At 47.9% G+C, this 57,671-nt stretch carries 47 protein-coding genes, 3 tRNA genes, 3 rRNA genes and 1 other annotated feature (2 of these 54 running past the window's edge); of the genes, 20 read left to right on the top strand and 33 right to left on the bottom strand.

The annotated features are described in order from the left end of the window. On the top strand, positions 1 to 300 hold the end of the coding sequence (ppk1, locus tag MKA69_RS07705; RefSeq protein ID WP_305847786.1) for a polyphosphate kinase 1. The gene continues 1,806 nt to the left of window position 1, outside the view; only the last 300 of its 2,106 coding nucleotides appear in the window; the start codon falls outside the window, past its left edge; its stop codon occupies positions 298 to 300. Further along, positions 281 to 1,783 carry an exopolyphosphatase gene (gene ppx, locus MKA69_RS07700; RefSeq protein WP_305847785.1) on the top strand — a complete coding sequence of 501 codons (1,503 nt, stop codon included), beginning with the start codon at positions 281 to 283 and terminating at the stop codon, positions 1,781 to 1,783. Before ppk1 ends, ppx begins: the two co-directional genes overlap by 20 nt. Before the next feature lie 73 nt (positions 1,784 to 1,856). Here the strand turns inward: ppx and MKA69_RS07695 are convergent, their stop codons facing one another. From MKA69_RS07695 to phoB, 3 genes are read right to left on the bottom strand one after another with little or no spacing between them, the layout of a single operon-like run. Next, positions 1,857 to 2,825, bottom strand: coding sequence for a PstS family phosphate ABC transporter substrate-binding protein (locus MKA69_RS07695; RefSeq protein WP_158120362.1), 969 nt, complete (start codon positions 2,823 to 2,825; stop codon positions 1,857 to 1,859). A gap of 5 nt (positions 2,826 to 2,830) precedes the next feature. Next, positions 2,831 to 4,132 carry a phosphate regulon sensor histidine kinase PhoR gene (gene phoR, locus MKA69_RS07690; RefSeq protein ID WP_305847784.1) on the bottom strand — a complete coding sequence of 434 codons (1,302 nt, stop codon included), beginning with the start codon at positions 4,130 to 4,132 and terminating at the stop codon, positions 2,831 to 2,833. Between the two features lie 21 nt (positions 4,133 to 4,153). Then, positions 4,154 to 4,843 carry a phosphate regulon transcriptional regulator PhoB gene (gene phoB / locus MKA69_RS07685; RefSeq protein ID WP_000091118.1) on the bottom strand — a complete coding sequence of 230 codons (690 nt, stop codon included), beginning with the start codon at positions 4,841 to 4,843 and terminating at the stop codon, positions 4,154 to 4,156. A gap of 237 nt (positions 4,844 to 5,080) precedes the next feature. Between phoB and rdgC the strand changes: the two genes are divergently transcribed. The 3 genes from rdgC (at position 5,081) to MKA69_RS07670 (ending at position 7,803) form a co-directional block, all read left to right on the top strand. Next, the gene (gene rdgC / locus MKA69_RS07680; RefSeq protein ID WP_305847783.1) at positions 5,081 to 5,995 is read left to right on the top strand and encodes a recombination-associated protein RdgC; all 915 of its coding nucleotides are present in this window, start codon (positions 5,081 to 5,083) and stop codon (positions 5,993 to 5,995) included. Positions 5,996 to 6,145: 150 nt separating this feature from the next. Further along, the gene (gene yegQ, locus MKA69_RS07675; RefSeq protein ID WP_095469360.1) at positions 6,146 to 7,546 is read left to right on the top strand and encodes a tRNA 5-hydroxyuridine modification protein YegQ; all 1,401 of its coding nucleotides are present in this window, start codon (positions 6,146 to 6,148) and stop codon (positions 7,544 to 7,546) included. A 2-nt stretch (positions 7,547 to 7,548) separates the two neighbouring features. Next, entirely contained in the window at positions 7,549 to 7,803 is a 255-nt protein-coding gene (locus MKA69_RS07670; RefSeq protein ID WP_001196281.1) for a YfhL family 4Fe-4S dicluster ferredoxin, read from the top strand. A 36-nt stretch (positions 7,804 to 7,839) separates the two neighbouring features. Here the strand turns inward: MKA69_RS07670 and nfsA are convergent, their stop codons facing one another. The 11 genes from nfsA to rluD all read right to left on the bottom strand — a co-directional run bounded on the left by nfsA (position 7,840) and on the right by rluD (position 19,263). Beyond that, positions 7,840 to 8,562 (bottom strand): oxygen-insensitive NADPH nitroreductase, encoded by a 723-nt coding sequence (gene nfsA, locus MKA69_RS07665; RefSeq protein WP_305847781.1) that lies wholly within the window; start codon positions 8,560 to 8,562, stop codon positions 7,840 to 7,842. A 9-nt stretch (positions 8,563 to 8,571) separates the two neighbouring features. Continuing rightward, entirely contained in the window at positions 8,572 to 8,895 is a 324-nt protein-coding gene (locus MKA69_RS07660) for a DUF1904 domain-containing protein (RefSeq protein ID WP_305847780.1), read from the bottom strand. Positions 8,896 to 9,092: 197 nt separating this feature from the next. After that, positions 9,093 to 9,169: transfer RNA gene (locus MKA69_RS07655), tRNA-Asp, on the bottom strand. 31 nt (positions 9,170 to 9,200) lie between these two features. After that, a 5S ribosomal RNA gene (gene rrf / locus MKA69_RS07650) occupies positions 9,201 to 9,316 on the bottom strand. A gap of 92 nt (positions 9,317 to 9,408) precedes the next feature. Continuing rightward, positions 9,409 to 12,295: ribosomal RNA gene (locus MKA69_RS07645) — 23S ribosomal RNA — on the bottom strand. A gap of 288 nt (positions 12,296 to 12,583) precedes the next feature. After that, a tRNA-Ala gene (locus MKA69_RS07640) sits at positions 12,584 to 12,659 on the bottom strand. Between the two features lie 8 nt (positions 12,660 to 12,667). Next, a tRNA-Ile gene (locus MKA69_RS07635) sits at positions 12,668 to 12,744 on the bottom strand. Between the two features lie 62 nt (positions 12,745 to 12,806). Continuing rightward, a 16S ribosomal RNA gene (locus tag MKA69_RS07630) occupies positions 12,807 to 14,349 on the bottom strand. Together the 16S, 23S and 5S rRNA genes with 3 tRNA genes alongside form the textbook arrangement of a ribosomal RNA operon. Before the next feature lie 517 nt (positions 14,350 to 14,866). After that, positions 14,867 to 17,440: an ATP-dependent chaperone ClpB gene (gene clpB / locus MKA69_RS07625; protein WP_001235065.1), complete on the bottom strand. Its 2,574-nt coding sequence runs from the start codon at positions 17,438 to 17,440 to the stop codon at positions 14,867 to 14,869. Between the two features lie 123 nt (positions 17,441 to 17,563). Further along, entirely contained in the window at positions 17,564 to 18,286 is a 723-nt protein-coding gene (pgeF, locus tag MKA69_RS07620; protein ID WP_305847779.1) for a peptidoglycan editing factor PgeF, read from the bottom strand. A 2-nt stretch (positions 18,287 to 18,288) separates the two neighbouring features. After that, entirely contained in the window at positions 18,289 to 19,263 is a 975-nt protein-coding gene (gene rluD / locus MKA69_RS07615; protein ID WP_000941109.1) for a 23S rRNA pseudouridine(1911/1915/1917) synthase RluD, read from the bottom strand. 154 nt (positions 19,264 to 19,417) lie between these two features. Here rluD and MKA69_RS07610 point away from each other — a divergent pair, with 154 nt between their 5' ends. From MKA69_RS07610 to yjjX, 6 genes are all read left to right on the top strand, one after another. After that, positions 19,418 to 20,143 (top strand): outer membrane protein assembly factor BamD, encoded by a 726-nt coding sequence (locus MKA69_RS07610; protein WP_055029651.1) that lies wholly within the window; start codon positions 19,418 to 19,420, stop codon positions 20,141 to 20,143. Between the two features lie 396 nt (positions 20,144 to 20,539). Next, the gene (hpf, locus tag MKA69_RS07605) at positions 20,540 to 20,869 is read left to right on the top strand and encodes a ribosome hibernation-promoting factor, HPF/YfiA family (protein WP_000783368.1); all 330 of its coding nucleotides are present in this window, start codon (positions 20,540 to 20,542) and stop codon (positions 20,867 to 20,869) included. A 100-nt stretch (positions 20,870 to 20,969) separates the two neighbouring features. After that, positions 20,970 to 21,091: a sequence feature (Phe leader region), on the top strand. A 13-nt stretch (positions 21,092 to 21,104) separates the two neighbouring features. After that, entirely contained in the window at positions 21,105 to 22,280 is a 1,176-nt protein-coding gene (pheA, locus tag MKA69_RS07600; RefSeq protein WP_305847778.1) for a prephenate dehydratase, read from the top strand. Positions 22,281 to 22,461: 181 nt separating this feature from the next. Further along, complete coding sequence (locus MKA69_RS07595; protein ID WP_305847777.1) at positions 22,462 to 23,502, top strand: spermidine/putrescine ABC transporter substrate-binding protein; 1,041 nt, start codon at positions 22,462 to 22,464, stop codon at positions 23,500 to 23,502. Next, positions 23,486 to 25,861 (top strand): biofilm architecture maintenance protein MbaA, encoded by a 2,376-nt coding sequence (mbaA, locus tag MKA69_RS07590; protein WP_305847776.1) that lies wholly within the window; start codon positions 23,486 to 23,488, stop codon positions 25,859 to 25,861. Before MKA69_RS07595 ends, mbaA begins: the two co-directional genes overlap by 17 nt. Continuing rightward, entirely contained in the window at positions 25,848 to 26,333 is a 486-nt protein-coding gene (gene yjjX / locus MKA69_RS07585) for an inosine/xanthosine triphosphatase (RefSeq protein ID WP_032470138.1), read from the top strand. Before mbaA ends, yjjX begins: the two co-directional genes overlap by 14 nt. Before the next feature lie 69 nt (positions 26,334 to 26,402). On the opposite strand, the gene trpR is transcribed toward yjjX, so the two are convergent. Together trpR and sltY are read right to left on the bottom strand one after the other, a co-directional pair. Beyond that, the gene (trpR, locus tag MKA69_RS07580) at positions 26,403 to 26,702 is read right to left on the bottom strand and encodes a trp operon repressor (protein WP_000250624.1); all 300 of its coding nucleotides are present in this window, start codon (positions 26,700 to 26,702) and stop codon (positions 26,403 to 26,405) included. 54 nt (positions 26,703 to 26,756) lie between these two features. Beyond that, positions 26,757 to 28,703, bottom strand: a complete 1,947-nt coding sequence (gene sltY / locus MKA69_RS07575) for a murein transglycosylase (RefSeq protein WP_305847775.1) — start codon at positions 28,701 to 28,703, stop codon at positions 26,757 to 26,759. 361 nt (positions 28,704 to 29,064) lie between these two features. Here sltY and ettA point away from each other — a divergent pair, with 361 nt between their 5' ends. Beyond that, positions 29,065 to 30,732, top strand: coding sequence for an energy-dependent translational throttle protein EttA (gene ettA / locus MKA69_RS07570; RefSeq protein ID WP_055029657.1), 1,668 nt, complete (start codon positions 29,065 to 29,067; stop codon positions 30,730 to 30,732). A gap of 170 nt (positions 30,733 to 30,902) precedes the next feature. Further along, a complete protein-coding gene (locus MKA69_RS07565; protein ID WP_000570781.1) occupies positions 30,903 to 31,274 on the top strand; it encodes a PilZ domain-containing protein in 372 nt (123 codons plus the stop codon). A 64-nt stretch (positions 31,275 to 31,338) separates the two neighbouring features. Here MKA69_RS07565 and tyrA read toward each other — a convergent pair whose 3' ends face one another. Continuing rightward, a complete protein-coding gene (gene tyrA / locus MKA69_RS07560) occupies positions 31,339 to 32,466 on the bottom strand; it encodes a bifunctional chorismate mutase/prephenate dehydrogenase (protein ID WP_305847774.1) in 1,128 nt (375 codons plus the stop codon). Positions 32,467 to 32,478: 12 nt separating this feature from the next. Continuing rightward, on the bottom strand, positions 32,479 to 33,552 hold the full coding sequence (locus MKA69_RS07555) for a 3-deoxy-7-phosphoheptulonate synthase (protein WP_000747931.1): 1,074 nt from the start codon (positions 33,550 to 33,552) through the stop codon (positions 32,479 to 32,481). 241 nt (positions 33,553 to 33,793) lie between these two features. Between MKA69_RS07555 and MKA69_RS07550 the strand changes: the two genes are divergently transcribed. Both MKA69_RS07550 and btsR read left to right on the top strand, forming a co-directional pair. Beyond that, a complete protein-coding gene (locus MKA69_RS07550; protein ID WP_305847773.1) occupies positions 33,794 to 35,470 on the top strand; it encodes a sensor histidine kinase in 1,677 nt (558 codons plus the stop codon). 9 nt (positions 35,471 to 35,479) lie between these two features. Continuing rightward, positions 35,480 to 36,193 carry a two-component system response regulator BtsR gene (gene btsR, locus MKA69_RS07545; RefSeq protein WP_000947378.1) on the top strand — a complete coding sequence of 238 codons (714 nt, stop codon included), beginning with the start codon at positions 35,480 to 35,482 and terminating at the stop codon, positions 36,191 to 36,193. 26 nt (positions 36,194 to 36,219) lie between these two features. Here btsR and nagZ read toward each other — a convergent pair whose 3' ends face one another. After that, positions 36,220 to 37,212 (bottom strand): beta-N-acetylhexosaminidase, encoded by a 993-nt coding sequence (nagZ, locus tag MKA69_RS07540; protein WP_113608907.1) that lies wholly within the window; start codon positions 37,210 to 37,212, stop codon positions 36,220 to 36,222. Between the two features lie 105 nt (positions 37,213 to 37,317). On the opposite strand from nagZ, the gene MKA69_RS07535 reads away from it, so the two are divergent. Continuing rightward, entirely contained in the window at positions 37,318 to 38,430 is a 1,113-nt protein-coding gene (locus tag MKA69_RS07535; protein ID WP_114730568.1) for an anhydro-N-acetylmuramic acid kinase, read from the top strand. Between the two features lie 17 nt (positions 38,431 to 38,447). After that, on the top strand, positions 38,448 to 39,371 hold the full coding sequence (gene murQ, locus MKA69_RS07530; protein ID WP_000180252.1) for an N-acetylmuramic acid 6-phosphate etherase: 924 nt from the start codon (positions 38,448 to 38,450) through the stop codon (positions 39,369 to 39,371). Positions 39,372 to 39,394: 23 nt separating this feature from the next. Here murQ and MKA69_RS07525 read toward each other — a convergent pair whose 3' ends face one another. Next, positions 39,395 to 41,191, bottom strand: coding sequence for a sodium:proton antiporter (locus tag MKA69_RS07525; RefSeq protein WP_055043693.1), 1,797 nt, complete (start codon positions 41,189 to 41,191; stop codon positions 39,395 to 39,397). An 18-nt stretch (positions 41,192 to 41,209) separates the two neighbouring features. Next, a complete protein-coding gene (locus MKA69_RS07520) occupies positions 41,210 to 41,551 on the bottom strand; it encodes a DUF2799 domain-containing protein (protein ID WP_305847772.1) in 342 nt (113 codons plus the stop codon). A gap of 236 nt (positions 41,552 to 41,787) precedes the next feature. On the opposite strand from MKA69_RS07520, the gene MKA69_RS07515 reads away from it, so the two are divergent. After that, entirely contained in the window at positions 41,788 to 43,272 is a 1,485-nt protein-coding gene (locus MKA69_RS07515) for a carbon starvation protein A (protein ID WP_055029665.1), read from the top strand. Positions 43,273 to 43,397: 125 nt separating this feature from the next. Here MKA69_RS07515 and ispH read toward each other — a convergent pair whose 3' ends face one another. From ispH to murJ, 6 genes are all read right to left on the bottom strand, one after another. Further along, on the bottom strand, positions 43,398 to 44,360 hold the full coding sequence (gene ispH, locus MKA69_RS07510; protein ID WP_305847771.1) for a 4-hydroxy-3-methylbut-2-enyl diphosphate reductase: 963 nt from the start codon (positions 44,358 to 44,360) through the stop codon (positions 43,398 to 43,400). 34 nt (positions 44,361 to 44,394) lie between these two features. Further along, complete coding sequence (fkpB, locus tag MKA69_RS07505) at positions 44,395 to 44,829, bottom strand: FKBP-type peptidyl-prolyl cis-trans isomerase (RefSeq protein WP_001068084.1); 435 nt, start codon at positions 44,827 to 44,829, stop codon at positions 44,395 to 44,397. Between the two features lie 174 nt (positions 44,830 to 45,003). Continuing rightward, a complete protein-coding gene (gene lspA, locus MKA69_RS07500; protein ID WP_032470141.1) occupies positions 45,004 to 45,519 on the bottom strand; it encodes a signal peptidase II in 516 nt (171 codons plus the stop codon). Between the two features lie 14 nt (positions 45,520 to 45,533). After that, positions 45,534 to 48,383 (bottom strand): isoleucine--tRNA ligase, encoded by a 2,850-nt coding sequence (ileS, locus tag MKA69_RS07495; RefSeq protein ID WP_305847770.1) that lies wholly within the window; start codon positions 48,381 to 48,383, stop codon positions 45,534 to 45,536. Between the two features lie 30 nt (positions 48,384 to 48,413). Beyond that, positions 48,414 to 49,382, bottom strand: a complete 969-nt coding sequence (ribF, locus tag MKA69_RS07490) for a bifunctional riboflavin kinase/FAD synthetase (protein WP_000420412.1) — start codon at positions 49,380 to 49,382, stop codon at positions 48,414 to 48,416. Positions 49,383 to 49,450: 68 nt separating this feature from the next. Continuing rightward, the gene (gene murJ / locus MKA69_RS07485) at positions 49,451 to 51,013 is read right to left on the bottom strand and encodes a murein biosynthesis integral membrane protein MurJ (RefSeq protein WP_305847769.1); all 1,563 of its coding nucleotides are present in this window, start codon (positions 51,011 to 51,013) and stop codon (positions 49,451 to 49,453) included. A gap of 257 nt (positions 51,014 to 51,270) precedes the next feature. Between murJ and rpsT the strand changes: the two genes are divergently transcribed. Next, a complete protein-coding gene (rpsT, locus tag MKA69_RS07480; RefSeq protein WP_000002742.1) occupies positions 51,271 to 51,531 on the top strand; it encodes a 30S ribosomal protein S20 in 261 nt (86 codons plus the stop codon). Positions 51,532 to 51,600: 69 nt separating this feature from the next. Here rpsT and MKA69_RS07475 read toward each other — a convergent pair whose 3' ends face one another. Both MKA69_RS07475 and nhaR read right to left on the bottom strand, forming a co-directional pair. Beyond that, positions 51,601 to 51,900: a metalloregulator ArsR/SmtB family transcription factor gene (locus MKA69_RS07475; RefSeq protein ID WP_055028254.1), complete on the bottom strand. Its 300-nt coding sequence runs from the start codon at positions 51,898 to 51,900 to the stop codon at positions 51,601 to 51,603. A gap of 218 nt (positions 51,901 to 52,118) precedes the next feature. After that, positions 52,119 to 53,009, bottom strand: coding sequence for a transcriptional activator NhaR (gene nhaR / locus MKA69_RS07470; protein WP_032470143.1), 891 nt, complete (start codon positions 53,007 to 53,009; stop codon positions 52,119 to 52,121). Positions 53,010 to 53,401: 392 nt separating this feature from the next. Here nhaR and MKA69_RS07465 point away from each other — a divergent pair, with 392 nt between their 5' ends. Beyond that, positions 53,402 to 54,550 carry a Na/Pi symporter gene (locus tag MKA69_RS07465; protein WP_055029670.1) on the top strand — a complete coding sequence of 383 codons (1,149 nt, stop codon included), beginning with the start codon at positions 53,402 to 53,404 and terminating at the stop codon, positions 54,548 to 54,550. A gap of 81 nt (positions 54,551 to 54,631) precedes the next feature. On the opposite strand, the gene MKA69_RS07460 is transcribed toward MKA69_RS07465, so the two are convergent. The 4 genes in view from MKA69_RS07460 to ptsP are tightly spaced (at most 30 nt apart) and all read right to left on the bottom strand, a layout consistent with a single transcriptional unit that may run on beyond the window. Then, complete coding sequence (locus tag MKA69_RS07460) at positions 54,632 to 55,483, bottom strand: thymidylate synthase (RefSeq protein ID WP_305847768.1); 852 nt, start codon at positions 55,481 to 55,483, stop codon at positions 54,632 to 54,634. A gap of 9 nt (positions 55,484 to 55,492) precedes the next feature. Continuing rightward, positions 55,493 to 56,308: a prolipoprotein diacylglyceryl transferase gene (gene lgt, locus MKA69_RS07455; RefSeq protein WP_000077640.1), complete on the bottom strand. Its 816-nt coding sequence runs from the start codon at positions 56,306 to 56,308 to the stop codon at positions 55,493 to 55,495. 30 nt (positions 56,309 to 56,338) lie between these two features. After that, positions 56,339 to 57,133: a sulfite exporter TauE/SafE family protein gene (locus MKA69_RS07450; protein WP_001019429.1), complete on the bottom strand. Its 795-nt coding sequence runs from the start codon at positions 57,131 to 57,133 to the stop codon at positions 56,339 to 56,341. A gap of 9 nt (positions 57,134 to 57,142) precedes the next feature. Beyond that, positions 57,143 to 57,671: the end of a phosphoenolpyruvate--protein phosphotransferase gene (gene ptsP / locus MKA69_RS07445; protein WP_009355515.1), read on the bottom strand. The gene runs 1,718 nt beyond the window's last position; 529 of the gene's 2,247 nt are visible here — the last part of the coding sequence; the start codon falls outside the window, past its right edge; the stop codon is at positions 57,143 to 57,145.

The raw sequence follows: 57,671 nt of genomic DNA, 5'->3' as shown, positions 1-57,671 counted from the left end.
CAAGTTTTCATCTCCTCCGCGGATTGGATGGAGCGGAATATAGATCATCGAATCGAGGTCATGGCTCCGATTCGTGATGAACGTATCAAACAGCGCATCATTGATATCCTTAATATTCAGTTCATTGATACGGTCAAAGCGCGTCGAATCGACAAAGAGATGAGTAATGAGTATGTAGAACGCGGCAATCGCAGAAAAGTACGTTCTCAAATAGCCATTTACGACTATCTTAAAAATGTCGAGAAACAGACTCGTAAACTAAAAGGTCAACAAGAGACGAATGACAACAGCAGTCAGTAACGCCAGAGAAATCGCAGCCATCGATCTGGGATCCAACAGTTTTCACATGGTGGTAGCCAAAGTGGTCGATCAAGACCTGCAACTGATTAGCCGACATAAACAGCGCGTGCGTCTGGCGGCAGGGCTTGATGCACAGAAAAATCTTGATGAAGAGTCCATTCAACGTGGCTTAGAGTGCTTGGCGATGTTCGCAGAGCGTTTACAAGGCTTTGAGCCGCGTAATGTACGCATTGCCGCCACCCACACGTTACGCCAAGCCAGCAACGCACACTTGTTTATTCAGCGCGCCTTAGAAGTACTACCGTTTCCGATTGAAATCATTCCCGGTTCTGAAGAAGCGCGTTTGATTTACCTCGGTGTTGCCCATACTCAACCGCAAGCCGATTCTATGCTGGTCGTAGACATTGGAGGTGGCAGTACTGAAATGATCATCGGTAAAGGGTTTGAAGCCGAGCTAGTCAACAGTAAGCAGATGGGATGCGTGAATTTTACCGAGCGTTATTTCGCCAACGGTAAACTGTCGCGTAAAAACTTTGCTCAAGCCATTGTCGCCAGTGAGCAGAAGTTAGAATCCATCGCCGCTAAGTACCGCAAAAAAGGCTGGCAAGTCGCATTTGGTTCATCTGGTACCATCAAAGCGATTCATGAAGTATTAGTCGGGCAAGGGCATGAAGATGGACTGATCACCTTTGAACGGCTCAGCAAGCTGATTGAAAAACTGTGCGAATGGGACAGCATTGACGACTTACAACTGCCCGGTTTAACCGATGATCGTAAACCTGTGTTTGCCGCAGGGGTTGCCATTCTTTCCGCGATCTTTCATGGTTTAAAAATCAAAGAGATGCATTTTTCGGATGGTGCGCTACGTGAAGGGCTGCTGTATGAGATGGAAGATCGCTTCAAGTATTCCGATATCCGTTTACGCACTACTGAAAATCTGGCCGCCAAACATCTGGTCGATTTAGAACACGCCGCCAAGGTCAAAGGTCATGCACGGGAATTCCTCTCGCAAGTCGCCAGTGAACTGAATTTGCCTGAAGGCAGTGAGTTGTGTGATTTGCTTGAGTGGGGCGCATTACTGCACGAAGTGGGGCTGAGCATTAATTTGCAAGGCTTCCATCGCCACTCCGCCTATATTTTGCGCCACAACAATATGGCGGGATTCAACAGCGAGCAGCAATTGGTACTCTCCAACTTGGCGCGCTTTCAGCGTAAATCACTCAAACTCAATGAGTTAGATGACTTTAGCCTATTCAAGAAAAAACACATTATCGGTTTGATCCGCGTGTTACGCCTAGCGATCTTGGTGAATGGCCAACGCAACGATGACCCGCTACCGCCTCTCTCCTTGTCAGCGAAAGACGATGAGTGGAAATTGGAATGTGAACAACCAGATTGGTTAGAAAACAATAAATTGTTGCACGCCGATTTACAGACCGAGCAAGAATACTGGCGCGAAGTCGGTTGGAATTTGCATTTTTAATCTAGGCTCACGAACCAAAACGCCCAACATCAATGTGGGCGTTTTTGATTGTTCTGATGAGAGTAAACTCGCGTCAATCGGTTGAAGGCTCAATACCTACCTTTGCCAGCTCTTGCTGAGCCACTTGCGCTGAAATCGGTAGATAACCATCTTTCGCAACCAAAGCCTGCCCCTGCTCCGAAAACATAAAACGTATGAATTCACGCTCAATCGGTGACAAATCTCGGTTAGGGTTTTTGTTCACATACACATACAAGTAGCGCGATAAAGGGTAAGCTCCCGACAGAATATTCGCTTGGGTTGGCTCAACATAGTCATTTCCCTCACGCGCAATCGGCAGCAGCTTCACTCCTGAAACCCGATAACCCACCCCAGAATAACCGAGCGTATTGATCGAAGAAGCGACCGACTGCACCACCGAAGCCGAACCCGGCTGCTCATTGACTCGGTTTTGGAAATCCCCTTGGCACAGGGCATTTTGCTTAAAGTAGCCGTAGGTACCCGATACCGAGTTGCGGCCAAACAGTTGAATGTTGCGTTTCGCCCAGTCATAAGGCAGACCAAGCTGCGACCAAGTGACTATCGGCTGGGTCGACCCACAGCGTAATGTCGCAGAAAAAATCGCATCCAGTTGCTGGAAATTCAGCCCTTTGATCGGGTTATCGCGATGCACAAAAATTCCGACCGCATCAATCGCCACACGTAATGCCGTCGGTTTATAGCCATGCATCGCTTCAAACGCAGCCATTTCACTGCTGCGCATTGGTCGACTCATTGGACCAAACTGTGCCGTACTTTCTGATAACGCGGGCGGCGCAGTTGCCGAACCCGAGGCTTGTACTTGTGCATTCACCGCGGGGTAATAGGCTTGAAATTCTTCGACCCACAGCGTGGTCATACCCGCCAACGTGTCCGAACCAACAGATAATAGGCTACCAGAAATGCCACTGACTTTTTCATAGGTCGGTAGACCTTCATCCAATGCCCAAGCAGCGGATGAAGCCAAAGCCAATGAGCAGAATAAACCAACACGGCTTAGCATGCGGTTCATCCTTTTGCCACTAACCGTTTAGGCAATACAAACGAGAACTTACTGCCCACGCCAACTTTACTGTAGATATCCAAATGACTGTCATGGTGCGCAAGCGCGTGTTTCACAATCGCCAGCCCCAAACCACTACCGCCGGTATCACGAGAGCGGGCTTTATCGACACGGTAGAAACGCTCCGTTAAGCGATGCAAATGCTGTGGTTCAATCCCCTCGCCTTTGTCTTCCACTTCAAGGCAAGCCCCTTTACTGGATCGATACCAACGCACATCAATTTGCGCGCCCGGCGGGGTGTATTTAACTGCGTTGTAAACTAAGTTAGAAATCGCGCTGCGCAGTTGATCGTCATCCGCCAGCACCTTCAGGCTTTTATCTACCTCAAAATGCAGCTTATGTTGTGCATCACCGCTTAAGCTCAGCGCTTCTTTTTCTAGCACTTCCAACATGGCAGGCACATCCACCACTTGGTCGAGATCGACCATCGGTGATGCTTCAATTTTCGAAAGCGTCAGCAGTTGGTTCACCAGACTATTCATCCGATTGAGCTGCTCAGTCATCACGCCATGGGCTTTGCTCCACATCGGGCCGGCGAGCACATCCGGATCTTCGGTCATTTCTAAATAACCTTGCAGCACCGTCATCGGCGTACGCAGCTCATGAGAAACATTGGCAAAGAAATTACGCCGCATGCCTTCAAGCTGTTTAAGCTGAGTCACATCACGCACCACCATCAGGTGTTCACCTTCGGTGTACGGCACAATCCGTAGTTCTAGCATGCGATCGCTATTGAGTGGTGAACGCATTTCGAGCGGATCGGTAAAATCATCTTTCTTGAGGTATTTAATAAAGTCCGGCGTACGCAGCAGGTTCGAGATCGGCTGCCCGGCATCGTCTGGCCAACGAAAGCCTAGCAAATGCTGCGCAAGGCGGTTACACCACACGATATTGCCTTCGCTGCGAAACACCACTACCGCATCGGGGAGCGATTCCGCACCATTACGGAAGCGGCGGATAAGGTTAGTCAGCTCTTTGCGTTTTTTACGATGGCGCTGCTGCAGACGATAAATGCCATTGAACAGCGATTCCCAATTCCCGGTTCCAGAAGGTGGTGTGAGGCGTTTTTCATCCCACAACCATGCTGAAAGGCGAATTTGATGATTCAAATGCCAGAAAAGCTGCAAAGCCGTCGCTGCTAACAGCAACCACGGCATACTTCCAAAAATCCATCCCACCACAATCCAGGGCGAGTAAAAAAAAGCCAGCTCCCAAGCCAGCTTTTTCCATGTTAAGCGTTCAACCATACTGATTTGTTCTACACCCTCTTAGGCCTTGGTTGAAAAACGATACCCCGCACCGCGCACTGTTTGGATCAACTTATCATGTCCGGCGTCTTCTAACGCTTTACGCAGACGGCGAATGTGAACATCTACCGTACGATCTTCCACATACACGTTAGTACCCCAAACGTTGTTGAGCAGTTGTTCACGGCTATACACACGCTCTTGGTGCGTCATGAAGAAGTGTAACATCTTGAACTCGGTTGGTCCCATGTCCAACGGCTGATCGTTGGCCGTCACACGGTGTGAAACCGGATCTAACTTCAAACCTTGAACATCAATCACGTCTTCTAATGCCGTTGGCGTAACTCGGCGGATCACGGCTTTTAAGCGGGCGACTAACTCTTTAGGTGAAAACGGTTTGGTAATGTAATCATCCGCGCCCACTTCGAGGCCGCGAACTTTATCTTCTTCTTCCCCACGCGCGGTGAGCATCACCACTGGAATGTTGCGCGTCACCTCTTCACGTTTCATATGCTTGATGAGGTTGATGCCACTTCCACCAGGCAACATCCAGTCAAGCAGGACGAGATCAGGAAAAGGCTCAGCCAGTTTACTCATCGCCGAATCATAATCTTCGGCCTCAACCGCCTGATAGCCCTTTTGTTCAAGCACGAAACACAACATTTCACGAATCGGTGCTTCGTCTTCAACAACCAGAATCCTTCTAGACATAATTGATTAACCTTTGTTTTTCACCAACGCCATGCATTATGGAAAATGTTTATGACACTTTTGTGACCTTTGCAAACAAATTTTCATATAAGGTTCAGGCGAAATTCATATACCTAAGCCTCACAAGCAAAGCGAGACAACAACTGGGCAGCTATCCCTATTTTTTTGAATTAGGGTTAAGACTTTCTCAGCATCTTCCCCTATCATGTCTGGCTTTCTAACCAAGGGAAAACAACAATGTGGTTTAAAAACTGTATGGTGTATCGCGTTAATCGCGAGGTTAACTTCAATGCCGATCAGCTGGAAAAACAGCTGGCCGAATTTCGTTTTACGCCTTGCGGCAGTCAAGATAAACAGAAGTTTGGCTGGGTTTCCGCACTGGGTAAACACGGCGACATGATGACCCACGTCAGTGAAAACCGCATTTTAGTCTGCGCGAAACGTGAAGAAAAAATGCTCCCCGCTTCGGTGATCAAAGATTCGCTCAATGCCAAAGTCGAAGCGATGGAAGCCGAAGAAGGCCGCCCACTGAAGAAAAAAGAAAAAGAAGCGCTGAAAGAAGACATCGTCATCGATTTACTGCCACGCGCATTCAGCAAAAGCCAACTCACTTTTGTGCTAATCATGCCAACCGAAGGCTTAATTCTAGTTGATGCTGGAAGCTACAAAAAAGCCGAAGATGTGCTCGCGCTACTGCGTAAAACCATGGGCAGCCTGCCTGTTGTGCCTGCTATTCCTGAAATAGCGGTCGAAACGACTCTGACGCAATGGGTGGAAGAAGGCAATCTGCCACAAGGCTTTAGCCTGATGGAAGAAGCGGAGCTCAAATCATTACTCGATGATGGCGCAACCATTCGCTGTAAAAAGCAGGAGTTGAGCAGCGATGAAATTCTCAGCCACATTCAAGCCAATAAAGTGGTCACCAAACTGGCGATCAACTGGCAAGATCGAATTCGTTTTGTATTGGCGGAAGATTGCAGCATCAAGCGCCTAGCATACAGCGATGAACTCAAAGAGCAGAATGATGACATCCTACGCGAAGATCGCGCAGCACGTCTGGATGCCGATTTCTCCCTGCTGTGCGGAGAAATGTCGGTCTTCCTACCTGACCTGTTCAATGCCTTAGGTGGCCTACCTCACCCTGAAGCCTAATCGTGGACTCCATTTCACCACCTCTGCGTAAATGAGGTGGTGAGAGTTTCACTATGCAGAGTAGGGTTTTTGACGTAAAATTTGCGCCCTTTCCAATACCATCAGGTGGTATTGGCCTGACTTGAGATCAGATTGTAAGAGAAGCAAGCAATGACAACGCCAAAAACCTTTGTTCCAGAACTCCTTTCACCTGCGGGTAGCCTGAAGAATATGCGCTACGCTTTTGCCTACGGGGCAGATGCGGTATACGCTGGCCAACCTCGTTACAGCCTGCGCGTGCGTAACAATGAGTTCAATCACGAAAACCTACAAATCGGCATTAATGAAGCCCACGCACTGGGTAAAAAATTCTATGTGGTGTGTAACATTCAGCCGCACAACTCTAAGCTGAAAACCTTTATCCGCGACCTTAAGCCAGTGATTGATATGGGGCCTGATGCGCTCATCATGTCTGACCCTGGCCTTATCATGATGGTTCGTGAAGAATTCCCACACATGCCGATCCACCTTTCGGTACAAGCGAATGCAGTGAACTGGGCCACCGTGAAATTCTGGGCTTCGCAAGGCGTTGAGCGTGTGATTGTTTCTCGTGAACTCTCTTTAGAAGAGATCGAAGAGATCCGTGAAAAATGCCCGAATACCGAAATTGAAGTGTTCGTACATGGTGCGTTGTGCATGGCTTACTCAGGCCGTTGCTTGCTGTCAGGTTACATCAACAAGCGCGATCCAAACCAAGGCACTTGCACTAACGCATGCCGTTGGGAATACAAAGTTGAAGCAGCAAAAGAAGATGAAGCAGGTCAGATCGTTGAACAGTTTGACCCCAATGCTGCGCAAGCCATCGAAGTTCAAAATGAACGTCCAGACACCACCATTGGTGCTGGCAAACCAATTGATGATGTAGTGCTACTTTCTGAAAGCCATCGCCCAGATGAGAAAATGGCCGCGTTTGAAGATGAGCACGGTACCTACATCATGAACTCGAAAGATCTGCGTGCCATACAGCATGTTGAGCGTCTAACTCAAATGGGTGTGCACTCACTGAAAATCGAAGGCCGTACCAAATCTTTCTACTACTGCGCACGTACCGCGCAAGTGTACCGTAAAGCGATTGATGATGCGGTTGCGGGCAAGCCATTCGATGACAGCCTGATGACTACCCTAGAGAGCTTGGCGCACCGTGGTTATACCGAAGGTTTCCTACGTCGCCACACGCACGATGCTTACCAAAACTACGATTACGGCTACTCGGTTTCCGACACTCAACAGTTTGTGGGTGAATTTACCGGTAAACGCCGCGGCGCAATGGCCGAAGTGGAAGTGAAGAACAAATTTGTGCTCGGCGATAGCCTTGAACTGATGACGCCAAAAGGCAATGTTATCTTCACTTTAGAAGCGATGGAAAATCGTAAAGGTGAAGCGACAGATGATGCCAAAGGCAACGGTCACTTTGTTTACATTCCAGTTCCGGAAGAGTTGGATCTCCGCTACGCTCTGCTGATGCGTAACCTAGTACAAGGGCAGGATACCCGTAACCCAACAGGCAAGTAATTATGGCGCTACTGATTACCGCCAAATGCACCAACTGTGATATGTGTGAGCCAGAGTGCCCAAACAGTGCGATTTCAATGGGCGATAAGATCTATGAGATCAACCCCGACTTATGCACTGAATGTAAAGGGCATTATGACAAACCGACGTGCCAGTCGGTTTGTCCCATCAGCAACTGCATCATCACCGATCCTGCCCATCGCGAAACCGAAGAGCAACTGCTAGAGAAGTTCGTGGTAATTCAAGGCTTAGCATAAATCGAAAATCCCAGCCAAGTGCTGGGATTTTCTACACTACTTCAGGGCTAATCCTTTACGCTGCAAATAGCTAAGTATAAATGGACGAGACTCTTCGGAGAGCTTAGCCGTGATTTGCTCTGACCAACCCTGCTGTTTAGGATTGCCAGAACGTTTTTGGTAATACTCGATCATAGTGCGGTCATATTCCGCCACATCGCCTCTATTCAAAGGTTGATAGTGGTTTTCATGCAGGATCACCTTCGGAGCCAAGCGTGGTTTTAACTCTGGATCCTGCGCTGGGTACCCTAAACACATACCAAACAATACCGCGGTATAAGGCGGCAAGTTAAGCAAAGCATCGACTTCATTCGGTGAATTACGTAAACCACCAATATAGACACCACCTAACCCCATCGACTCGGCTGCTAATAAGCAGTTTTGCGCCATAATCCCCGCATCAACAGCACCAATTAAGGTTAACTCCATAAATTCAGGTTTCACATTCGGGTTCAGCGCATAATGTCGTTGATAATCAATGCAAAAAACCAAAAACTCAGCCGCACTCGCTACGTAGGCTTGATTACCTGCCAGCTTTGCTAATTGCTCACGCATACTGTCATCGCTCACTCGGATCACCGAGATCACTTGCAGTAAGCTGGATGACGAAGCCGCAATACCTGAAGCAATGATCGTCTCAAGTTGCGTTGCAGAAATAGGCTCTGGACTAAAAGCACGGATAGAGCGATGGTTGAGCATGGTATCGATAACTGGATTCATGTTGTCTCCTCAGAAATGTTGACCATCCAGATAATAAGCAGTGCGTTGCAAAGGTATGAACACTACAGCAACATGAGCATCAGCACCGAGCAACTGACGTGTCTGCTCAGTAATCACCTGTGCAACCTGATCCTGAGTTTGCTGTTCCCTTCCAAACCACAATACTTCCACCATGGGATAAACCTCTCCTTCGGCGAAATACTGAGTATTAATCAACTCAAAGGTAAAAGCACTTCGAGAGGTACAGAGTAGAGAGGAAAGTTCATTGAGCAACGGAGTTACCAGTGTTTCAACGATATGTGCTTCTACAGCACGAAAACGTAAGTGGGGCATGACTCATTTTCTCCTTTTTCGCCATCATAACAGCCAGAATGACGAGGAGCGAGTCGTACAAAAAACAAAGGATAAACCATTGTTCTAAAGGCTCAAGAAGCAGAATGAGAGAGTTAGAAGGATTGAATAGCCAAGATAACGGCACTTTTATCCAGAAAGCAAAAAACCCAGTCCTAAGACTGGGTTTCTCAAATAAGTGGCGGAGCGGACGGGACTCGAACCCGCGACCCCCGGCGTGACAGGCCGGTATTCTAACCAACTGAACTACCGCTCCGCATTGGTTAGCGCTTGGTGCTAAATTAAAAGCCTGGCGATGTTCTACTCTCACATGGGGAGACCCCACACTACCATCGACGCTGTTTCGTTTCACTTCTGAGTTCGGGATGGAGTCAGGTGGGTCCAAAACGCTATGGTCGCCAAGCAAAATTTTAAAATCTGGAAAGCTGTTTTCGTTCTCACACACATTCTTATGCGCTTAGCTTTGAGTCCACTACAAAACCCCTTGGGTGTTGTATGGTTAAGCCTCACGGGCAATTAGTACAGGTTAGCTCAACGCCTCACAACGCTTACACACCCTGCCTATCAACGTTCTAGTCTCGAACAACCCTTTAGGACGGTTAAACCGTCAGGGAAGACTCATCTCAGGGCTCGCTTCCCGCTTAGATGCTTTCAGCGGTTATCGATTCCGAACTTAGCTACCGGGCAATGCGTCTGGCGACACAACCCGAACACCAGAGGTTCGTCCACTCCGGTCCTCTCGTACTAGGAGCAGCCCCCTTCAATCTTCCAACGCCCACGGCAGATAGGGACCGAACTGTCTCACGACGTTCTAAACCCAGCTCGCGTACCACTTTAAATGGCGAACAGCCATACCCTTGGGACCGACTTCAGCCCCAGGATGTGATGAGCCGACATCGAGGTGCCAAACACCGCCGTCGATATGAACTCTTGGGCGGTATCAGCCTGTTATCCCCGGAGTACCTTTTATCCGTTGAGCGATGGCCCTTCCATACAGAACCACCGGATCACTATGACCTGCTTTCGCACCTGCTCGAACCGTCATTCTCGCAGTTAAGCGGGCTTATGCCATTGCACTAACCTCACGATGTCCAACCGTGATTAGCCCACCTTCGTGCTCCTCCGTTACTCTTTGGGAGGAGACCGCCCCAGTCAAACTACCCACCAGGCACTGTCCTCACCCCGGATAACGGGGCTAAGTTAGAACATCAAACATACAAGGGTGGTATTTCAAGGACGGCTCCAACACAACTAGCGTCATGTCTTCAAAGCCTCCCACCTATCCTACACATGTAGGTTCAATGTTCAGTGCCAAGCTGTAGTAAAGGTTCACGGGGTCTTTCCGTCTAGCCGCGGGTACACTGCATCTTCACAGCGATTTCAATTTCACTGAGTCTCGGGTGGAGACAGCGTGGCCATCATTACGCCATTCGTGCAGGTCGGAACTTACCCGACAAGGAATTTCGCTACCTTAGGACCGTTATAGTTACGGCCGCCGTTTACCGGGGCTTCGATCAAGAGCTTCGCTTACGCTAACCCCATCAATTAACCTTCCGGCACCGGGCAGGCGTCACACCGTATACGTCATCTTACGATTTTGCACAGTGCTGTGTTTTTAATAAACAGTTGCAGCCACCTGGTATCTGCGACTCTCATCAGCTCCATCCGCGAGGGACTTCACCGTCAAGAGCGTACCTTCTCCCGAAGTTACGGTACCATTTTGCCTAGTTCCTTCACCCGAGTTCTCTCAAGCGCCTTGGTATTCTCTACCCGACCACCTGTGTCGGTTTGGGGTACGATTCCTGACTATCTGAAGCTTAGAGGCTTTTCCTGGAAGCATGGCATCAATGACTTCACTACCGTAGTAGCTCGACGTCGTGTCTCAGCCTTAGAAAGAGCCGGATTTACCTAACTCTCAAGCCTACGCACTTGAACCAGGACAACCGTCGCCTGGCCCACCTAGCCTTCTCCGTCCCCCCATCGCAATAGTCAGAAGTACGGGAATATTAACCCGTTTCCCATCGATTACGCCTTTCGGCCTCACCTTAGGGGTCGACTCACCCTGCCCCGATTAACGTTGGACAGGAACCCTTGGTCTTCCGGCGAGGAGGTTTTTCACCCCCTTTGTCGTTACTCATGTCAGCATTCGCACTTCTGATACCTCCAGCAAACCTTACGATTCACCTTCAACGGCTTACAGAACGCTCCCCTACCCAATGTCTAAAAGACATTGCCGCAGCTTCGGTGTATTGCTTAGCCCCGTTACATCTTCCGCGCAGGCCGACTCGACTAGTGAGCTATTACGCTTTCTTTAAATGATGGCTGCTTCTAAGCCAACATCCTAGCTGTCTGAGCCTTCCCACATCGTTTCCCACTTAGCAATACTTTGGGACCTTAGCTGGCGGTCTGGGTTGTTTCCCTCTCCACGACGGACGTTAGCACCCGCCGTGTGTCTCCCGGATAGTACTTACTGGTATTCGGAGTTTGCAAAGGGTTGGTAAGTCGGGATGACCCCCTAGCCTTAACAGTGCTCTACCCCCAGTAGTATTCGTCCGAGGCGCTACCTAAATAGCTTTCGGGGAGAACCAGCTATCTCCGAGTTTGATTGGCCTTTCACCCCTAGCCACAAGTCATCCGCTAATTTTTCAACATTAGTCGGTTCGGTCCTCCAGTTGATGTTACTCAACCTTCAACCTGCCCATGGCTAGATCACCCGGTTTCGGGTCTATATCCAGAGACTGAGCGCCCAGTTAAGACTCGCTTTCGCTACGGCTCCCCTATACGGTTAACCTTGCCACTGAATATAAGTCGCTGACCCATTATACAAAAGGTACGCAGTCACACCACGAAGGTGCTCCTACTGCTTGTACGTACACGGTTTCAGGTTCTATTTCACTCCCCTCACAGGGGTTCTTTTCGCCTTTCCCTCACGGTACTGGTTCACTATCGGTCAGTCAGGAGTATTTAGCCTTGGAGGATGGTCCCCCCATATTCAGACAGGATATCACGTGTCCCGCCCTACTCGATTTCACGCTCGATGAAGCGTCGGTTACGGGGCTATCACCCTGTATCGCCAAGCTTTCCAGCTTGTTCACCTACTTCACCGAGTGCTTAAGGGCTAATCCAGGTTCGCTCGCCGCTACTACCGGAATCTCGGTTGATTTCTTCTCCTCGGGGTACTTAGATGTTTCAGTTCCCCCGGTTTGCTCTGTTAACCTATGTATTCAGTTAACAGTAACTGCTTATGCAGTTGGGTTTCCCCATTCGGAAATCGCAGACTCAAACGGCTCTTACTGCCTTATCTGCGCTTATCGCAAGTTAGTACGTCCTTCATCGCCTCTGACTGCCCAGGCATCCACCGTGTACGCTTAGTCACTTAACCATACAACCCGAAGGAGTTTCGGGTTGCTGTTTAAACAACCTAAGTTGTCTCGCGTTTAATTTACATGAGTGCGAGACAGATTTTGCCGGACTCAAATTTTGAACAAGACCGAAGTCTTATTCGATACCAAGCACACTTGAATGTGTTGTTGGTGTTTATCTTTCGATAAACATTGAGAACTTTACAAACAACAATACATTGTTGTTTTGTCAGCTTTCCAAATTGTTAAAGAGCAAGATTTTCTGATGAAAACCATTTTTAAACATTCTCAGCGAAAACGCTTAAAGATGGTGGAGCTATGCGGGATCGAACCGCAGACCTCCTGCGTGCAAGGCAGGCGCTCTCCCAGCTGAGCTATAACCCCATCGTTAGTGGTGGGTCTGAGTGGACTCGAACCACCGACCTTACGCTTATCAGGCGTACGCTCTAACCACCTGAGCTACAGACCCACTTAATGCTCAAATCTAAACCGAATCAATCTGTGTGGACACTCATCACGACAATCATCGTGTAAGGAGGTGATCCAGCGCCAGGTTCCCCTAGCGCTACCTTGTTACGACTTCACCCCAGTCATGAACCACAAAGTGGCAAGCGTCCTCCCGAAGGTTAAACTACCTGCTTCTTTTGCAGCCCACTCCCATGGTGTGACGGGCGGTGTGTACAAGGCCCGGGAACGTATTCACCGCAACATTCTGATTTGCGATTACTAGCGATTCCGACTTCATGGAGTCGAGTTGCAGACTCCAATCCGGACTACGACGTACTTTGTGAGATTCGCTCCACCTCGCGGTATCGCTGCCCTCTGTATACGCCATTGTAGCACGTGTGTAGCCCTACTCGTAAGGGCCATGATGACTTGACGTCGTCCCCACCTTCCTCCGGTTTATCACCGGCAGTCTCCCTGGAGTTCCCACCATTACGTGCTGGCAAACAAGGATAAGGGTTGCGCTCGTTGCGGGACTTAACCCAACATTTCACAACACGAGCTGACGACAGCCATGCAGCACCTGTCTCAGAGCTCCCGAAGGCACTCCAGCGTCTCCGCTAGATTCTCTGGATGTCAAGAGTAGGTAAGGTTCTTCGCGTTGCATCGAATTAAACCACATGCTCCACCGCTTGTGCGGGCCCCCGTCAATTCATTTGAGTTTTAATCTTGCGACCGTACTCCCCAGGCGGTCTACTTAACGCGTTAGCTCCGAAAGCCACGACTCTAGGTCACAACCTCCAAGTAGACATCGTTTACGGCGTGGACTACCAGGGTATCTAATCCTGTTTGCTCCCCACGCTTTCGCATCTGAGTGTCAGTATCTGTCCAGGGGGCCGCCTTCGCCACCGGTATTCCTTCAGATCTCTACGCATTTCACCGCTACACCTGAAATTCTACCCCCCTCTACAGTACTCTAGCTTGTCAGTTTCAAATGCGATTCCTAGGTTGAGCCCAGGGCTTTCACATCTGACTTAACAAACCACCTGCATGCGCTTTACGCCCAGTAATTCCGATTAACGCTTGCACCCTCCGTATTACCGCGGCTGCTGGCACGGAGTTAGCCGGTGCTTCTTCTGTAGGTAACGTCAAATGATTAAGATATTAGCTTAACCACCTTCCTCCCTACTGAAAGTACTTTACAACCCGAAGGCCTTCTTCATACACGCGGCATGGCTGCATCAGGCTTGCGCCCATTGTGCAATATTCCCCACTGCTGCCTCCCGTAGGAGTCTGGACCGTGTCTCAGTTCCAGTGTGGCTGATCATCCTCTCAGACCAGCTAGGGATCGTCGCCTTGGTGAGCCCTTACCTCACCAACTAGCTAATCCCACCTGGGCATATCCGGTAGCGCAAGGCCCGAAGGTCCCCTGCTTTGCTCTTACGAGGTTATGCGGTATTAGCCATCGTTTCCAATGGTTATCCCCCTCTACCGGGCAATTTCCCAGGCATTACTCACCCGTCCGCCGCTCGCCACCCAAGGAACAAGTTCCTCTGTGCTGCCGCTCGACTTGCATGTGTTAGGCCTGCCGCCAGCGTTCAATCTGAGCCATGATCAAACTCTTCAATTAAAAGTTTTCTGAAGCTTTCGCTTCGGCTCAATGAATACTGATTACATTCTTTGCTTAATAAAAGCGAAGTAATGTTGAATTGACTGTGCTGAATGATTGCTCATTCAAATGGTCACTCAGTTCATTGATAAATCTTTTTTGATTATCATCAACGAGTGCCCACACAGATTGATTGGTTTATATTGTTAAAGAGCGTTTTGCTTCGGCTTTCTTACCGAAGAGGCTGTGCATTCTAGCGAGATAATTGTCAGAGTCAAACTCTTTTTTCAACTTTCTTCATCGAAGCGTTTTAGCCTTACTGGCTGACTCTAAAGCCTTGCGGCGTCTGCCGTGTCAGTGAGGGCGCATTATAGGGAGGATTTAAAATCTGGCAAGCTCTAAAATGCTTTTTTTATACTTTTTCAGTCCAAGCGAACAAATTAACAACAAAACCACTAAAAAGCGCACTTTTATGCTCAATTAACAAGCAAAAGAGCCACTCGAAGTGGCTCTTTTATTTATCTAGATAAGGCGTCTGCTACTGGCTTGCGAAAATATTCCCCTCTTTTACCGATAGTAAAATAGGTGAACCAGGCAGGAACCTTCCAGCCAGAATCGATTTCGCCAGTGGGTTTTCCACATTTTGCTGAATCGCACGTTTCAGTGGACGAGCACCGTAGACAGGATCGAAACCAACATGCGCGATCAGATCCAGCGCCTCATCATCTACCTCTAGTTGGTAGTCTCGCTCTGCCAAACGCTGACGTAGGCGAGCCAACTGAATAGAGGCGATCGACTTAATATGCTCTTGACCTAGAGGGTGGAATACCACACTTTCATCCACTCGGTTCAAGAACTCCGGACGGAAGTGTTTGCTGACCACATCCATCACTTGCTCTTTAATGCCTTGGTAGTCCAACCTTGCAAAGTTTTCTTGAATTCGGCTTGAGCCTAAGTTCGAGGTCATGATCACCACGGTATTACGAAAATCGACCGTGCGCCCTTGACCGTCCGTCAAGCGACCATCATCCAAGACTTGCAACAGAATATTGAAGACATCCGGGTGCGCCTTTTCTACTTCGTCGAGCAAAATCACCGAGTAAGGTTTACGGCGCACCGCTTCCGTTAAGTAGCCACCTTCTTCATAGCCGACATAACCTGGAGGCGCGCCCACTAAACGAGCAACTGAGTGTTTCTCCATAAATTCCGACATATCCACGCGTACCATGGCATCTTCGCTATCAAACAGGAAGTTGGCCAAGGTTTTACACAGCTCGGTTTTACCGACCCCTGTTGGCCCCAAGAATAAGAAGGAGCCAATCGGACGATTTGGATCAGAAAGCCCTGCACGACTGCGGCGAATCGCATTCGCGACCACTTCCACCGCTTCTTTTTGGCCAATCACGCGTTTATGCAGCACTTCTTCCATGCGCAGTAGCTTTTCTTTCTCGGCTTCGAGCATTTTTGAAACAGGAATACCGGTCTGTTTTGAAAGCACTTCGGCAATTTCTGCATCCGTCACTTTATTGCGCAGCAGAGTCATTTCCTGCATTTCTGCTTGCGCGGCCAGATCGAGCTGCTTTTCTAGCTCTGGAATCCGACCATATTGCAGCTCTGACATGCGGTTCAAATCCCCCGCACGGCGAGCCACTTCCAGATCCATCCGCGCTTGCTCTAATGCTGCTTTAATATGCTGTGTACCAGAAAGTGCCGCTTTTTCCGCTTTCCACACTTCTTCCAACTCTGCGTAATCGCGCTCTTTCTCTTGCAACTCTTCATTTAAGATCGCCAAGCGTTTTTCACTGGCTTCATCGTGCTCATTGGAGAGCGCTTGCTGCTCAATTTTCAATTGGATGATTTTACGCTCAAGCTTGTCCAGTGCTTCTGGTTTGGAATCAATCTGCATCCGAATGCTTGAAGCTGCTTCATCGATCAAATCGATGGCTTTATCAGGCAACTGACGATCGGAAATATAGCGATGCGATAAACTCGCAGCCGCCACAATCGCCGGATCAGTGATTTCGACATGGTGATGCAGCTCATAACGCTCTTTCAACCCACGCAAGATAGCGATGGTATCTTCCACCGTGGGCTCATCCACCAACACTTTTTGGAAACGACGCTCTAACGCTGGATCTTTTTCGATGTATTGGCGGTACTCATCTAAGGTCGTTGCGCCAACACAATGCAATTCTCCACGCGCCAAAGCCGGTTTGAGCATGTTGCCAGCATCCATCGAACCTTCACCTTTCCCCGCACCAACCATGGTGTGCAGCTCATCAATGAAAAGGATGATATTGCCTTCTTCTTTCGCTAACTCATTGAGTACCGATTTCAAGCGCTCTTCAAATTCACCGCGGTATTTTGCCCCGGCTACTAGCGCACCCATATCTAAAGACAATACGCGGCGTCCACGCAGGCCTTCTGGCACTTCATTATTGATGATGCGTTGCGCCAAACCTTCCACTATCGCAGTTTTACCCACACCGGGTTCACCGATGATCACTGGGTTGTTCTTGGTTCGGCGTTGCAGCACTTGGATAGTTCGGCGAATTTCATCATCACGACCGATCACAGGATCGAGTTTGCCCTGCTCAGCGCGTTCAGTCAGATCGATGGTGAATTTTTCCAATGCTTGGCGCAGTTCTTCCGCATTCGGGTCATTAACCTTTTGTCCACCACGAATCTTCTCTATTGCTTCAGAGACTTTTTTCTCGGTCAGTCCAAACTCTTTGAGTAAGTGACCCAGTGGCCCTTTGTCCTCAATCGCAGCAAGTAGATAGATTTCAGAGGAGATGTAGGCATCTTGACGCTTTTGCGCGACTTTATCACACAGATTAAATAGTGTACCTAACGCCGAAGAGAGCTGCACATCACCACCAATACCACTCACTTTCGGGAGTCGATCCAACATCTCGCTCAGCTTAGAGCGCAGTTGCATCACATCGACATTTAGCATGGTGAGTAATGGGCGGATCGGACTGCCGTTTTGATCCAACAGTGCCACCATCAGGTGCACAGGTTCGATATATTGATGATCACGCCCGAGCGCTAATGACTGGGCATCGGAAATCGCGATCTGAAATTTGCTCGTAAATCTGTCAAGACGCATACCAACCTTCCTAACCTCATCTGAGATAAATTGAATACGTAGGAAAGATGGTTATCACAAACCAGATTTTCAAGGGAAGTTGAGGAAACTTTCTTGTTGTTTGATATGGGGATGGATGGAGGCTTACTCTTCAAGCCAAATAAAGGCCGCTTGCCGCCCCGTCACTCCATCTCGGCGATAGGAATAGAAGCGATCCGCATCCTGATAGGTACACAAGCCACTATCAAAGACTTGCTCAATACCTAATTCATGCAAACGTAGTTTGACTAACTGACTCATATCCGCCAGCCATTTGCCCTGTTGTGCACGAGGAGTGAAAGCATGCTCAGCTTGAGGATGATGAGCAACAAAAGCGGCGAAAACATCTTCGCTCACTTCAAACGCCTGCGCACCAATCGCAGGGCCAAGCCACACCATGACATCACCGGACATTCTTGCCGCTGTTTGTTCAACAATGCCATTCAGCAAACCACGCCAGCCAGCATGAACCGCAGCAACTTGGGTGCCAGTACGATTGGTCATTAATACTGGTAGACAATCTGCCGTCATTGCCGAGCACACAATCTTCGGCGTTGAAGTGATGAGGCCATCGGCATCCAACACTTGCTCAGTCGGAGCATCAACATTGAGTACCACCGTGGAATGGGTTTGATTGAGCCAAATGGGTGAACTTGGCATCGTTGATGCTTCCACCAACGATTGCCGATTACGCAGTACAAGTTCAGGATCATCCCCAACATGCATACCTAGGTTTAGCCCTTGATAAGCACCTTGTGAAAAACCACCGTGGCGAGTCGAACTAAACGCTTTGACTTGTTTGGGTGCATTCCAGTTGGGGAAAATCATGCTTAATACTCTTCTGTACGATTTTGCTTCGCATCTTCACGCAATGCGAGCGTCATCTCGACCATGTCGTCAGGTACCGGTGCATGGAATTCGAGCTCTTCACCCGTAATTGGGTGCTCAAATTTCAGCATCACAGCGTGCAGCGCTTGACGATCGAAGCCACGAATCATCTCCGTTAACTCTTCTGACGCCCCTTTCGGAATGCGCGCACGGCCACCATAGGCAGTATCACCTAATAGAGGATGTTGCAAATAAGCCATGTGCACACGAATTTGGTGAGTACGGCCCGTTTCTAAACGCAAACGCAAACGCGTGTGTTCACGGAAATGTTCCGCAACACGGTAATGCGTGACGGCGTGTTTACCCATTGGTGAAACCGACATCAAAGTACGCTTAGTCGAATGACGACCAATCGGCTTATCAATCATGCCGCCTGCGGTCATCGTGCCAATCACAATCGCTTCATACTCACGAGTCACATCGCGCTTTTGTAGCGCACGTACAAGGTGAGTTTGCGCAGGAACCGTTTTCGCAACCACCATCAAACCAGTGGTGTCTTTATCAAGACGATGGACGATACCCGCACGTGGTACTTCAGCGATCGGCGGATAATGGAATAGCAAGGCATTAAGCACTGTACTATCCGCTTGTCCCGCACCAGGATGCACCACAAAGTCACGCGGTTTGTTAATAACGATAATGTCGTCATCTTCATACACGATGTTCAATGGCAAATCCTGCGCTTCCCAACGCTGTTCGTCTTCCAGTTCTGCCTGAACGACAATCACCTCGCCACCCATCACTTTCATGCGCGGCTTAGTGATCACTTCGCCATTTACGGCAATCTTGCCTTCCAACAACCACTCTTTTAAACGTGAGCGGGAAAAATCGGTAAATAATTCAGCCACAGCTTGATCAAGACGTTGACCAAGCTGGCTCTCTTTTACTGTTTGAGTTAATTCAATCTGATGAGCCATATCGAACTTTTTAAAAAACCGTGAGACTAATAGTCACTAGTATGGAAAAATACGCCGACATTGTATCTGTTACTGCCAAGAAAGTAACGAAACGATTTGCGCGCGGTTTACGCACCTATTGAAAAGCAAGATTTGCAAGGAACTCCACCCTGACATGAAATACCAGACTTTATCAGGCCTACTCGCGTTATCCCTGTTATTTGGTTGCTCTAGCAGCCCTGAAGTGGTTCCAGATGTACCACCATCCGAACTGTATTCAGAAGCACAAACCGCGCTGCAAAGCGGCACTTGGTTAACCGCCATCGAAAAATTAGAAGCGCTCGATTCACGCTATCCGTTTGGCGCATATTCAGAACAAGTACAACTCGATCTGATTTATGCCTATTACAAAAATGATGATCTTGCGCTTGGCCTCGCCACGATTGAACGTTTTACTCGTCTTAATCCTACACATGAAAAAATGGATTGGGTCTTGTACATGCGTGGCCTAACACACATGGCGCAGGATCGTAACTTTATGCACGACCTGTTCAATGTGGACCGTTTTGATCGAGATCCTGAGCCAGTAAAAGCGGCTTTTGCAGATTTTAAGAAACTGCTGCAACGCTACCCAAATAGCCCATATGCAGAAGATGCTCAACGTCGAATGTATGCACTCAAAAACCGTTTAGCAGAATATGACTTAGCGACAGCCGATTTCTACATTCGCCGAGAAGCATGGATTGCTGCAATTAACCGAACTCAAGAATTGCAAAAAACCTACCCTGATACCGAAGCGGCACGCAAAGCGTTAGAAATTCAGCTCGAAGCCTATCAACAATTAGGTTTGACAGAAGCAGTTGAACGCACAAAGCAGCTAATGCAGCTTAACCCGTTATAAATATTAGAAAAATATCAAAGCAAAAAGAGCCACAATCATTGTGGCTCTTTTTTATGATTCTTTTTTGAAACGATTTCACTCATATCAGTACAGCTCGGTACAAAGTGATCACTATCACAAAATCAATGTGGTGGATTTTCATTCATTCGGCGTTTTAAAGCCGAAACAAAGCACTAAAAAATCGGAAATTTTTAGTCTCTACTTACTCGAATCTAGCGTTTTTGCATCAGATAACAAGCTTTTTCTTTACCTCTTCAACACAAGATTTGCGACAGATCACGTTTATTTCACTTCCTAAAAAACCGCAACATAAAAGTGATTTAGATCACATTATTTAGCCTATAGCGAGGTAATCTGAACTCAACCCATAAGGGATGACACAGAGGAACAAGCACTATGAAAATGAACATCACTGGTAAAAATATCGAAATCACCTCTGCAATCCGCAATCATATTGAGGGTAAATTTAAAAAATTAGAAAAATGGCAAGTGGATATCATTGGTTGCCAAGCCTGCTTTAGTGAAGAACCCAATAAGCAGAAAAAATTTGAAGCGGTGGTGAGCATTCCACGTGGTCAGTTAGTCGCCTCCGCCATTCATGAAGATTTGTACGCAGCGATCAACGAGGTAGAACAAAAGCTAGAGCGTCAACTCAACAAATTACGTCATAAACCGGAAGCTCGTCGGACAGATAAGCCTGAGCTAACCGAGGAGACTGAACAATAGACTCATGAAAATAGCGCCGAAACGGCGCTATTTTTTTGCTTGACGCTCTTAGTTGGCTTGCTTATTGTGTGGCAAAACCTATGGATAAATATTCAACAAACATGTCTAAACTACTGTCCTTTTTTGACTTCTTTTTTCTCCGCTAGACTCGGAGGCTTGCTCGTTTAAGAAAGAAAAGTCAAAAACGAACAGAAAGCCTCCTCACTAGGAGGCTTTTTTTATAAGGATTATTTTAATGACCCACCAACCTCTTTCTCTCGATGATATTCGTCTACGTCTTAACGACATCGATAATCGCCTATTGCAACTTCTTTCTGAGCGGCGTCAATTAAGTATTGAAGTGGCGAAAAGCAAAGTCGAAACCGCAAAACCGGTACGGGATCCCGTTCGTGAGCAGCAGTTGTTGGTTAAGTTAATCAACACTGGGAAACAGCAATATCAGCTTGATGCCCAATATATCACTAAGCTATTTCACACCATCATTGAAGACTCAGTTTTGCTCCAGCAGGCTTATTTGCAAAACCTAGCCAATCCACAAAGTCGTAAGCCATTAGCGAGAGTCGCTTTTTTAGGTGCAAAAGGTTCCTACTCCCATCTTGCGACTCGCGAATATTTCAGCCGTAAAAATACAGAATTGATTGAGCTAAACTGCGATCACTTCAAAGAAGTCGCAAGAACTGTCGAGTCTGGCCATGCCGATTACGGTGTTCTACCAATCGAAAATACCAGTTCAGGCTCCATCAATGAAGTGTACGACCTACTGCAACACACTACGTTGTACATCGTAGGAGAGTTAACCCAACCTATCGAACACTGTTTAGTCGCAACGCAAGAGATTCGTCTAGAAGATCTCAAAGTGCTCTATTCACATCCACAGCCTCATCAACAGTGCAGTGAATTTCTTAGCCGTTTAAAGGGAGTGAAGCTTGAAAGCTGTGCGAGCACTGCCGATGCTATGAAGAAAGTCAAAGAGCTTAACCGTGCTGATGTCGCGGCAATTGGCAATTCGACCAGCGGTAAGTTGTATGGCTTACAACCGATACAAGGCAATATTGCTAACCAAACAGAAAACCATACTCGCTTTATTGTGGTGGCTCGTAAACCAGTGGAGGTTTCACCCCAGATCCCGGCGAAAACCACGTTGATTATGTCGACGGCTCAAGATGCAGGTTCGCTCGTTTCCACGTTGTTGGTTTTACAACGTTACGGGATCAATATGACCAAACTCGAATCACGGCCGATCATGGGTAATCCGTGGGAAGAAATGTTCTACGTTGATTTAGAAGCACACATTGATTCAGACGAGATGCAGCAAGCTTTAGCTGAGCTAACCCAGTTGACTCGACACCTTAAAGTGCTCGGTTGTTATCCAAGCGAAAACGTCAAACCCACACAGGTTAAATTTATATAGCGTCAATAATTTGAACCAATTAAGCTGACAGTCGCATAAGCTCTGACTATAATGCCACCAAATTATACAAATAGTTAGGTGATCCAGGCTGTCGGCGTAGCCAATTTTTTGGCTCTTACGCTGTTTTTTTATTTGTCGGATCGTCACCAAATTTTGTCATGAATGGGTACCGTATTCACAAATGAACAAACGCTTTCTTTCGCTGATGATGTTGAGTTTTCTCTGTCATCAAGCCAGCGCTTTGGAACTGAATGTCTACCTCTGGGAAGATACGATTGCACCAAGCGTGCTCGAAACCTGGCACAAGCAAACCGGTGTGTCTGTCAATCTTTATCATTTTGACAACGATGATGAACGCAGCTTACTGATGTTAAAGAGCGTTCAGTTACCGTTTGATATTATGGTATTAGACAATGTATCCGCCTTTATTTTTTCAAGGCAGAATGCGTTTGAAGATCTCACCGCGTTAAGCAATCGCAGCAATAATGACCCTATGTGGCTCCAAGCTTGTGGTACTCACGCCATTCCCTATTTTTGGGGAGCAGTCGGCATTGCCTATCGTAAAAGCCTCTTTGATAAACCGCCAACCCAATGGAGCGAAGTGATCGAGATTGCCCCACAACATCGTGGCCATGTCGGTATGCTTAAAGACAGTGTAGAAACACTATTACCCGCGCTGTATATGCTAAAAGCCTCTCCCATCACCGAGTCTATTGATACCTTAAAACACGCCTATCAGCTGTTAGAGTCTGCCAATCCTAATATTCTGACTTATGAATACGTGCTGAGTTACGTGCGCAGCCATCCGCAGACGGATAACCTACATATGGCGGTCGCTTACAGTGGTGACCACTATTCATTAAACCGCTTTTTCAATCATCAAGATTGGGATTTTACGGTTCCAGACGGTCGGCCTTATTTATGGGTCGATTGCATGGCCGTGAATACTTCATCCCCCAACCCTGATCAAGCCAAAGCGTTCCTCAACTTCTTGATGACACCAGAAATCGCCGCACTCAATGCTGAGTATATTCGAGCTGCAAGCCCAAACTACAAAGCACGCGCTTTGCTCCCTGTAGAGCACCGAGAAGATCTCTCGATTTATCTCCCAGAGCAGCGATTGGCGGAAGGGATAATCGACAGCGAACTCTCGGCGAAAAACCTTAGCCTGCGTGCCAAAATCATCAGCAGTGTGACTCACCAATATGAAGCTAAACCATAGAATCCTGTTACTGATTGCGCCAGTGATTCTGCTCAGTGCAGCAGCGTCAAGTTACATTATTTACGCCAGTCAGAAAAATGCACTGCTTAAAAGAACGGACAGCTATTTGCAGCTCAATATAGAGAAATTAGCCAGCCATTATCGACAAGCGCAAGCATTGGTCAGCAGTTATGCATTCACACTGGCGAAAAGCGACATTATCCGCCACTACTTCTCTTTGGAAAAAAATCCTTACCGCGAGTTAGAGCTCGTGGATAACCTGCGTGAAACTTTGCATATCTTACAGCCTAGCGAAAAACAGTTAGTATCATTGTCGATTCTTAATGGTAATGAAGAGCTACTGTACTACGCAGAAAACAGCGCCGATCCATTTGCCGAGCTTGACCCCAAAGTCATGGCGTATGTCAAACAGCGCTTTGCCTCAACGCAAAGCACTTCAGACATCAGTTATACCGTCAACTCCGCTGGCGAGGATATCTTGGTTCGCTATGACATGTTAGATAGACAGACACTCTCGACTCCGCTCAGTTATAACCGGCAAGATGTCTTTTTTGTTGTGGTGTATGTAGTTTTAGAGCAGTTCAATCAACTGCGTAAAAAGATTGAGTTTGATAATCAAAGCCCGATTTTTTTTACCCATTCTCCGCCGCGTTACAAAACAGGGCTAACCCAATCGATTGAATTACAACCGGGGTTTTATGCGATTTTAGATCCAGCCCCCAAGCTAATTAACGAGAAACTGCACTCCATTCAACGTGAACTGTTACTCTCTTTTGGCGTGTCGGCACTGGTCACTGTTCTGCTGCTTCTGCTGCTACTTTATCGTCATGTCATCAACCCCATCCTCAATTTGGATAAGCAGCTCGCAGAAGTCGAAAGCAATAAACGAAAGAACATCGAAAAACTGCACACAGATGATGAGATAGGACGGCTCTCATCGCGTTTCTACGCGATGTACACCGAGCTTCACTCCACCTATCAACGTACAAAAGCACTGGCTGAAAATGATCATTTAACCAAGTTAGCCAATCGCTATCAGTTTCAAGTTCAGGCGGATCTCTTACTTTCCCGCTGTTACGACACCCAGCATATCTGGGTTCTCTATATCGATTTAGATAACTTCAAATACGTTAATGACAAATATGGCCACCAGATCGGCGACTCACTTCTCGTCAGTTTTGCTACACACATTCGTCAGTTGTGTAAAAATTTCGAGGCGAGTCATAACGCATACAGCATCGCCGCTCGTTTGTCGGGAGATGAGTTTGCGATTCTCCTTGTCGCGCCCAAACGGCTCCATGACTGTGCAAATATCTTCGCACAACGGGTTCTTGACCCAATTCAAAGCCAAGACAACTCTCCTTTAAGCCGCTTTCCGATCACGGCGAGCATTGGAATTGCCACGTTCCCCAAAGATGGGGATCACATTGAGAAATTACTCCTCAATGCCGATACCGCCATGTATCAAGCTAAAAACGCGGGAAAAAATCAGATTGCCTACTACTCGCAAGCGTTAGACCAAATCGTGCAGCGACGGAATAATATTGAACGAGCGCTACGTTTGGGGTTATTCGATCAAGAATTCCATTTGGTATATCAACCCTACTTTACCTGCTCAGGAAAACGCTTAGAGGGGTTTGAAGTTTTACTGCGTTGGCAATCGGATTTGCTCGGCGATATCTCACCCGATGAGTTCATTCCGATTGCCGAACAAACAGGATTATTTGGCACGATCGATCGCTGGGTGGTTTCTCAAGCCTTTCGAGAATTTGCCGACCTGCAAGCCATGTTTAATGAACCAATTCAGGTTTCCATCAATCTCTCTTCTGCGGAACTTAACTCACTGAAATTGGCCCAGTTTATTCATCAGCAGGCGAGGACATACCAAGTTCCTCCACAATGGATTGATTTTGAAATTACCGAAACGTTTGCCGCAGATTCGCAAAGCTTTCCATTACTGCATGAACTCTCTCGTCTCGGCTATGGTTTAACCATTGATGATTTTGGCTCCGGATACACATCTATTACTCAATTGGTTCAATACCCAGTACAAAAGATTAAGTTTGATCGCCAGTTTTTAGATACACTGATTGCCACCAACAAACAAAATGTTATCCGCCCTTTGATTGATCTTTGCCATTCACAATCAATGAAAGTGACGGCAGAAGGCATTGAGAGTGAAACCATGCATCAATGGTTAGCCGATTATCGGTGTGACTACATGCAAGGCTTTTATTTTGGCCATCCGATGAGTCTCGAGGAGATCCATCAGTGGTTACATTCCCCAAATCAGAAAAAGAAGAGTTATGCGCAAGATCATTATTGCTTCACAGAACCCAGCCAAAGTGAATGCCGTTAGAAGTGCTTTTACAACCGTATTTCCTGATCAAGAGTGGGAATTTGTTGGCGTATCTGTCGCCAGCGAGGTGGCGGATCAGCCCATGAGTGATGCTGAGACTAAACAAGGGGCGATAAACCGAGTTCGTAATGCCAAACGGCAATATCCGAACGCAGACTACTATGTTGGCCTAGAGGCAGGGATTGAAGAGAACAAAACCTTTGCGTGGATGATCGTTGAATCAGAGCATCAACGCGGCGAATCTCGCAGCGCCTGTTTGATGTTACCACCATTGGTATTAGAGCGTTTACACCAAGCTAAAGAACTCGGCGATGTGATGGATGAAGTGTTTGGCACTGAAAATATAAAACAAAAAGGTGGAGCAATTGGTTTATTAACCCGCCATCATCTGACTCGAAGCACCGTCTATCATCAAGCCTTGATTCTGGCACTTATCCCATTTATCAATCCTGAACACTATTCTCAGCACTAATCCATCGGGCTTGAAGCGATGACCGACTCCAAGCCCGATTTTGTCACACCTACCCATCACGCCGAAAGACTACTTGGGCGGCGTTAATAGTTCGATTAATGCCGCTTTTTCTTCGTCTGAACGTGACTTCAGTTCATTGGAGCCACGAGTGATGGTCGCAATCCCCACCCCGAGCATTTGGCTGATCTGACGCTGAGACATCTCACCACTCAATAACTCATGCACGATATTCACCCGAGCAATCAGCGCATCACGCTCATCAGGTGTCATCAACATGGTCAGCAACATCTCATGCTGCTCTTGCTGCACGGCTTGCTTGACCAGATCGAGCACTTGCTGCCACTCACTGTAATAAGGTTGTTGTACCATGGTTGTACTCGTTAAGTGATACACCGGCTTATTGTAGTGCAGCAAAGTGAGGAATCAATACCTTGTATTCAATTCGTGCTCATTCAGAAAACGACCTTGCACCCCCATCAAGTCGCGGTAATAGGTTTCAAACATCAAAATGTTCTGTACATAACCACGCGTTTCAGCAAAGGGGATCGCTTCAATAAAGCCGTACGCATCTAGCTTACCTTCACTGCGTTTCAACCAGCTATCTACTCGGCTCGGCCCCGCGTTATAAGCCGCAAAAGCCAAAATCCGATTCTGATCATAACGTTCGAGCAAGCTACTTAAGTAACGGCTTCCAATTTCAATATTCTTACCCACTTGATACAACTCATCAGGATTGGAATAACTCAACTGATATTTTCTCGCCGTGTAACGCGCGGTGTCCGGCATGATTTGCATTAAGCCTCGCGCGCCAACCGGAGATTGCGCATCTGGGTTAAGCGCACTTTCTTGTCTGGCTAAAGACATTAATGTGATCGGATCTATGCCATTTTTCTTACCATGTAAGGTAAACAGGTTTTGATGAACAACAGGGAAGCGCAGTTGGTTATTGTCCCAAAGACTTGCAGAAATCGTTGCGGCAATAGTCATTTGGTACCATCCAGCATTCGCAGCGTAGGCTGCCAACATTTCTTTTTCTTTCTGAGAAACGCGCTCAAGCAGCCAGCGCCATTCACTTTTTGCCGCAGTGATTTTATCGAGTGCTATCAGTTCATCGATCCGCGCTAGCGCTTTCTTATGCGCTTTCACCAACTTCATGTCTAACGTTACAGTACTGGTTGGATAGTTAACGGATTGCTGCAAAAATTTGGCCGCAGCCACACTGTAAAAGCTGCGTTGTCCAAGCAGACCTTTAAGCCGTTCAGTTCCTTCTTTTTTCTTACCCAGCGCGATTTCACTGCGACCTTGCCAATATTGCCAGCGCAGCGTTTTACGCTCTTGCTCCGGTAACACCGCAATCCATTGGTTCAAATCACGCCAATCATTCTCACGCAGAGCTAGACGAATACGCGCTTCAATCAAACGCACATCTTGACTCGTGCGAGTCACGTTATCACGCCATTGAGTCACCGCTTGATCATCGCTATCCATCAAACGGATCGCGATAAAATGCGCCAGTCGGCTTTTGTGATCTCGGCTCCATCCCAATCCTTTTGCAACATCATTCAACGCAGCTTGCGCCTGTTGAGGATCTTCTCTTGCCCATTTTTGTAGCGCCAATTCTGCTAACTTTTGATTGAGCGGATCTTGAGAGGCTTTCCGAGCATAGGCAACCACTCGCTCAGGGTTATCAAACAACTCCAACATGGTTTTCGCTTTCGCTTGCGACTTTTGACCATCCAGCTTTTTCTGTAGGTAAACCATCAGGTTACGGTTGCGCCCTTCGAACGCCAATAACGCACGTTTCAAGACCCAGTCGTCGTTCAAGCCCCCCACTCGCTCCCACTCTTTAAATAGTGGGTCACAGGCATCAGCAATGCTCGCTCCGTTGAGCCACAGCTTTTTCGCCCCTTCAAACGCTTCATTACGTTTTCCGGTTTGCAGTTTGGCATTGTAGTAATGGCATTGGTAAGTTTCACCATTGGGCAATTGCGTTTGAAATTGCAGCAATGCTGACCATTTTTTATTGCTCGCTAACGCATCTAAATACGGGGCGGCGATCCGAGCGGAAAAAGGGTACTCTTTATGACTATCAATAAAATTACGTACCGCGATCGGCGGTTTGCTGCCGAGATCGATCAGAAAAGCTCGGTAATCGAGATAAGGACTCAACGGATAACTGTCGATCTGCTTACGAATACGTTGATATTGTTGAATATTCTTTTCATCCAGCCAACGCTGTGCTTTGTCGTATTGAGCTCTCTGCGCCTCTAAATCCAAAGTACTGGCGCTCACTGAGCCCACTGCACATACCGTGGTGAACATCAAGATCGAAACAAGGCTACGCGGCTTAAATACCCTCAGGCGCGTCATGAGATCTCATCCTTAAAATCAGTGTGATAACAAATTATTACGCGTAATCTCGCCATAAATGTAAAGGCAAGTGAAGTAAACTTAACGCAAATAATGCAACATTTTATTGAATTTCCCACTATCGCGAGCTGTGAAATAAAACCCTTGAATACTAATGGATTTATTCATCACTAAGACTACGGTGATTCGGTTTTAATTGTATTAACTGAATGCAAAGAGTTCGCGCTCAACTCTCATTAGATAAGAAAGCCATTAAGAAAATTTTACACAAGCCGAAAACCCAGAGCCCTAGTAACAAAACGCCCCACTTTGGTATAGAATGACGACTTTATTCCGTTTGAAAGATTAGGAACGATCGGCAATGGCTGAATACGTATATACCATGTCTCGGGTGAGCAAGATTGTGCCACCTAAGCGTCAAATTCTGAAAGATATCTCCTTGAGTTTCTTCCCAGGTGCCAAAATTGGTGTTCTGGGTCTTAACGGTGCGGGTAAATCAACCCTGCTGCGTATCATGGCAGGCATTGACAAAGACATCGATGGTGAAGCTCGTCCACAACCTGGCTTGAAAGTAGGTTACCTACCACAAGAACCAAAGCTGGATGAGAGTAAAACCGTACGTGAAGTGGTTGAAGAAGCCGTTGCTGATGTCGCTCATGCCCTAAAACGTCTTGATGAAGTTTATGCGGCATACGCCGAACCCGATGCCGATTTTGATGCTTTGGCAAAAGAGCAAGGTGAACTGGAAGCACTGATCCAAGCGAAAAATGGCCACAACCTAGATAACGCTCTAGAGCGTGCCGCTGATGCACTGCGTCTACCGGAATGGGATGCGCAAGTGAAATTCCTCTCTGGTGGTGAGCGTCGTCGTGTGGCGATCTGTCGTCTACTGCTGGAAAATCCAGACATGCTGCTGCTCGATGAACCGACCAACCACTTGGATGCAGAATCAGTCGCTTGGCTAGAGCGTTTCTTGGTCGATTACGCAGGGACTGTGGTCGCGATTACCCACGACCGTTACTTCTTAGATAACGCCGCTGGCTGGATTCTGGAACTTGACCGTGGTGAAGGTATTCCATGGCAAGGTAACTACACTTCATGGCTAGAGCAAAAAGATGCTCGTCTGAAGCAAGAAGCCTCTCAAGAAAAAGCGCGCCAAAAAACCATTGAGAAAGAGCTGGAATGGGTTCGTCAGAATCCAAAAGGCCGTCAGGCAAAATCGAAAGCGCGTATGGCACGTTTTGAAGAGCTGCAAAATACTGAGCACCAAAAACGTAACGAAACCAACGAGCTGTTCATTCCGCCTGGTGAGCGCCTAGGCGACAAAGTGATTGAAGTGAAAAACCTCACCAAATCATTCGATGGTCGTGTTCTGATCGATGATCTTTCTTTCAGCATGCCGAAAGGCGCGATTGTGGGCATCATCGGCCCGAACGGTGCCGGTAAATCAACCCTATTCAAAATGCTGAGCGGTGTAGAACAGCCAGATTCAGGCACGATCGAACTCGGTGATACCGTGAAACTGGCATCGGTGGATCAGTTCCGTGACAGCATGAACGACAAGCACACCGTATTCCAAGAGATTTCTGAAGGTGCGGATATCATTCGCATCAACAACTTTGAAATCCCAGCTCGTGCTTACTGTTCACGCTTTAACTTCAAAGGCGTCGATCAGCAAAAAGTAATTGGCGAGCTGTCCGGTGGTGAGCGTAACCGTGTCCACTTGGCGAAACTGCTTAAAGCGGGCGGCAACGTGCTGTTACTCGACGAACCCACCAACGATCTGGACGTCGAAACATTACGTGCTCTGGAAGAAGCGCTGCTAGAATTCCCGGGCTGTGCCATGGTGATCTCGCATGACCGTTGGTTCCTAGACCGTATCGCAACCCACATCCTAGATTATCGTGATGAAGGTAAAGTGAACTTCTACGAAGGTAACTACACTGAGTACATGGAGTGGCTGAAACAAACGCTAGGCTCACAAGCGGCAGAGCCTCACCGTATCAAGTACAAGCGCATTACCAAATAAAATACCTTTAGGTATCAAACTCAGAAAAGGTCGCCATGCGGCCTTTTCTTTTGCTCCACATAAACTGAGTTTGTGATTGAGTAAGCTTATTTCAGCATACCTCCGGTGATTTAATGCACCCTTTGCTATTCTTACTGTATCTATACGTCGTCTTTATCAGAGAGAACGCCATGATCGAAAAACGTCGCTTTTCACGCATCCTGTATCAAGCGCCAGCCACCCTAAGCCAAGGCGATAAACAACTGTCTACTTGCATTCAGGATCTATCGCTGCACGGGTTGTTGCTCTGGTCAGAAGATGAACCGGATTTAGATACCCACGCTTTAGTGGATGTGGCTTTTAGCCTACCAGAAAGCGATGTAACCATATCACTTACTGCAAAAATCATCAGCATCCAAGAGCGAATCATTCGAATGGCAATTAGCCATATTGATATTGAAAGTATTGCGCACTTACGTCGCTTAGTGGAGTTGAATGTGGGAGATGACAGCTTATTACACCGCGATCTAGAGCATCTTTCCGATTTGGGGTTACATCAATAACCCCAAGCTCGCTTTGAGCTTGGGATGCTATCGACACTAAAAAGCTCAGATGCAAATAACCATTTTAGACGCGATGAATCGCGTCATTGGCTTGCTTGAGTAAATTTTGGCTTTCATTCATAAACTGTTGAGAATAATCCCCAAACCACTGACTTACCCGTTCAAACTGAGCTACAAAACTCGCCTTATCGCCCGCGCTCACCAACTCAACCGCCTCGCTTAAGCAGTGATGAAAACGCTGAATCATCTCAATATTATCCGGTGATGAGAGAATAATATCGCCATACAAATGGGGATCTTGCCCAAATAGCCGTCCGACCATGGCGAGCTCTAAACGGTAAATCGGTGAGCTGAGTTTCAGCAGTTGTGCCAAGTTCGGGTTCTCTTTGGTCAGATGCAAGCCATACGCAAAGGAAGTGAAGTGGCGCAGAGCTTGGATCAGTGTCATACCACGATCATGTTCGGCCGCATCAATCTGGCATAAACTTGCGCCCCAAATAGCAAACTGTTGCAAGAGCCATTGGTAGTGTTCATTGCCTCGACCATCACAGTAAACAATCACCTGCTTCGCCAAGCTGGGAACGTCTGGACCAAACATAGGGTGCAGCCCAACCACTGGACCTTTGTGCACTTGTAGCATAGCGGCAAGCGGCTTAGCTTTGATTGAGGTGAGATCGCACAAAATGCAATCGCCCGGTAACTGGCGCAGCTTTTCGATAACACCGAGCGTCAAATGGATAGGTACCGTGACTACCACTAAGCCTGCATCACTGAGCAGTTCATCCGCTTTGTCCCAATCTTGGCTGCCCAGCACTTTGACTTGATAGCCAGAGAGTTTAAACATACGGCCAAATAGTCGCCCAAGCTGACCGTTACCACCAATGATCACCACGGAACGTAACTCAGGATTAAGGCATTTAAAGCCGGAGTCCTTTTCACTGGCGTAGGATTCACGCATGGTTCGGCGCAAAATATCTTCAATCAGTTGTGGCGGAACACCTTTGCTTTCCGCTTCCGCTCGACGTGAAGCGAGCATTGCCGCTTCACGATCGGGGGCATAAATCGGTAACCCATATCGACTTTTCACTTGCCCGACCTGCTCCACCAATGCCAGACGGCGAGCCAATAACTCCACCATCAGCTTATCGACTTCATCGATTTGGTCGCGTAACTGATTCAACTCTACGGCCATGTTCTATCCTTGTTATCCTTGCAAACGATTGTGCAAAAAGGGAATAAGTTCCTGATGCGCACGACGTAATAATGCCTCAGTCGTTGACCAATTTATACAGCCGTCAGTGATCGAGACTCCGTATTGCATTTTTTCACGAGGCAGATCCGAAGACTGATTTCCTTCATTGAGATGGCTTTCAATCATCAGGCCAATGATCGAGCGATTGCCTTCACGGATTTGATGAATCACATCTTCTGCCACCAACGGCTGGCGGCGGTAGTCTTTACGTGAGTTCGCATGGCTGCAATCCACCATCAAAGAGGGTTCCAAACGCGCTTTTTGCATCTCTTCTTCACATTCCGCGACAGAAACCGAATCGTAGTTGGTCTGTTTGCCACCACGTAAAATCACATGTCCATTCGGGTTGCCTTGTGTCGTGAGCAGTGCCACTTGCCCTTCGCGGTTAATTCCCATAAAGCGGTGACTGGATGAAGCGGCCTGCATGGCATTAATCGCCGTTGCCAAGTTACCATCCGTGCCATTTTTAAAGCCGATTGGCATGGAAAGGCCACTTGCCATCTCGCGGTGAGTTTGTGATTCCGTGGTGCGCGCACCAATCGCCGCCCAACTAAAAGTATCCGCCAAGTATTGTGGGCTAATCGGGTCCAACGCTTCGGTTGCCAGTGGGATTTCCATTTCGGCCAAATCGACCAAGAGTTGACGCCCGACATGCAGACCGTGTTCGATATCAAAACTGCCATCAAGATGCGGATCGTTAATCAGCCCTTTCCAACCGACCGTGGTACGCGGTTTTTCAAAGTACACGCGCATCACTATGTAGAGCTGGTCGCTCAGCTGCGCCGAGAGTGCTTTGAGTTTTTTGGCGTACTCTTTCGCCGCATCTACATCATGAATTGAGCAAGGGCCACAGACGATCAGCAAGCGAGGATCGCGTTTGTGGATAATGTCCGCCACCGTCTGACGTGACTCACGAATAAACTTACGCGCCTTGTCACTGAGTGGAATCTTGGCTTTTAAGGCATCGGGGGTGATCAATATCTGTTCATCACTGATATTCACATCACTCAATTCACTTTTTTTCATCTCATCACCTGTAATTTATTATTTACACACCCAACAAGGTGAGCTGGAAACTTAAACAGAAAACACGTTAACAGGCTTTAAAAACAATGCAAGTGTAAATTTAAACCAACATTTAATGTAAATTAAAAATTACACCACTCATTTAATGACACTTGGCACACAAACTGGGGAATAAAGCGTGTTTTGTTCGCTTTGAGTATCTTAAAATAAGCCGTTTTTCCGCTCAGACGATGGACAGGTTATGGATCTCATCCTCTCATTACTGCAACAGATGTGTGTTTACCTTGTTCTCGCCTATATGTTGAGTAAAACGCCGATCTTCATTCCTTTACTTAACATTTCTGGTCGGTTTGACCACAAAATCAGTGTCTATGTTCTGTTTTCGCTGTTTTGCATTATGGGCACCTACTTTGGCCTGCAGATCAATGATGCGATTGCCAATACGCGTGCCATCGGCGCTGTAATGGGAGGTCTGTTTGGTGGACCTGTGATTGGTTTTGCGGTTGGCCTCACCGGAGGCTTACACCGCTATACCTTAGGGGGATTTACCGATCTCGCCTGCGCGATTTCCACCACCGCTGAAGGTTTAATTGGCGGCTTGCTACACACCTATTTGCTGCGCAAAGGCAAAGGGAAATTACTATTTAGCCCAAGTATTGTCTTTGCGGTGACCTTATTTGCCGAAATTGTGCAGATGCTACTCATCTTGGTCGTGGCTAAACCGTTTGAACAGTCTTATGCGCTGGTTTCCACCATCGCCGCGCCAATGATCATTGCTAACTCAGTCGGTGCCGCACTGTTTATGAGCATCCTGCTCGATCGCAAAACCATTTTTGAAGAGTACTCGGCGACGTTTTCACGCCGCGCTCTGAATATTGCCGAGCGTTCTGTTGGTATCCTTGCTGCCGGTTTTAACCCAGAAAACGCCAACAAAATTGCCCGAATCGTGTATGAACAGACCAATGTCGGCGCGGTCTCGATCACCGATCGCGAAAAAATCCTCGCCTTTGTTGGGATTGGCGATGATCACCATAAACCGAATACACCGATCAGCTCGCAAAGCACGCTCGATGCGATTAATCGCAACGCCATCATCTATCTCGATGGCAAAGAGCATCCTTACCAATGTTCTTTGTCTCCGACCTGCAAACTGGGGTCTGCGTTAATCATTCCGTTGCGAGCTGGCGATCGAGTGATCGGCACCATCAAGCTCTACGAGCCAAAACGTAAGCTGTTTTCCACCATCAATATGTCAATGGCACAGGGCATCGCCCAACTGCTATCCAGCCAAATTTTGTATGGCGAATATCAGCAAAAACAAATCCTGCTCTCGCGAGCGGAAATCAAACTGCTGCAAGCGCAGGTCAATCCGCATTTTTTGTTTAACGCACTCAATACCATCAGTGCGGTGATCCGCCGTGAGCCAGATAAAGCTCGCGAGCTGATTTTGCATTTGTCGCAATTTTTCCGCAGCAACCTCAAACAGAACGTCGAAACCGTCACTTTGCGTGAAGAGCTTGCCCACGTAAACGCTTACCTCACTATTGAAAAAGCGCGTTTTAGTGACAGACTCGATGTGGAAATTGCAATTGATGATGCCCTGCTAGAACGTAATGTCCCGAGCTTCACTTTGCAGCCTCTGGTAGAAAACGCCATCAAACACGGCACCTCTAACCTACTCGAAGCTGGCAAAGTGCGCATTTACAGTGAAATGGTTGAAGGGGGAATGCGCGTCGTGGTGGAAGACAACGCCGGGCTCTATCAGCCTCCGAGTGAAGATTATGATGGTTTAGGGATGCAAATTGTTGAAAAGCGCCTCACCAACAAATTTGGTACAAAATCAGGGCTACAGATTGAGGTCGCGCCACAAGAGTACACGCGAATGAGCTTTGTCATTCCACTGCAAGGCACTTACTAAGGGATTAACATGTTATCTGCTCTACTCATTGACGATGAACGCTTTGCCCGTGAAGAGCTCGCGGAACTCTTAGCGGAAAGTGGCCAGATTGAGGTCATCGGCCAAGCCAGCAATGCAATTGAAGGGTTGAAGAAAATCAATCAGCTCAAGCCGGATGTGGTGTTTTTGGATATTCAGATGCCGCAAATTTCGGGCATTGAGCTGCTAAGTATGCTTGACCCAGAGACCATGCCTGAGGTGGTGTTTGTTACCGCCTACGATCAATATGCGCTGCAAGCGTTTGAAGATAACGCGTTTGACTATCTGCTCAAGCCGGTCGACACCGAACGTTTAGCCAAAACCGTGCAGCGTTTGCTGCGCCAACATAAGAAAAGTGACTACTCACCACTGACGCAACCCAGCTTAGATCAGATCCCTTGCACGGGTTTAAACCGAATTGTGCTACTGCCGATTAATGAAGTGGAATTTGCCTACAGTGACATCAGTGGCGTCAATGTGCAGACTGCGCAGCAAAAAGCGACCAGTCAATTGACCTTGAAGGTGTTGGAAGAGAAAACCGCGTTAGTGCGCTGCCATCGCCAGTACTTGGTGAATTTGAAAGCGATTCGCGAAATTAAACTGTTAGAAAACGGGCTGGCGGAGATGATCACTCATGCAGGCCATAAGGTTCCGGTCAGCCGCCGTTATCTTAAAGAGCTGAAAGAGATGCTGGGATTTTACTGATCCCAGCTCTACTTCTATGAGGAAAACTATTCGGAGAACTGCTCGATTAAGCGCTGCATATTGGCTGACGCTTGCTGCCAACGCTCTGAGCGCTTCAGCTCACTGTAGCTAAGTTGCTGTTTTTTCAGCAGTGCTTCAGCTTGTGGCACTTCCATGATCGGTAGATGATCCAGCACTTCGACTGCCGCTTCACGCTTGTTACAGATCAAAATCATGTCACAACCCGCGACCAAGGCTTGATGGGAGCGCTCAACTGGTCCGCCCATTACGGCTGCGCCTTCCATGCTCAAATCATCCGAAAATACGATGCCTTTAAAACCGAGTTCTTCACGTAACACTTGTTTTAGCCAGTAGCTCGAACCGCTCGCAGGTTGAGCATCGTAATGCGGATACACCACATGCGCTGGCATCATGGCATCCAACACTCCTGCCTCAATTTGCGCACGGAAAATCGCCATATCTTGCGCAATCGTCTCCCGCTCATCGTAAGGGGTCTCTAAATGCGAATCGGCAATCACCGCGCCATGGCCGGGGAAATGTTTGCCTGTGGTCGCCATGCCGACGGCTTTCATGCCGCGCAGAAAAGCACTGCTGTGCTTAAGTACAGTTTGAACATCTTCACCAAAAGCACGGTTGCCAATCGCTTTACACGCAAAGCCCATATCGAGCACAGGCGCAAAACTTAAATCGACATCGTGTGCAATCAGCTCTGCCGCCATCAACCAACCGCCCTGCTCAGCAAGCTCAACGCCATTCTCAGCACGCGCGTAATACTGCGCAGGGGGAATGCGAGAAAAGCCTTCACGGAAACGCTGCACGCGGCCACCTTCTTGATCGACACCAATCAAAATCGGTCTTTTCGCCGCTTGACGGATCGCTTTATTGAGTGCCAGCAATTGCTGGTTATCGTGATAGTTGCGACCAAACAGAATCACACCACCCACTGTAGGGTGCTGCAGAATTTCGCGATCTTCGGCACTCAGTTCGTAACCGGCCACATCCAACCAAAGCGGTCCCATGCTTGCTCCTTGAAAAAATTGGCAAAATTGTCACAAGCCACGAGGTTATTCAGTTTATTTTTCAATTACAATGCCTTTGTTTGAATATGACAGAGGGATAACCAAATGGCAGAACGCGAACTCTATATCGGTGTGATGTCGGGAACCAGTTTGGATGGTGTGGATACCGCTTTAGTGGCACTGCAAGACGATAACATCGAACTGCTGGCTCACCACGACTACCCTATGCCTGCCGACCTCAAGCAGCGGCTGCTCAATGTCTGCATCGGCCAGCCAACCACCTTGATTGCGATGGGTGAATTGGAGCACGATCTGGGTCATCTGTTCAGTGATGCTGTGCTGGCGCTTTTGCAGCACAGCGGTTATCGCGACAAGCACATCCGTGCGATCGGCTGTCATGGACAAACTGTGTTCCATCAGCCTACCGGCACCAAACCTTTTACCATGCAAATTGGCGATGCCAACATTATCGCGGCGCGCACAGGCATTACGACTGTCGCCGATTTTCGGCGCAAAGATGTTGCGCTCGGTGGGCAAGGCGCACCGTTAGTTCCCGCGTTTCATCGCACGATTTTTCATGCTGAGCAATCGACCGTAGTCGTGCTCAATATCGGGGGGATTGCCAATATTTCGGTGCTCAAGCCCAATGGTGAAGTGGTGGGCTATGACACAGGCCCCGGTAATATGCTGATGGATAGCTGGTGCCAAAAAGAACGTAACCAGCCTTACGATAAAGATGCCCTGTGGGCCAAACAAGGCAGCGTGAATGCCGCATTACTTAGCCATTTAAAACAAGACCATTACTTTGCTCTGCCAGCTCCCAAAAGCACAGGCCGCGAGCTGTTTAATCTGCCTTGGTTAGAAACGCAGCTCGCCACGTTTTCGGTTGATGCCACTGATGTGCAACGTACCTTGTGTGAATTCACCGCGCAAACCATTGTTGAGCAAGTCACACCATTCGCCGAAGGGCCACAACCACAGCTTTTAGTGTGTGGCGGCGGTGCGCAAAATCCTTTACTCATGGAACGCTTACAAGCCTTGCTGCCAAGCTGGCAAGTTGCCCCAACCACCCAAATGGGCGTGGATGGCGATAATATGGAAGCCATGGCTTTTGCTTGGCTGGCACAACGGCGTATACACGGTTTACCCAGTAATTTGCCCGCCGTGACGGGCGCATCACGTCTTGCGAGTCTTGGCGTGATTTACTATCCCGATTAATCGCTACAGGAATTTTTATGACCAACGATGCACTTATCGCCGCGCTTTCTCATCTGGTTTCCGAAGGTCGTAACCCCGATACGATGGATATTGATTTGCTCTCATCGCAAGAAATTGTCGAGCGGCTTAATCAACAAGACAAACAAGTGCCACTGGCGGTGGAAGCGGTATTGCCGCAGATTGCCCAAGCGGTTGATAAAATCACTGCCGCCTTCAAACAAGGTGGCCGCTTGATCTACTTAGGGGCAGGTACCAGCGGTCGTCTGGGTGTGCTGGATGCCTCAGAATGCCCACCCACTTTCGGAGTGAGCGATCAAATGGTGATTGGCCTGATTGCTGGCGGCAAAGAGGCAATGTTTACCGCGCAAGAGGGAGCGGAAGATAACGCCACGCTGGGCGCACATGATTTACAGCAAATCGACTTTAGCAGCAAAGATGTGCTAGTCGGGATTGCGGCGAGTGGCCGCACACCTTATGTGATTGGCGCGTTAGAGTACGCCAATGATTTAGGCGCGACCACCATCGCACTCTCGTGCAACCCTGATTCTCCGATTGCCGAAATCGCCCAGATTGCCATTTCTCCCGTCGTTGGGCCTGAAGCATTAACCGGTTCAACCCGACTTAAATCCGGCACAGCACAGAAGTTGGTGCTCAATATGCTCACCACGGCCAGCATGATCCGTCTTGGTAAAAGCTATCAAAATCTGATGGTCGATGTCCGAGCCACCAACCGCAAGCTGATTGCCCGAGCGGTGCGAATTGTCATGCAAGCGACCGATTGCCAACGCGAAGAAGCCGAAGCGCTACTCAAAGAGAGCCACAACAACGCGAAACTGGCGATTTTGATGCATCTGACCGGCATGAACTATGAGCAAGCGACCGCGAAACTCTCGCAATCGGACGGCTTTTTACGCCGCGCCATGGAAGAGCACGAAGAGTAGAAAATCAGAGAAAAACGAGAGCCCTATGGGCTCTCGTGACTTTTGATAAGCGAGACGACGATTTCGCCCTCTTTCGGCGCAAAGCTCGCCACATCCTGACACATCTGCACCCGCCCACGGCTGTCGACTAAAAATAGCGGCAATACAAAACTCTCTTTGTGGGTTTGCTGATAATCCTGATAGGTGAAGTTTTCGCTCAATTTGGTGTGCTTCACTTCCGCACCTTGGCCGACCAAACTCGCCAGTTTTTTGTAGCTCACTTCACCACCTAGAAACGGCAAGCCATGATATTCCTGAGCGACGAGATGCTTTTCACTGACGTTATTGGTTGAATTATCGTTGAGGCAAAACACACGCTTATCGCCAAAGTCGGATAAAAACTGCATACAGGCCATGATGTTGAAGTGTTTGTCAGGGCTCAGTGCCAACACATGCCCAATCCCAATCAAATTAAGGTAGTCCTCGGCATGGCTGGAAATCGGGTTGCCGTAATAGTGCTCAAGCCCGGCCATTCGTGCTTGGCGAATGTAGTCCCAGTTGGAATCCGTCACCACAACTCGACAATCGTACTTAGCGATCGCTAAACCGACCTGACGCGCCACATCATTGGCACCGATGATTAAGAAGCCTTTCGGCGCAGGTTCTGACACTTTCAATGCCAACGCCATTGGTCGAGCAGTCGCACTTTGCAGCACGACAGTGCCAATGATCACCATAAAGGTCAGCGGCACTAATAGCTTGGCATCAGCGATGCCAAACTCCATCAATTTGATGGCAAACAGAGAAGAGATCGAAGCGGCCACAATCCCGCGCGGAGCCACCCAAGCTAAAAAGGCTTTTTCACGAACATTGAGCGTGCTGCGCAACGTTGAAATGAAGATAGACGCAGGGCGAGCCAGCAGTTGCATCACCACAAACAGCCCCAAGGCGCTCCAGCCCAACGCTTGGAAATCCGCCACTTCAATCCGCGCCGCGAGCAGAATAAACAGCCCTGTGATCAGCAAAATCGTCAAGTGCTCTTTAAAGTGCAAAATGTGCTGAATGTTGACCCCTTTGGCATTCGCCAGCCACATCCCCATGACTGTCACGGTCAGTAGGCCAGATTCGGACTCCAAGGCATTAGACGCAGCAAACACTCCGAGCACGACACTCAGCACCGCAAACGGCTGCAAGTACTCCGGCAACAAGCCTCTGCGCAGTACCGCCGCCACCGCTGCTCCAGAAGCGATACCGATGGAAAAACCGACCAATAAAATCAGGCTAAACACTTCTAAGCTATGGGCATGACTGCTAGATACGATGAATTCATACACCATCACCACAAACAGTGCGCCAAGTGGGTCGATTAAAATCCCCTCCCAACGCAGAATATTCGCTAAGCGTGCGGTTGGGCGCACAGTACGCAGCAAAGGCACAATCACGGTTGGGCCGGTGACCACAGTCAAGCTGCCAAACATCAGTGCTAACGGCCATTCAAAGCCAAGCAACCAATGTGCAGCCGTGCTGGTGATCCCCCATGAGACGAGTGCGCCAACAGTGACAATGCTCCAGACCGTATTACTGACGCCGCGGATCTCTTTGAAGTTTAAGGTCAAACTGCCTTCAAACAAAATCACCGCCACCGCGAGTGAGACGAGTGGAAATAATAAATCACCCAGTAAGGCTTCGGGATTTAACACCGCAAACACAGGACCGGCCAAAATCCCCGCCAACAGCAAAAATAAGATGGCGGGCAGACGCAACCGCCACGCTAACCATTGGCATCCCAAACCGACGACGCCTACTGCGGCAATCGTCAGGGCTATCGACTCTTCGTGCATCATTACACCTCTAATCGGCTATTGATTGTACTCATTCCAACCGCGTTTCCACTCCATACGAAAACGTAGAGCTTGCTCGGTACCTTCACAAATCCCTTCATAGTATTGACCACTTAAACCGATTTGATAGGCCGCATTCGGATTGCAATATTGCTCCAACCCTTGCTGATAGCCTTGCTCGTAATCGCTCAACTTTACCGAACCTAGTGTGGCTAAGCTTTTATAACTGCGCTGAGAATGCCCAGCTAATGCATCGTGGTAACCAACTTGGTACCAATTGCCTTCTTTCTCCCACGTTGACTCGCTGGCAGCACAACCCGAGAGCAGCAACATAACGCTAATAAGAATCCATTTTTTCATGTTTTACCTTGAGTTAATCAGTTCTCAATCTGACGATGAAATGAGCATGCCACTGAATAGCACAGGCTGTCACTTAAATTTATTGGCTGCCGCTGAGGATTCACTTGCGCCGCTCAAACGAGCTAAATGCCGTTTAATTCCCTACACGACCACTGACTCGGAAAGCCAGTGAAGCTCGCATATTGATAGATTACTATCCACAGTGAGCTTAATTCATTAACAAAAGGACAAACGCTATGTTGTGGTTTATTACCTGTGTCGTAGCCCTCGTTGGCGGTTACTTTATTTACGGAGCTTTCGTAGAGAAAGTATTTGGCATCAACGAAAAGCGTCAAACCCCTGCCCATACAAAAACTGACGGCGTCGACTATGTACCGATGTCCACCCCAAAAGTGTATCTCGTACAACTGCTGAACATCGCCGGTGTTGGCCCTATCTTTGGTCCAATCATGGGTGCGCTGTATGGCCCAGCGGCCATGCTGTGGATCGTGGTGGGCTGTATCTTCGCGGGTGCAGTGCACGACTACTTCTCAGGTATGCTTTCTATCCGCAACGGTGGTGCTTCGGTTCCATCCATCACGGGTCGTTACTTAGGCAATGGCGCAAAACACTTTATGAACATTTTTGCCATTGTGTTGCTGCTTCTGGTTGGTGTGGTGTTCGTTTCAGCCCCTGCTGGCATGATCACTAACCTGATTAACCAACAAACGGATTTTACAGTGAGCATGACCACCATGGTCGTGATCATATTCGCTTACTATATTCTGGCGACTATCGTTCCTGTTGATAAAATCATCGGCCGTTTCTACCCTCTGTTTGGTGCGCTACTGATTTTCATGTCGGTTGGTTTGATGACGGCGATTGCGTTCTCTTCTGAGCACCAAGTGCTAGGCGGATTTGAAATCAGCGATATGGTGAAAAACCTCAACCCGAATGACATGCCACTGTGGCCAGCGCTGTTCATCACCATCGCTTGTGGTGCTATCTCTGGCTTCCACGCCACTCAGTCTCCACTGATGGCACGTTGTATGGAAAATGAGAAGAACGGTCGCTTCGTGTTTTACGGCGCGATGATTGGCGAAGGTATCATTGCTCTTATCTGGTGTACTATTGCTCTGTCTTTCTTCGGCTCACTGGAAGCGCTGTCTGAAGCGGTGAAAAACGGTGGCCCAGGCAACGTGGTTTACGGTGCTTCTTTCGGCCTGCTGGGTGTGTTTGGTGGTGTGATTGCTTTCCTTGGCGTGGTGATCCTGCCTATCACTTCGGGTGATACCGCGTTCCGTTCAAGCCGTCTAATCTTGGCTGAATACTTCAACATGGAGCAGAAAACACTGCGTAACCGCCTACTGATGGCAGTACCTCTGTTCGTTATCGGTGCAGTGCTGACTCAAGTCGATTTCGGTATCATCTGGCGCTACTTCGGTTTTGCGAACCAAGCGACCGCAGTCATGATGCTGTGGACAGCTACCGCTTACCTGATGCGCCATAACAAACTGCACTGGATCTGTACGGTACCTGCGCTGTTTATGACTACCGTGTGTATCAGCTTCATCCTTAACAGCAGCACGTTAGGTTTTGGCTTACCGATGCAGATTTCAACCATTGCGGGCGTGCTTGCGTCACTAGGTGCTCTGGCTTATGTGGCTAAAGTGTCTAAAGGCAAAGGGGAAACTGACCTTGCGGATGAAGAAAAACCGGAAGGCGTAACGAAAACTGCTTAATATCGAATCTTCAATCACGTGATTGATAAACGAAAATGGCTCCCAGATTGGGAGCCATTTTTTGTTCTGAGAACATTTGAAAAAAAAACATCAATCTTGGATTAACAAGATGGATGGCGAAATGATTAGTCGACTTGCTTAATTTGCAGCTCTTTAGGCACTTCAAAGAACATGTTCTCTTCACGGCCAAGCACCTCTTCTACCGAGGTTGCGCCCAATTCTTTGATGCGATCCAGAATTTGGTTCACCAACTCTTCCGGTGCAGAAGCCCCTGCGGTTACGCCCACTAAACGAGCATTCTCGAACCATTCAGGATGGATATCTTGCGGACAATCGGTCAGATACCCCGGCGTACCCAGTTTTTCAGCCAGTTCTTTCAGGCGCGTCGAGTTCGATGAGTTTTTCGAGCCCACCACCACCATCACATCCACTTGCTGCGCCAAAATACGCACCGCATCTTGGCGGTTTTGGGTGGCATAACAAATGTCGTCTTTGCGTGGTCCTTGAATCTTCGGAAATACGCGGCGCAGCTCATCAATCACATCGGCGGTTTCATCCACCGACAGCGTGGTTTGGCTCACGTAGTGCAGATGACTCGGATCCTTCACTTTGCTTTGTAGCTTAACCACATCTTCCGGTTTTTCGACCAGATACATACCACCCGTGTCGCTGGCGTATTGCCCCATCGTGCCTTCCACTTCAGGGTGACCCGCATGACCAATTAACACCACTTCCATATGTTTACGGCTAGCACGCGCCACTTCCATATGCACTTTGGTCACCAGTGGACAAGTTGCATCAAATACCGTCAGTGAACGCTCTTTCGCTTCTTGGCGAACCGCTTGAGAGACACCATGAGCCGAGAAAATCACGATGTTATTGTCTGGAACTTCATTCAGTTCCTCAACAAAACGTGCACCGCGTTGCTTTAACCCCTCAACCACAAAGCGGTTATGCACTACTTCATGACGGACATAAATCGGCGGCTGATAAAGTTCAAGCGCGCGTTCAACAATGCTGATGGCGCGATCCACACCCGCACAGAAGCCGCGAGGGTTAGCTAACAGTATTTTCATTGGTTTGCTCATTGCTAGTCGTTATGGTTGGCTATTGTAAGGAAAGTCACTCAACAGACAAGATCTCAACATCAAAGGTGATGTCTTGACCCGCGAGAGGATGGTTAAAGTCGACCGTGACAGAATCGCCGGCAATGTCAGTAATGATGCCCGGAATTTCCATTCCCTCAGGGCCACTAAACGCCATGATGGTGCCTACCTCTAATTCCAGATCACCGCCGAGAAATTTGCTGCGATCCATATAATGAATATGGTCTGGGTTTGGCGCACCAAACGCATCTTGCGCGGCTAACTCCACCGATTTTTTATCACCCGGCAGCATACCGAGTAAGCATTGCTCAAAATTGGGGCTCAGGCTGCCATCACCCATCACCAGCTTAGCTGGCTTTCCCTGATTGTATGTGCTGTCGGCAATCGAGCCATCTTTGAGCTTAATCGTAAAATGCAGTGTGACTGCTGAATTTGAAGCAATTGGGTTCACGTTATCACTACCTTGTTATCGTTTGACGAACTCTCTGATCAACACCGCACCAATATAGCGGAAAGGGCCGGTTCCAAAGTTCAGCCTTTATAGTAAAAAGCGCCCTCCGAATCAACGGACGGCGCTTAGGGTTATTTGCCTCACAGTCTTAGCTTTAACCTATAAAGCCGAGATTTAAGGCTGGCTTGGCAAGCTTTTCTTGGTGCGAAAACCATCGAGAATAATCATCGCTGCACCAATACAGATCGCGCTATCGGCCAAATTGAATGCTGGCCAGTGGTAGGTTCCCCAATAAAAATCGAGATAATCGACCACAAAACCATGCACGATACGATCAAACACATTGCCTACAGCACCGCCGATGATCAGCGCATAAGCAATATTGTTCCATTTATCGCTCGCTGGCAGACGGCGCATCCAATACGCAAGCATCCCCGTCACGAGGAAGGCAATGCCAGTAAACAACCAGCGCTGCCACCCTTCTTGATCACTCAAAAAGCTAAACGCAGCACCGTAGTTATGCACATACAGCAGGTTAAAGAAAGGCAGAACCTCAATACGGTTTGCCCAGCCATAGCCCATGTTATTCATCACCACTAGCTTAATCGCAATATCGGTAACGAACACCAGAAGCGCCAGCCACAGCCAGCGCACTCCGGATTGTTTGAGAGTCAGAGATGAGTTTGCCATCATATCAGCCTAAGTTACGCAAACTTGCGTACTTCGCCTTCACCCTCAACGTTAGACACGCAGCGACCACAAATGGTGGTGTGACCCGCAATCGTGCCTACATCAGGGGTGTGGTGCCAACAGCGATCGCACTTCTCAGCTTCGGTTTTGTTGACTTGAACAAACAAGCCATCAATGTCAGTGGCGTGCGCAGACTCACCTTTCTCAGCCAGTGGTTTCACCACAGCTTTTGAAGTCAGCAGTACAAAACGCAGCTCATCGCCCAGTTTCGCTAGCTTGCTCGCCAGTGCATCATCCGCAAACAGGACTAATTCTGCTTGCAACGAACCACCGATCAGTTTTTCGTTACGGGCGTTTTCTAGCAGTTTGTTGACTGAGCCACGCACTTTCTGAATATCATTCCAGAACGCATTGTTCAGCTCTTCACCTTCTGCTAGGCCAAACAGGCCATCAAACCATTCGGTGGTAAACACGAATTTATCACGCGCGCTGCCGTCCGCTTTCTGCGCTGGCATTGCGTTCCAAATTTCGTCAGCGGTGAATGACATGATCGGCGCCATCCAACGAACCAAAGCTTCAACGATGAAGAACAGTGCGGTTTGACAGCTACGCTGTGCATGGCCACCACGTTTCGCTGTGTATTGGCGGTCTTTGATCACATCCAGATAGAATGAACCCATCTCGATTGAACAGAAGTTCATCAAACGTTGTACCACCGCGTGCAGGTTGTAATCCTGATACGCTTGGATGATTTCTTGCTGCGCGGCCAGTGCGCGACCGACTGCCCAACGATCCAACGCTACCATTTCTTCAACAGGAATGATGTCTGTGGTTGGGTTGAAACCGTTCAGGTTCGCAAGGAAGAAGCGTGCGGTGTTACGAATACGACGGTACGCATCTGCAGAACGCTTGAGGATCTCATCTGAAACCGCCACTTCGCCAGTGTAATCGGTTGAAGCAACCCACAGACGCAGAATGTCAGCACCCAGCTTGTTGGTCACATCTTGTGGCGAAACTACGTTACCGATCGATTTCGACATCTTACGGCCTTGGCCATCAACCACGAAACCGTGGGTCAATACTTCTTTGTAAGGCGCTTTGCCTTTCATCGCTACAGAAGAGATCAGGGATGATTGGAACCAGCCACGGTGTTGATCAGAACCTTCTAGGTACATGTCCGCTTCCGCGCCGTTGAATTCGCTACGGGCATCCACCACCGCAGAGTGAGTCACACCTGAGTCAAACCATACATCTAGCGTATCCAGAACTTTCTCATAGTTGGCCGCGTCTTCTGCGCCAAGCAGCTCAGCAGAATCAAGATCCCACCATGCTTGAATGCCTTTTTGCTCTACCAGTTGCGCCACTTTTTCAATCAGTTCAGCGCTGTTTGGATGCAGTTCGGCAGTTTCTTTGTGCACGAACAGCGCAATTGGCACACCCCAAGTACGTTGACGAGAGATACACCACTCTGGGCGACCAGCCACCATACCTTCGATACGGCTTTGACCCCAATCTGGCATCCAATGTACGCCTTTGATTGCCGTCAGAGCTTGTTCACGCAGACCCGCTTGTTCCATAGAGACGAACCATTGTGGTGTCGCACGGAAGATGATCGGCGTTTTATGACGCCAGCAGTGTGGGTAGCTGTGCTCATACGCGTGATGATGCAACAGCGCGCCTTTTTCTTTTAGAACTTCCAACACTGAATCGTTGGCTTTAAATACATGTTGACCCGCAAATAGCTCAGTATCAGAGAGATACACACCGTTTGAACCTACTGGGTTTGCGACTTCTAGACCGTATTTTTGGCCTACTGCAAAGTCTTCTTGACCGTGACCCGGTGCAGTATGTACCACACCCGTACCTGAATCGGTCGTCACGTGATCGCCCAAAATAGCTGGCACGGTAAAGGCGTAGAATGGATGTTGGAACTGAACCAGTTCAAGGTCTTCGCCTTTCGCAAAGCCAAGGTTATGGAAATGCTCAATACCCGCACGATCCATCACCGATTTCGCCAGTTCAGCAGCCACGATAATACGCTCTGGTTGCTCACCTTCTACTTGGATCAGCACGTATTCTAGATCTTCACGTAGACATACCGCGCGGTTAGCCGGCAGAGTCCAAGGCGTGGTTGTCCAGATCACAATCGACACATCGCCTTTGCCTTCATGGCCAGCAACCAAACCAAACTTAGCCAGCACGGCGGCTTCATCAGCCGCTTTAAAGCGAACGTCAATTGAAGGAGAAACTTTGTTTTTGTACTCCACTTCTGCTTCAGCCAACGCTGAACCACAGTCAGTACACCAGTGAACCGGTTTAAAGCCTTTCAGCAAGTGGCCGTTATCAGCAATTTTTCCTAGAGCACGGATGATGTTAGCTTCCGTGACAAAATCCATGGTGCGGTAAGGCTTATCCCACTCACCCATGATGCCAAGACGTTTGAAGCTCTCCTTTTGACCTTCAACCTGTCCGGCCGCGTATTCGCGACATTTTTCACGGAACTCAGCAGCGGTCACTTTTTGCCCTGGCTTACCCACTTTTTTCTCTACCATCAATTCGATCGGCAGACCGTGGCAATCCCAACCCGGTACATAAGGCGCATCAAAACCTGAAAGGGTTTTCGATTTAATAATGACGTCTTTAAGAATCTTGTTCAGAGCGTGGCCAATATGAATATCACCGTTGGCGTAAGGAGGGCCATCGTGCAATACGAAAGATTTTTTGCCTTTTTTAGCCTGACGGATTGCACCGTACAGATCTTCTTTGTACCAACGTTGCAGCATTTCTGGCTCGCGTTTGGCCAGATCGCCGCGCATTGGAAACCCTGTTTCAGGAAGGTTCAGGGTATCTTTATACTCACTCATCGATTCTTAATTCCGTTATATTGGGCGAAGTTAGACATGTTGTTGTTTGGTGGAATCAACCGAACAATTCTTAAGCTGACGCAGCCACACCCTTGCTGCTTCAGCATCCAATTCAATTTGTTGCTTTAATGCCTCAAAAGAGGCGAATTTGCGCTCATCACGTAGTTTGTGCAAGAGCGCGACTTCCAGTTGTTTACCGTACAGGTTGCCCTGAAAATCAAAAAAGTGCACTTCTAGCTGTTGGCGAACCCCATCGACCGTCGGTCGATTACCGATATTGGCAACGCCGCCAAACGGTGTTTGTCCTAAACCATACGCTTCAACGACATACACACCAGAAACGGGGGATACACAACGCTTCAGTGGAATATTCGCGGTAGGAAAACCTATGGTTCGCCCCAGTTTTTGGCCATGCGATACACGACCACTGATGCTGTAATGACGACCCAACATCGTCGCGGCACTGCTCAATTGGTCAGCCGCTAACGCTTCACGTATCGCGGTGCTACTCACTCTTAGCTGCTGTAAACAGAAACTTTGGGTACTGACCACCTCAAAGCCGAGAGCCTGCCCCGCTTGCTGCAATAGAGCAAAGTTACCTTTGCGTTCTTTGCCAAAACAGAAATCGTCACCCACCACCAGAAACTTAACACCCAAACGAGCCACCAACAAGTCACGAATAAACGTGTGCGGATCCAATTGGGCAAAGTGGTGATTGAAATTCACACACAGCAATCGATCCACACCCAGTTTGCTCAGTTGGACAAACTTATCACGCAGACGCGTCAAGCGAGCGGGCGCTTGTTGTTTAGCAAATAGCTCTAAAGGCTGAGGTTCAAACGTCATCACCACCGAAGGCAACCCCATCTGCTGGGCACGCTGCACCACCTGACTGAGCACTTGTTGATGGCCAAGATGAACACCATCAAAGTTGCCAATCGTCAATACACAGCCCTGATGGCGAGATTGAATGTTATGAATACCGCGTATTAATTCCATCGGGAGATGCTTAAAACCTATATTTTCATTCTCATAGTGCGAAACTGGCGGATTATACCTAAAGCTCGCTACTCTGTCGCCGCTTTTAGATCTTTGAGGCGAACACCCAATAACAACAAAATAGCCAGATAAGATGCGACACCAAGACCAATCAAAGCTGTCAGCATAAGTGCACGCTGGCTGATCCCCCAACTCAACCATGCCGCCATGTTGTCTAGTTGCCACAAGAGAGCCCCAGTCATTACAGCGCCAGCAATCATCAGCCGCGCAACAAACCAGACGGTTTTGCGAGTTAAGTGATAGACGCCTTGTAAGTGCAAACCACGATAAAGCAGTGCCATATTCAGGAAAGCGGACATCGAGGTCGCCACCGCCAAGCCGACATAACCATAAAACCACGCAAAGATCGCGTTGAGTACGATGTTACTGAGCATCGCGACAATCCCATAACGCACTGGGGTTTTGGTATCTTGACGAGAGTAATAACCCGGAGCTAACACTTTGATCAGCATAAAACTGAGCAGACCGGAAGAGTAAGCCAATAGCGAGTAAGAAGCTTGCTCTACATCACTAGGGGTAAATTCACCGCGCATAAACAGCACCATCAACATCGGTTTCGCCAGTACCATCAGGCCAAGCATGGCTGGAATACCGAGAAACGTCACCATCCGAATCCCCCAGTCCATGGTGTGGGCAAACCCATCACTGTGCGCATCTACGTGTTTACGCGATAAGGCAGGCAAAATCACCGTCGCGATGGCAATTCCAAATAAGCCGAGGGGAAACTCTAGCAGACGATCCGAATAATAGAGCCAACTGATCGAACCGGTTTGCAGAAAACTGGCGACAAACGAGTCAAACAACAGGTTGATCTGGCTAACTGATACTCCAAACAGTGCAGGAATCATCAGTGTGCGAATTTTCACCACACCAGGATCTTTCCAGCCCCATTTGGGCCTAACTAGCACTCCAGCCTTGATCAAAAATGGCAGTTGAAATAGAAACTGAACTAAACCACCTAAAAATACACCAATCGCTAGACCAACCTCTGGCTGAGCTAGATTTGGTGAGAGGTACCAAGCACAGAGGATCATCATCACGTTCAAGAAAACAGGCGTGAAAGAGGAGACGGCAAACTTACCTAAGGTGTTTAAAATAGCTCCAGAAAGAGCAACAAAGGTAATAAACCACAAATAGGGAAAAGTAATTTTCAGCAGCAGACTGGCTAGCTCGAATTTTTCAGCCCCCGGACCACCATTAAGCCAATCGAGAAACCAACCCGCGCCAAATAATGCGGTCACAGCGCCAGATCCCAGTACCCCAACTAAGGTGACGAGAGTAACCAAAACACCAAGAGTACCTGACGCTCTAGCGATCAATTCTCGGGTCTTGTTGATATCGCCGGAGGCATGATATTCCGTTAATACAGGGACAAAAGCTTGGGAAAATGCCCCTTCCGCGAATAATCGGCGTAAAAAATTGGGAATTCGGTTGGCAAAAAAGAATACGTCAGCACTTGCGCCTGCGCCCATCAAATTGGCCACAACCACATCGCGCACTAAACCTAAAACACGAGAAATCAAAGTCATAGCACTTACAATGATGCCAGACTTGAGTAAGCGTTTACTCACGGTAACCTCGAATAAAGAGTCAAAACCACATTATCTGATTCGAAAGAATAAGAATGTCATAGTGAGATCAGATAAGTATTAGCATTGGTAAAAAAATGCTGATAGAATCCCCGCCATCTTAACCGCGAAGGCTCTTCGATACCAAGTTTGTTTGGTTCAGTTGGGTTTTTGCACAAATCATTTGACATTAAAGAGCAAATCGGGGATATTTCCCGCCCTTAAAATGTCACCGAACTAAGTTTTTGGGAGTTAGACCCTTGGCAAATAACAAATCTGCTAAGAAGCGCGCTATCCAAGCTGAGAAACGTCGCCAGCACAACGCTAGCCGTCGTTCTATGATGCGCACTTACATGAAGAAAACTGTTGCTGCAATCGCTGCTGGCGACAAAGAAGCTGCAACTGCTGCATTCGCTGTAGTTACACCAATCCTAGACCGCATGGCGACTAAAGGCCTTATTCACAAGAATAAAGCAGCTCGTCACAAGTCTCGCTTCTTTGCTGCGATCAACGCTCTGTAATAGAGTCAGATCATCAGCAACAAAAAACCGGCTTATGCCGGTTTTTTTATCTCTTTTTTTCGCCAACTCTCATGAGTTTTGGCAATAAAGACGATGCAAAAGCTCAATCATGGCTTTTACTTCTGTACTGCTCAGCGTATAAAAAACGGTTTGCGCTTCTTTACGAGTGTTAACTAAACCATCACGACGTAGCCACGCTAAATGTTGAGACAGAGCAGATTGGCTAAGTTCCAAGCGGCTACTGAGCTCCCCTACCGACAGTTCATTGTCCAGTAGCATACACAAAATCTGTAGCCGACGCTCATTCGCCATGGCTTTGAGCAATACCACTGCTTTGGCAGAATTTTTTTCCATCTCTTGGAGATTCATTGGTGCCCCCTAATACGGCATTAATATTTCAGCACTTCTCTCACTCTTCTCTGTCGTTCTAATCACCGATCACGAGGATCGGTTAAGTAAGAGTCATGTGCCAAAATAGTGAAAGCGGAGAAAACTCGCTGATAATGATAAAAAACTAATCAACAACGCTAGTTTATTGTTTTCATTTATCATTGGGTAGTAATCTGTGGCTTAACAGTGATAATTATTTATAAAAACAAGTTGGTAAAATCTGCATCACAAACATTTTTTACCGCAGGATGCTGAATCATGCGTTCAGCGAAGATGACATAATACTCTTCTTTAATCTCATCTACATGTCCGATGAGTTTCAGTGATGATTCAGCATCCACTTCTGAGACATAAAAAGAAGGAGCCATGAACACGGCATCACTGTGATAAATGGCAAATGCTTTCATTAAGGCTGAGTCATCAAACTCACCGAGAATGTGTGGCTGTAGACCTTGGCGATCAAACCACTGCCTCACTTTGCGCCCCATTGCTGTCCGACTGCCTGGCACGAGTAGCTTTTTGCTCTCTAAAACGGCTGGGAAAGGAGCAAAGTCAACCTCTCCAAAACTAAAGAAGCTCATTCGGCTCTCCCCCAGCTTTTTACTAAAGAGGCCAGGACTTTGGCTAGAATCGACGGGGCAATCAGACAAGATCATATCCAATTTGTGCTGCGCCAACTGTTCTAGCAACATTTCATGGGTCGATTCAAAACAGCGCAGATGAATCCGGTTATCACCCGGCACGGAAGTCAGCAGAATTTTACTGACTAACCTTTTAGAAAGAGCATCCGCAACGCCAACATCAAAAAGCAGGTTTGAGCGCTGGCTGTAATTCACAATATCGAGCATCTCATAACTCAAACCAAACATGCGATCAGCGTACTTAAAGACCAGCTGACCTAACTCGGTCGGTTCAATGCTACGGCCATTTCGTTTGGTGAGCTTGCCATCAAGCCGATCTTCCAAAGCTTTAATCTGACCTGTCACGGTTTGTGGCGTTAAAAATAGGGCATCGGCCGCTTTAGTGACAGAGCCTTGTTTGCACACCATCCAAAAGTAATAGAGGTGGTTGTAATTAAGATGAGACATGGATTGTTCTGCGCTGAAAACCGATGCTTTCTTATAGCAGATGCGATCTTTAACAACAATAAGTTCGTTCAAACCGAAGCAATCGCCATCTTAGGTTGAATTTTTCATAGTTTAAACAAAACAGTTGTCATAAATGGCGAGCGTTATTTCGCACACGCCCCTCTTATTTACACTTTGTTACAACCAAGTGCCATATCCAACCCTCCTTGCGAATCCTTTAAAAACAGTGAGATAAAGTTACTTCTATCATTAAATCTTTTCGCTAGCAGTAAGACTGCGCAATAACTCACCAGTTACATCTAAATGTCATATTAGTGAAATATTTCCTCTCTACGATTGCCTCGAATTCAACAACCGACCGAACCTTTAAAAAACGGTCCACGGAGAAAATGATGATAAACCAAGCAACTTCCCCAACAGCGCCGATTTCGCTGACGACGAAAGGCCTACGTTGGGCAAACTTGGCTTTCATGCTGTATTTACTACTTCTTGCTGTCGCGATGGTCGGCAGCGGTTTTAAATGGGCAACCGGCGACCAAGCCAAAGTCCTATTTGAATTTGCGTCTCACCCTGTTGCCGGTCTGATGATTGGTTTGGTGGCAACCGCATTGATCCAATCTTCAAGCACTGTTACTTCGATCATTGTAGGTTTAGTCGCAGGTGGTTTGCCTGTTGAAACGGCCATCCCGATGGTCATGGGTGCCAATATTGGTACGACAGTAACCAACACCCTCGTCAGCCTTGGCCACATGCGTTGTAAAGAAGAGTTTCGTCGCGCTTTTGCCAGTGCCACGATTCATGACTTCTTCAATCTGCTCGCGGTACTGATCTTCCTTCCTTTGGAAATGATGTTTGGCATTTTAGAGAAAGTCTCCCACTGGTTAGTTTCTCCTCTGCTTGCGACTGGCGATATGAGCATGAAAGGCTTTGATTTCATCAAACCTATCACAAAGCCAGTGATCAGTAGCCTTGAAGCACAACTTTCTGTATTGGGCGATACGTTCGGTGGTGTTGCGCTCATCGTATTGGGTATTGCGACCATTTTCGTTGCCATTACCTTAATGGGTAAGCTGATGAAAAGCCTAATGGTTGGTCGTGCACGTGAGATTTTGCAAAACGCGATCGGCCGCGGCCCACTCCACGGGATTGCCTCTGGTACCGTAGTGACGGTTCTTGTGCAGTCTTCTTCTACAACAACCAGCCTTATGGTACCTCTCGTAGGTTCAGGTGTACTGAAGGTTCGTGAAATTTACCCATTCACGCTTGGTGCCAATATTGGTACTTGTATTACCGCGCTACTGGCAGCAACCGCAGTCTCTGGTGAGTTTGCCGTGTTTGCGCTGCAAATCGCGCTGGTTCACTTAACTTTCAATATCATGGCGACCGTGTTCATCTATGGCATTCCTTTCTTACGTGAATTGCCAGTGAAAGGAGCAGAGTTAATTTCAACTTGGGCTTGTAAAAGCAAGATGGTCGTTGTCGGTTACCTCCTCGGCGTGTTTGTAGTGATCCCGGGTAGCATCCTAGCCCTCACGGCGTAACACCCCTTCGTAACTGAATAAAAAAAGCTCCATCGGGAGCTTTTTTTATTTGTGAAAACCACCACACATTAACCGTGATGCTTACACAGAGAAAGGATACTGAATCGCATCGTGGAACTGATATCCGGTCACTTCAAAGTCATCTAACGTCACCCACGTTTCCAAATCATGCAGAGTTTTAATGTCTGGATTGATGTGAAACTGGGGCGCTGCAAATGGTTCACGTTTGAGCTGCACATCTCGCATCAATGGCAACTGATCTTCGTAAATATGCGCATTAACGATTTTGTGATACGCCATGCCCGGTTTTTTACCGGTGATCTGCGCCATCAATGCAAGGAACACATAAACTTGAACCATGTTGAAATTGAGCCCTAACGGCACATCACATGAACGTTGGGTGCTATTAAGATATAAGGTATCACCCAACAGCGAGAAGTGGTGGCTGTACATACAAGGGCGCAGACACCCCATATGGAATTCACCAGGGTTGTAAAAGTTGAGGATTTCACCTCGGTCATCCACGCCACGCGTCAAATCATCGACAATTTTTTTCAGTTGGTCGATCTGACCGCCATCCGGTTTTGCCCAAGCTCGGCCTTGAACACCATACACCCGCCCCATATCATCCTCACCTTTTCGGTAAGGGTTACTGAGCCAAGCCTGATTCAAGTTGGCATTAGCATCCCAAGTTTTGGTCCCTAACTTGCGAAAGTCTTCGGCATTATCATAACCACGAATGTAGCCCAGTAGCTCAGCAACAGCCGCTTTCCAAAAGCTCTTACGCGTGGTCACTAAAGGAAACTGATTACTGCCCACATCGTAGGTCAAATCGGCATTAATCACGGTCAAACAACGTTTTGCCGTGCGTTCATTTTCAACCCAAACCCCTTGATCGACGATGCGCTGACAAAGTTCTAAATACTGTTTCACCTGACTACCCTATTTTGCTGCAACACGATCTTGATACAAACCGCGCTTATAAGACCAAACCATCATCAAAATACCAATGATCACCATCGGCAAAGAAAGAATTTGCCCCATCGAGATGAAGCCACCAAATAACCCAAGCTGAGCATCTGGCTCACGAACATACTCCACCAGAAAACGGAATGTGCCATAGCCGGCTAAAAACAGCCCTGACACGCTACCCAGTGGGCGAGGCTTACGGATAAACCAGTTGAGGATAAAGAACAGCACAACGCCTTCTAAGGCGAATTCATAAAGCTGAGAAGGATGACGCGGCAATGGTCCACCATTGGGGAATACAAAAGCCCAAGGTACATCCGTCACTCGTCCCCAAAGTTCACTGTTCATAAAGTTGCCAATACGCCCCATTCCTAAGCCAAACGGAACCAAAGGAGCAACAAAATCTGCCACCCCAAAGAAGGTTCGTTGGTTTTTATGGGCATACCAGAACATCGCTGTAATCACCCCCAATAAACCACCGTGGAAAGACATACCACCAGTCCAAACTTTAAAAAGATAAAGAGGGTCAGCCAGAAACAGATCAAAATTATAGAAAATCACATAGCCGACACGGCCTCCCACCACCACACCGAGGAAGCCTGCGAACAACAAATCGGAGACTTGCTCACGTGTCCAGCCACTGTCAGCACGATCAGCGCGTCGATTGGCTAGCCACATCGCAAAAAGAAAACCAACCAGATACATCAAGCCATACCAACGCACAGACAGAGGGCCGATAGAAAACAATACGGGGTCTATATTGGGAAACTGCAGATAACCCTGAGACATAACAAACCTTCTCTTAAAAAATTAGTGAGATTACTGAAACAACATGGTCGCAGCAACGCACATCAAAAACACCGCAAAAAATCTTTTGAGTCTCGCGGTAGGCATTTGGGTGGCAAGCTTAGCACCGATACGCGTGGTCAGTATCGAGGTGCTAGCAATCGCAAGCAGTGCCGGAATGTAAACGTAACCAATACTGTATTGCGGCAGATTGTCTACCTGATAGCCATGTAAGATAAAACCAATCATGCCCGATATCGCTATCGCGAAACCGCACACCGATGAAGACCCTACTGCTTTTTTCATCTCAATGCCATGCCGATTCAAAAAAGGCACAGAGAGTGAACCGCCTCCAATCCCCGCAAGGCTGGAAACCACACCAATCCCTGTGCCACACAAGGTTGTGATCAACGCATTCGGCATTGGGTAATGATGTTGCATACGAATGGAGCGAAACATCTGCACACTCAAGAAAAAGACAATCACCCCAAATACTTTGGGTAAATATTGGCTTGGAATCCACTCAGCAACCACTGAGCCGAAAAAGCCTCCAACCACCACACCAGGCATCAGCCATTTGACGACAAAGAGATCAACATTGCCCAATTTTAGGTGGTTTAACGCCGATGAACCCGAGGTGAGAATGATAGTTGCCAATGACGTTGCCAAAGCAAGCTGCATAACAATATCCGAAGAGATCCCCGCATAAGGTAATAAAAACAGCAAAGCAGGAACAACCACTAAGCCACCGCCAATACCAAGCAGACCTGCAAGCACGCCCACTACAGCCCCTAAAAGCAGCAGTAAAGCTAAGAGTTCAATATTCACATTTGGTTCCTATTTTTTACCTGCGCGTACAAAACCCGCAAAGCCATGCTTTTCGATATAAGCGAGCATCATGTTATAGATTTCTCGCCCATACGGTTGAGTTAACGCATGGTCAGCCAGCTGTTTAAGTTCAGCCAGTTCAGAATGGCGCACCAGATATTTCACTTTCGCAACGTTGGAAGTGTTCATACTCAAGGTGGTATAGCCTAAGCCAATCAGCAGCAAAGCGCCAATCGGATCGCCGGCTAATTCGCCACAGACACAGACAGGGATCTGGTGAGTAGCACAAGTCACTTGGATCTGTTTGAGTGCCATCACTACGGCAGGATGCATGGATTCGTAGACATCCGCTACACGCGCATTGTTACGATCCACAGCTAACAGGTATTGAGTGAGATCATTGGTTCCTACAGAGACGAAATCAATTTTATCTGCTATCAACGGTAACAGATACAGCATCGAAGGCACTTCAAGCATAATGCCAATTTGCGGCATAACCACTCGCGGATCGAGCTGCGATACCTCTTGATAGGCTTGA

The organism is Vibrio sp. AH4 (assembly GCF_030710545.1).
Classification (GTDB): domain Bacteria; phylum Pseudomonadota; class Gammaproteobacteria; order Enterobacterales; family Vibrionaceae; genus Vibrio; species Vibrio metoecus.
The sequence above is the reverse complement of the archived record's forward strand: the minus strand, read 5'-3'. Positions and strand labels throughout refer to the sequence as shown.

What these genes read in the sequence shown, in the direction of transcription:
- ppx (WP_305847785.1), top strand. Translation starts at nt 281, where the DNA reads ATGACAACAGCAGTCAGTAACGCCAGAGAAATCGCAGCCATCGATCTG.
- MKA69_RS07695 (WP_158120362.1), bottom strand. Translation starts at nt 2,825, where the DNA reads ATGCTAAGCCGTGTTGGTTTATTCTGCTCATTGGCTTTGGCTTCATCC.
- phoR (WP_305847784.1), bottom strand. Translation starts at nt 4,132, where the DNA reads ATGGTTGAACGCTTAACATGGAAAAAGCTGGCTTGGGAGCTGGCTTTT.
- phoB (WP_000091118.1), bottom strand. Translation starts at nt 4,843, where the DNA reads ATGTCTAGAAGGATTCTGGTTGTTGAAGACGAAGCACCGATTCGTGAA.
- rdgC (WP_305847783.1), top strand. Translation starts at nt 5,081, where the DNA reads ATGTGGTTTAAAAACTGTATGGTGTATCGCGTTAATCGCGAGGTTAAC.
- yegQ (WP_095469360.1), top strand. Translation starts at nt 6,146, where the DNA reads ATGACAACGCCAAAAACCTTTGTTCCAGAACTCCTTTCACCTGCGGGT.
- MKA69_RS07670 (WP_001196281.1), top strand. Translation starts at nt 7,549, where the DNA reads ATGGCGCTACTGATTACCGCCAAATGCACCAACTGTGATATGTGTGAG.
- nfsA (WP_305847781.1), bottom strand. Translation starts at nt 8,562, where the DNA reads ATGAATCCAGTTATCGATACCATGCTCAACCATCGCTCTATCCGTGCT.
- MKA69_RS07660 (WP_305847780.1), bottom strand. Translation starts at nt 8,895, where the DNA reads ATGCCCCACTTACGTTTTCGTGCTGTAGAAGCACATATCGTTGAAACA.
- clpB (WP_001235065.1), bottom strand. Translation starts at nt 17,440, where the DNA reads ATGCGTCTTGACAGATTTACGAGCAAATTTCAGATCGCGATTTCCGAT.
- pgeF (WP_305847779.1), bottom strand. Translation starts at nt 18,286, where the DNA reads ATGATTTTCCCCAACTGGAATGCACCCAAACAAGTCAAAGCGTTTAGT.
- rluD (WP_000941109.1), bottom strand. Translation starts at nt 19,263, where the DNA reads ATGGCTCATCAGATTGAATTAACTCAAACAGTAAAAGAGAGCCAGCTT.
- MKA69_RS07610 (WP_055029651.1), top strand. Translation starts at nt 19,418, where the DNA reads ATGAAATACCAGACTTTATCAGGCCTACTCGCGTTATCCCTGTTATTT.
- hpf (WP_000783368.1), top strand. Translation starts at nt 20,540, where the DNA reads ATGAAAATGAACATCACTGGTAAAAATATCGAAATCACCTCTGCAATC.
- pheA (WP_305847778.1), top strand. Translation starts at nt 21,105, where the DNA reads ATGACCCACCAACCTCTTTCTCTCGATGATATTCGTCTACGTCTTAAC.
- MKA69_RS07595 (WP_305847777.1), top strand. Translation starts at nt 22,462, where the DNA reads ATGAACAAACGCTTTCTTTCGCTGATGATGTTGAGTTTTCTCTGTCAT.
- mbaA (WP_305847776.1), top strand. Translation starts at nt 23,486, where the DNA reads ATGAAGCTAAACCATAGAATCCTGTTACTGATTGCGCCAGTGATTCTG.
- trpR (WP_000250624.1), bottom strand. Translation starts at nt 26,702, where the DNA reads ATGGTACAACAACCTTATTACAGTGAGTGGCAGCAAGTGCTCGATCTG.
- sltY (WP_305847775.1), bottom strand. Translation starts at nt 28,703, where the DNA reads ATGACGCGCCTGAGGGTATTTAAGCCGCGTAGCCTTGTTTCGATCTTG.
- ettA (WP_055029657.1), top strand. Translation starts at nt 29,065, where the DNA reads ATGGCTGAATACGTATATACCATGTCTCGGGTGAGCAAGATTGTGCCA.
- MKA69_RS07565 (WP_000570781.1), top strand. Translation starts at nt 30,903, where the DNA reads ATGATCGAAAAACGTCGCTTTTCACGCATCCTGTATCAAGCGCCAGCC.
- tyrA (WP_305847774.1), bottom strand. Translation starts at nt 32,466, where the DNA reads ATGGCCGTAGAGTTGAATCAGTTACGCGACCAAATCGATGAAGTCGAT.
- MKA69_RS07555 (WP_000747931.1), bottom strand. Translation starts at nt 33,552, where the DNA reads ATGAAAAAAAGTGAATTGAGTGATGTGAATATCAGTGATGAACAGATA.
- MKA69_RS07550 (WP_305847773.1), top strand. Translation starts at nt 33,794, where the DNA reads ATGGATCTCATCCTCTCATTACTGCAACAGATGTGTGTTTACCTTGTT.
- btsR (WP_000947378.1), top strand. Translation starts at nt 35,480, where the DNA reads ATGTTATCTGCTCTACTCATTGACGATGAACGCTTTGCCCGTGAAGAG.
- nagZ (WP_113608907.1), bottom strand. Translation starts at nt 37,212, where the DNA reads ATGGGACCGCTTTGGTTGGATGTGGCCGGTTACGAACTGAGTGCCGAA.
- MKA69_RS07535 (WP_114730568.1), top strand. Translation starts at nt 37,318, where the DNA reads ATGGCAGAACGCGAACTCTATATCGGTGTGATGTCGGGAACCAGTTTG.
- murQ (WP_000180252.1), top strand. Translation starts at nt 38,448, where the DNA reads ATGACCAACGATGCACTTATCGCCGCGCTTTCTCATCTGGTTTCCGAA.
- MKA69_RS07525 (WP_055043693.1), bottom strand. Translation starts at nt 41,191, where the DNA reads ATGCACGAAGAGTCGATAGCCCTGACGATTGCCGCAGTAGGCGTCGTC.
- MKA69_RS07520 (WP_305847772.1), bottom strand. Translation starts at nt 41,551, where the DNA reads ATGAAAAAATGGATTCTTATTAGCGTTATGTTGCTGCTCTCGGGTTGT.
- MKA69_RS07515 (WP_055029665.1), top strand. Translation starts at nt 41,788, where the DNA reads ATGTTGTGGTTTATTACCTGTGTCGTAGCCCTCGTTGGCGGTTACTTT.
- ispH (WP_305847771.1), bottom strand. Translation starts at nt 44,360, where the DNA reads ATGAGCAAACCAATGAAAATACTGTTAGCTAACCCTCGCGGCTTCTGT.
- lspA (WP_032470141.1), bottom strand. Translation starts at nt 45,519, where the DNA reads ATGGCAAACTCATCTCTGACTCTCAAACAATCCGGAGTGCGCTGGCTG.
- ileS (WP_305847770.1), bottom strand. Translation starts at nt 48,383, where the DNA reads ATGAGTGAGTATAAAGATACCCTGAACCTTCCTGAAACAGGGTTTCCA.
- ribF (WP_000420412.1), bottom strand. Translation starts at nt 49,382, where the DNA reads ATGGAATTAATACGCGGTATTCATAACATTCAATCTCGCCATCAGGGC.
- MKA69_RS07475 (WP_055028254.1), bottom strand. Translation starts at nt 51,900, where the DNA reads ATGAATCTCCAAGAGATGGAAAAAAATTCTGCCAAAGCAGTGGTATTG.
- nhaR (WP_032470143.1), bottom strand. Translation starts at nt 53,009, where the DNA reads ATGTCTCATCTTAATTACAACCACCTCTATTACTTTTGGATGGTGTGC.
- MKA69_RS07465 (WP_055029670.1), top strand. Translation starts at nt 53,402, where the DNA reads ATGATAAACCAAGCAACTTCCCCAACAGCGCCGATTTCGCTGACGACG.
- lgt (WP_000077640.1), bottom strand. Translation starts at nt 56,308, where the DNA reads ATGTCTCAGGGTTATCTGCAGTTTCCCAATATAGACCCCGTATTGTTT.